This window comes from Synechococcus sp. WH 8109 (genome assembly GCF_000161795.2).
Taxonomy (GTDB): domain Bacteria; phylum Cyanobacteriota; class Cyanobacteriia; order PCC-6307; family Cyanobiaceae; genus Parasynechococcus.
This window is the reverse complement of the sequence record NZ_CP006882.1, coordinates 2,016,343-2,070,283: the sequence shown is the minus strand read 5'-3', so window position 1 is coordinate 2,070,283 and position 53,941 is coordinate 2,016,343. Positions and strand designations below refer to the sequence as shown.

At 61.8% G+C, this 53,941-nt stretch carries 60 protein-coding genes (2 of these 60 running past the window's edge); 26 read left to right on the top strand and 34 right to left on the bottom strand.

Annotated features, from left to right (window positions below):
- From Syncc8109_RS11135 to Syncc8109_RS11115, 5 genes are all read right to left on the bottom strand, one after another.
- Positions 1–57, bottom strand: the 5' portion of a protein-coding gene (locus tag Syncc8109_RS11135; RefSeq protein WP_006849927.1) for a HEAT repeat domain-containing protein. Its footprint begins 666 nt before the window's first position; 57 of the gene's 723 nt are visible here — the first part of the coding sequence; its start codon is at positions 55–57; its stop codon lies beyond the left edge, outside the window.
- A gap of 7 nt (positions 58–64) precedes the next feature.
- Positions 65–952: a formate/nitrite transporter family protein gene (locus Syncc8109_RS11130; protein ID WP_006851774.1), complete on the bottom strand. Its 888-nt coding sequence runs from the start codon at positions 950–952 to the stop codon at positions 65–67.
- Positions 953–987: 35 nt separating this feature from the next.
- Complete coding sequence (locus tag Syncc8109_RS11125) at positions 988–1,122, bottom strand: hypothetical protein (protein WP_006851080.1); 135 nt, start codon at positions 1,120–1,122, stop codon at positions 988–990.
- 70 nt (positions 1,123–1,192) lie between these two features.
- A complete protein-coding gene (locus Syncc8109_RS11120) occupies positions 1,193–2,734 on the bottom strand; it encodes a ferredoxin--nitrite reductase (RefSeq protein WP_006850363.1) in 1,542 nt (513 codons plus the stop codon).
- Between the two features lie 257 nt (positions 2,735–2,991).
- Positions 2,992–3,309, bottom strand: a complete 318-nt coding sequence (locus tag Syncc8109_RS11115) for a hypothetical protein (RefSeq protein WP_006851232.1) — start codon at positions 3,307–3,309, stop codon at positions 2,992–2,994.
- 27 nt (positions 3,310–3,336) lie between these two features.
- On the opposite strand from Syncc8109_RS11115, the gene Syncc8109_RS11110 reads away from it, so the two are divergent.
- Together Syncc8109_RS11110 and cobA are read left to right on the top strand one after the other, a co-directional pair.
- Positions 3,337–3,999, top strand: a complete 663-nt coding sequence (locus Syncc8109_RS11110) for a hypothetical protein (protein WP_006849820.1) — start codon at positions 3,337–3,339, stop codon at positions 3,997–3,999.
- Positions 3,996–4,784, top strand: a complete 789-nt coding sequence (cobA, locus tag Syncc8109_RS11105; RefSeq protein WP_006851537.1) for a uroporphyrinogen-III C-methyltransferase — start codon at positions 3,996–3,998, stop codon at positions 4,782–4,784. The genes Syncc8109_RS11110 and cobA overlap by 4 nt, the downstream gene beginning before the upstream one ends.
- 21 nt (positions 4,785–4,805) lie before the next feature.
- Here cobA and moaB read toward each other — a convergent pair whose 3' ends face one another.
- Positions 4,806–5,303: a molybdenum cofactor biosynthesis protein B gene (gene moaB, locus Syncc8109_RS11100; RefSeq protein ID WP_006850962.1), complete on the bottom strand. Its 498-nt coding sequence runs from the start codon at positions 5,301–5,303 to the stop codon at positions 4,806–4,808.
- 45 nt (positions 5,304–5,348) lie between these two features.
- On the opposite strand from moaB, the gene Syncc8109_RS11095 reads away from it, so the two are divergent.
- Positions 5,349–5,585: a MoaD/ThiS family protein gene (locus Syncc8109_RS11095; protein WP_006850371.1), complete on the top strand. Its 237-nt coding sequence runs from the start codon at positions 5,349–5,351 to the stop codon at positions 5,583–5,585.
- Between the two features lie 3 nt (positions 5,586–5,588).
- On the top strand, positions 5,589–6,017 hold the full coding sequence (locus Syncc8109_RS11090; protein WP_006851258.1) for a molybdenum cofactor biosynthesis protein MoaE: 429 nt from the start codon (positions 5,589–5,591) through the stop codon (positions 6,015–6,017).
- Here the strand turns inward: Syncc8109_RS11090 and Syncc8109_RS11085 are convergent.
- Positions 5,981–6,844 (bottom strand): NAD-dependent epimerase/dehydratase family protein, encoded by an 864-nt coding sequence (locus tag Syncc8109_RS11085; protein ID WP_006849808.1) that lies wholly within the window; start codon positions 6,842–6,844, stop codon positions 5,981–5,983. The two genes, Syncc8109_RS11090 and Syncc8109_RS11085, sit on opposite strands and share 37 nt — an antisense overlap.
- A 59-nt stretch (positions 6,845–6,903) precedes the next feature.
- Here Syncc8109_RS11085 and Syncc8109_RS11080 point away from each other — a divergent pair, with 59 nt between their 5' ends.
- Positions 6,904–7,701, top strand: coding sequence for a hypothetical protein (locus Syncc8109_RS11080; protein ID WP_006850070.1), 798 nt, complete (start codon positions 6,904–6,906; stop codon positions 7,699–7,701).
- Here Syncc8109_RS11080 and Syncc8109_RS11075 read toward each other — a convergent pair.
- From Syncc8109_RS11075 to Syncc8109_RS11060, 4 genes are read right to left on the bottom strand one after another with little or no spacing between them, the layout of a single operon-like run.
- The gene (locus tag Syncc8109_RS11075; RefSeq protein WP_006850796.1) at positions 7,698–8,948 is read right to left on the bottom strand and encodes a molybdopterin molybdotransferase MoeA; all 1,251 of its coding nucleotides are present in this window, start codon (positions 8,946–8,948) and stop codon (positions 7,698–7,700) included. The two genes, Syncc8109_RS11080 and Syncc8109_RS11075, sit on opposite strands and share 4 nt — an antisense overlap.
- The gene (gene moaC, locus Syncc8109_RS11070; RefSeq protein ID WP_025362582.1) at positions 8,932–9,408 is read right to left on the bottom strand and encodes a cyclic pyranopterin monophosphate synthase MoaC; all 477 of its coding nucleotides are present in this window, start codon (positions 9,406–9,408) and stop codon (positions 8,932–8,934) included. Before moaC ends, Syncc8109_RS11075 begins: the two co-directional genes overlap by 17 nt.
- Positions 9,405–10,103, bottom strand: a complete 699-nt coding sequence (locus tag Syncc8109_RS11065; protein WP_006850861.1) for a carbonic anhydrase — start codon at positions 10,101–10,103, stop codon at positions 9,405–9,407. The genes moaC and Syncc8109_RS11065 overlap by 4 nt, the downstream gene beginning before the upstream one ends.
- A gap of 52 nt (positions 10,104–10,155) precedes the next feature.
- Entirely contained in the window at positions 10,156–10,467 is a 312-nt protein-coding gene (locus Syncc8109_RS11060) for a hypothetical protein (protein ID WP_006850851.1), read from the bottom strand.
- Between the two features lie 278 nt (positions 10,468–10,745).
- Between Syncc8109_RS11060 and Syncc8109_RS11055 the strand changes: the two genes are divergently transcribed.
- Positions 10,746–11,213 (top strand): nitrate reductase associated protein, encoded by a 468-nt coding sequence (locus tag Syncc8109_RS11055; RefSeq protein WP_006851382.1) that lies wholly within the window; start codon positions 10,746–10,748, stop codon positions 11,211–11,213.
- On the opposite strand, the gene Syncc8109_RS11050 is transcribed toward Syncc8109_RS11055, so the two are convergent.
- Complete coding sequence (locus tag Syncc8109_RS11050) at positions 11,194–13,425, bottom strand: nitrate reductase (protein WP_006850937.1); 2,232 nt, start codon at positions 13,423–13,425, stop codon at positions 11,194–11,196. The genes Syncc8109_RS11055 and Syncc8109_RS11050 overlap by 20 nt on opposite strands.
- Before the next feature lie 82 nt (positions 13,426–13,507).
- The gene (locus Syncc8109_RS11045; RefSeq protein ID WP_006852085.1) at positions 13,508–15,049 is read right to left on the bottom strand and encodes a NarK family nitrate/nitrite MFS transporter; all 1,542 of its coding nucleotides are present in this window, start codon (positions 15,047–15,049) and stop codon (positions 13,508–13,510) included.
- A 325-nt stretch (positions 15,050–15,374) separates the two neighbouring features.
- Between Syncc8109_RS11045 and Syncc8109_RS11040 the strand changes: the two genes are divergently transcribed.
- From Syncc8109_RS11040 to Syncc8109_RS11030, 3 genes are all read left to right on the top strand, one after another.
- Entirely contained in the window at positions 15,375–15,908 is a 534-nt protein-coding gene (locus Syncc8109_RS11040) for a molybdenum cofactor guanylyltransferase (protein WP_025362581.1), read from the top strand.
- A complete protein-coding gene (gene moaA / locus Syncc8109_RS11035) occupies positions 15,905–16,948 on the top strand; it encodes a GTP 3',8-cyclase MoaA (RefSeq protein WP_025362580.1) in 1,044 nt (347 codons plus the stop codon). The genes Syncc8109_RS11040 and moaA overlap by 4 nt, the downstream gene beginning before the upstream one ends.
- 79 nt (positions 16,949–17,027) lie before the next feature.
- Positions 17,028–17,519, top strand: coding sequence for a hypothetical protein (locus Syncc8109_RS11030; protein ID WP_025362579.1), 492 nt, complete (start codon positions 17,028–17,030; stop codon positions 17,517–17,519).
- Here the strand turns inward: Syncc8109_RS11030 and Syncc8109_RS11025 are convergent.
- The 3 genes from Syncc8109_RS11025 to Syncc8109_RS11015 are packed head-to-tail and all read right to left on the bottom strand — an operon-like array spanning position 17,507 to position 20,843.
- The gene (locus tag Syncc8109_RS11025) at positions 17,507–18,406 is read right to left on the bottom strand and encodes a transglutaminase family protein (protein ID WP_006850990.1); all 900 of its coding nucleotides are present in this window, start codon (positions 18,404–18,406) and stop codon (positions 17,507–17,509) included. The two genes, Syncc8109_RS11030 and Syncc8109_RS11025, sit on opposite strands and share 13 nt — an antisense overlap.
- Positions 18,379–19,374 carry an alpha-E domain-containing protein gene (locus tag Syncc8109_RS11020; protein ID WP_006851593.1) on the bottom strand — a complete coding sequence of 332 codons (996 nt, stop codon included), beginning with the start codon at positions 19,372–19,374 and terminating at the stop codon, positions 18,379–18,381. Before Syncc8109_RS11020 ends, Syncc8109_RS11025 begins: the two co-directional genes overlap by 28 nt.
- Positions 19,368–20,843: a circularly permuted type 2 ATP-grasp protein gene (locus tag Syncc8109_RS11015; RefSeq protein ID WP_006851021.1), complete on the bottom strand. Its 1,476-nt coding sequence runs from the start codon at positions 20,841–20,843 to the stop codon at positions 19,368–19,370. Before Syncc8109_RS11015 ends, Syncc8109_RS11020 begins: the two co-directional genes overlap by 7 nt.
- Before the next feature lie 317 nt (positions 20,844–21,160).
- Here Syncc8109_RS11015 and Syncc8109_RS11010 point away from each other — a divergent pair, with 317 nt between their 5' ends.
- The 6 genes from Syncc8109_RS11010 (at position 21,161) to Syncc8109_RS10990 (ending at position 28,103) form a co-directional block, all read left to right on the top strand.
- Positions 21,161–22,591: a sodium:solute symporter family protein gene (locus Syncc8109_RS11010; protein ID WP_006849843.1), complete on the top strand. Its 1,431-nt coding sequence runs from the start codon at positions 21,161–21,163 to the stop codon at positions 22,589–22,591.
- A gap of 17 nt (positions 22,592–22,608) precedes the next feature.
- The gene (locus Syncc8109_RS13120) at positions 22,609–22,737 is read left to right on the top strand and encodes a hypothetical protein (RefSeq protein ID WP_255325694.1); all 129 of its coding nucleotides are present in this window, start codon (positions 22,609–22,611) and stop codon (positions 22,735–22,737) included.
- Between the two features lie 161 nt (positions 22,738–22,898).
- A complete protein-coding gene (locus tag Syncc8109_RS11005) occupies positions 22,899–24,014 on the top strand; it encodes an aspartate carbamoyltransferase (RefSeq protein WP_006851220.1) in 1,116 nt (371 codons plus the stop codon).
- Between the two features lie 9 nt (positions 24,015–24,023).
- Positions 24,024–26,048 carry an asparagine synthase (glutamine-hydrolyzing) gene (asnB, locus tag Syncc8109_RS11000; protein ID WP_006850699.1) on the top strand — a complete coding sequence of 675 codons (2,025 nt, stop codon included), beginning with the start codon at positions 24,024–24,026 and terminating at the stop codon, positions 26,046–26,048.
- Positions 26,049–26,229: 181 nt separating this feature from the next.
- Positions 26,230–27,432, top strand: coding sequence for a Zn-dependent hydrolase (locus Syncc8109_RS10995; RefSeq protein WP_006850043.1), 1,203 nt, complete (start codon positions 26,230–26,232; stop codon positions 27,430–27,432).
- Complete coding sequence (locus Syncc8109_RS10990; RefSeq protein WP_006850186.1) at positions 27,429–28,103, top strand: DUF1028 domain-containing protein; 675 nt, start codon at positions 27,429–27,431, stop codon at positions 28,101–28,103. The genes Syncc8109_RS10995 and Syncc8109_RS10990 overlap by 4 nt, the downstream gene beginning before the upstream one ends.
- 76 nt (positions 28,104–28,179) lie before the next feature.
- Here the strand turns inward: Syncc8109_RS10990 and Syncc8109_RS10985 are convergent, their stop codons facing one another.
- The 7 genes from Syncc8109_RS10985 to Syncc8109_RS10960 form a co-directional block, all read right to left on the bottom strand.
- On the bottom strand, positions 28,180–28,398 hold the full coding sequence (locus Syncc8109_RS10985; RefSeq protein ID WP_025362577.1) for a hypothetical protein: 219 nt from the start codon (positions 28,396–28,398) through the stop codon (positions 28,180–28,182).
- 80 nt (positions 28,399–28,478) lie between these two features.
- The gene (locus Syncc8109_RS11965) at positions 28,479–28,646 is read right to left on the bottom strand and encodes a DUF4278 domain-containing protein (RefSeq protein WP_006851025.1); all 168 of its coding nucleotides are present in this window, start codon (positions 28,644–28,646) and stop codon (positions 28,479–28,481) included.
- Positions 28,647–28,838: 192 nt separating this feature from the next.
- The gene (locus Syncc8109_RS10980) at positions 28,839–29,579 is read right to left on the bottom strand and encodes a type 1 glutamine amidotransferase (RefSeq protein ID WP_232202426.1); all 741 of its coding nucleotides are present in this window, start codon (positions 29,577–29,579) and stop codon (positions 28,839–28,841) included.
- Positions 29,580–29,593: 14 nt separating this feature from the next.
- Positions 29,594–31,303 (bottom strand): urease subunit alpha, encoded by a 1,710-nt coding sequence (gene ureC, locus Syncc8109_RS10975; RefSeq protein WP_006851983.1) that lies wholly within the window; start codon positions 31,301–31,303, stop codon positions 29,594–29,596.
- Positions 31,304–31,306: 3 nt separating this feature from the next.
- Positions 31,307–31,627: an urease subunit beta gene (locus Syncc8109_RS10970; protein WP_006850113.1), complete on the bottom strand. Its 321-nt coding sequence runs from the start codon at positions 31,625–31,627 to the stop codon at positions 31,307–31,309.
- A 10-nt stretch (positions 31,628–31,637) separates the two neighbouring features.
- Positions 31,638–31,940: an urease subunit gamma gene (locus Syncc8109_RS10965; protein ID WP_006851427.1), complete on the bottom strand. Its 303-nt coding sequence runs from the start codon at positions 31,938–31,940 to the stop codon at positions 31,638–31,640.
- Between the two features lie 18 nt (positions 31,941–31,958).
- A complete protein-coding gene (locus Syncc8109_RS10960; protein ID WP_025362576.1) occupies positions 31,959–32,894 on the bottom strand; it encodes an urease accessory protein UreD in 936 nt (311 codons plus the stop codon).
- A 105-nt stretch (positions 32,895–32,999) separates the two neighbouring features.
- Here Syncc8109_RS10960 and ureE point away from each other — a divergent pair, with 105 nt between their 5' ends.
- The 8 genes from ureE to urtE all read left to right on the top strand — a co-directional run bounded on the left by ureE (position 33,000) and on the right by urtE (position 39,980).
- On the top strand, positions 33,000–33,452 hold the full coding sequence (gene ureE, locus Syncc8109_RS10955) for an urease accessory protein UreE (RefSeq protein WP_006849676.1): 453 nt from the start codon (positions 33,000–33,002) through the stop codon (positions 33,450–33,452).
- Positions 33,449–34,120 carry an urease accessory protein UreF gene (locus Syncc8109_RS10950; RefSeq protein ID WP_006850397.1) on the top strand — a complete coding sequence of 224 codons (672 nt, stop codon included), beginning with the start codon at positions 33,449–33,451 and terminating at the stop codon, positions 34,118–34,120. Before ureE ends, Syncc8109_RS10950 begins: the two co-directional genes overlap by 4 nt.
- The gene (gene ureG / locus Syncc8109_RS10945; protein WP_006850408.1) at positions 34,120–34,725 is read left to right on the top strand and encodes an urease accessory protein UreG; all 606 of its coding nucleotides are present in this window, start codon (positions 34,120–34,122) and stop codon (positions 34,723–34,725) included. The genes Syncc8109_RS10950 and ureG overlap by 1 nt, the downstream gene beginning before the upstream one ends.
- A 119-nt stretch (positions 34,726–34,844) precedes the next feature.
- The gene (gene urtA / locus Syncc8109_RS10940; RefSeq protein ID WP_025362575.1) at positions 34,845–36,137 is read left to right on the top strand and encodes an urea ABC transporter substrate-binding protein; all 1,293 of its coding nucleotides are present in this window, start codon (positions 34,845–34,847) and stop codon (positions 36,135–36,137) included.
- A gap of 97 nt (positions 36,138–36,234) precedes the next feature.
- Positions 36,235–37,389 (top strand): branched-chain amino acid ABC transporter permease, encoded by a 1,155-nt coding sequence (locus Syncc8109_RS10935; RefSeq protein ID WP_006850219.1) that lies wholly within the window; start codon positions 36,235–36,237, stop codon positions 37,387–37,389.
- Between the two features lie 4 nt (positions 37,390–37,393).
- Positions 37,394–38,521, top strand: a complete 1,128-nt coding sequence (gene urtC / locus Syncc8109_RS10930) for an urea ABC transporter permease subunit UrtC (protein WP_006849704.1) — start codon at positions 37,394–37,396, stop codon at positions 38,519–38,521.
- The gene (gene urtD / locus Syncc8109_RS10925) at positions 38,518–39,273 is read left to right on the top strand and encodes an urea ABC transporter ATP-binding protein UrtD (RefSeq protein ID WP_006852031.1); all 756 of its coding nucleotides are present in this window, start codon (positions 38,518–38,520) and stop codon (positions 39,271–39,273) included. Before urtC ends, urtD begins: the two co-directional genes overlap by 4 nt.
- Complete coding sequence (gene urtE / locus Syncc8109_RS10920; RefSeq protein WP_006851489.1) at positions 39,270–39,980, top strand: urea ABC transporter ATP-binding subunit UrtE; 711 nt, start codon at positions 39,270–39,272, stop codon at positions 39,978–39,980. The genes urtD and urtE overlap by 4 nt, the downstream gene beginning before the upstream one ends.
- Before the next feature lie 33 nt (positions 39,981–40,013).
- On the opposite strand, the gene Syncc8109_RS10915 is transcribed toward urtE, so the two are convergent.
- Positions 40,014–40,268, bottom strand: a complete 255-nt coding sequence (locus tag Syncc8109_RS10915) for a DUF1830 domain-containing protein (RefSeq protein WP_006850193.1) — start codon at positions 40,266–40,268, stop codon at positions 40,014–40,016.
- Positions 40,269–40,584: 316 nt separating this feature from the next.
- Here Syncc8109_RS10915 and Syncc8109_RS13115 point away from each other — a divergent pair, with 316 nt between their 5' ends.
- Positions 40,585–40,716, top strand: coding sequence for a hypothetical protein (locus Syncc8109_RS13115; RefSeq protein ID WP_006851702.1), 132 nt, complete (start codon positions 40,585–40,587; stop codon positions 40,714–40,716).
- 17 nt (positions 40,717–40,733) lie between these two features.
- Here Syncc8109_RS13115 and Syncc8109_RS10905 read toward each other — a convergent pair whose 3' ends face one another.
- On the bottom strand, positions 40,734–41,984 hold the full coding sequence (locus tag Syncc8109_RS10905) for a hypothetical protein (RefSeq protein WP_006851128.1): 1,251 nt from the start codon (positions 41,982–41,984) through the stop codon (positions 40,734–40,736).
- A 69-nt stretch (positions 41,985–42,053) separates the two neighbouring features.
- Between Syncc8109_RS10905 and Syncc8109_RS10900 the strand changes: the two genes are divergently transcribed.
- Positions 42,054–43,781, top strand: a complete 1,728-nt coding sequence (locus Syncc8109_RS10900) for an alpha-amylase family glycosyl hydrolase (protein ID WP_006850746.1) — start codon at positions 42,054–42,056, stop codon at positions 43,779–43,781.
- Positions 43,778–44,569: an HAD-IIB family hydrolase gene (locus Syncc8109_RS10895; RefSeq protein ID WP_025362573.1), complete on the top strand. Its 792-nt coding sequence runs from the start codon at positions 43,778–43,780 to the stop codon at positions 44,567–44,569. The genes Syncc8109_RS10900 and Syncc8109_RS10895 overlap by 4 nt, the downstream gene beginning before the upstream one ends.
- 19 nt (positions 44,570–44,588) lie before the next feature.
- Here Syncc8109_RS10895 and Syncc8109_RS10890 read toward each other — a convergent pair whose 3' ends face one another.
- From Syncc8109_RS10890 to gcvT, 9 genes are all read right to left on the bottom strand, one after another.
- The gene (locus Syncc8109_RS10890; protein WP_006850269.1) at positions 44,589–45,401 is read right to left on the bottom strand and encodes an aminotransferase class IV; all 813 of its coding nucleotides are present in this window, start codon (positions 45,399–45,401) and stop codon (positions 44,589–44,591) included.
- Complete coding sequence (locus Syncc8109_RS10885; protein WP_006849673.1) at positions 45,398–46,696, bottom strand: anthranilate synthase component I family protein; 1,299 nt, start codon at positions 46,694–46,696, stop codon at positions 45,398–45,400. Before Syncc8109_RS10885 ends, Syncc8109_RS10890 begins: the two co-directional genes overlap by 4 nt.
- Positions 46,693–47,373, bottom strand: a complete 681-nt coding sequence (gene queC / locus Syncc8109_RS10880) for a 7-cyano-7-deazaguanine synthase QueC (protein ID WP_006851748.1) — start codon at positions 47,371–47,373, stop codon at positions 46,693–46,695. Before queC ends, Syncc8109_RS10885 begins: the two co-directional genes overlap by 4 nt.
- Entirely contained in the window at positions 47,370–48,224 is an 855-nt protein-coding gene (locus tag Syncc8109_RS10875) for an NAD(P)-dependent oxidoreductase (protein WP_006851181.1), read from the bottom strand. Before Syncc8109_RS10875 ends, queC begins: the two co-directional genes overlap by 4 nt.
- A gap of 67 nt (positions 48,225–48,291) precedes the next feature.
- Entirely contained in the window at positions 48,292–48,909 is a 618-nt protein-coding gene (locus Syncc8109_RS10870; RefSeq protein ID WP_006850564.1) for a 7-carboxy-7-deazaguanine synthase QueE, read from the bottom strand.
- A gap of 9 nt (positions 48,910–48,918) precedes the next feature.
- Complete coding sequence (locus Syncc8109_RS10865) at positions 48,919–50,568, bottom strand: CTP synthase (protein ID WP_006851747.1); 1,650 nt, start codon at positions 50,566–50,568, stop codon at positions 48,919–48,921.
- A gap of 64 nt (positions 50,569–50,632) precedes the next feature.
- A complete protein-coding gene (locus tag Syncc8109_RS10860; RefSeq protein WP_006852019.1) occupies positions 50,633–51,766 on the bottom strand; it encodes an RpoD/SigA family RNA polymerase sigma factor in 1,134 nt (377 codons plus the stop codon).
- Between the two features lie 102 nt (positions 51,767–51,868).
- On the bottom strand, positions 51,869–53,698 hold the full coding sequence (gene aspS, locus Syncc8109_RS10855) for an aspartate--tRNA ligase (RefSeq protein WP_006851457.1): 1,830 nt from the start codon (positions 53,696–53,698) through the stop codon (positions 51,869–51,871).
- A 49-nt stretch (positions 53,699–53,747) separates the two neighbouring features.
- Positions 53,748–53,941 carry the 3' portion of a glycine cleavage system aminomethyltransferase GcvT gene (gene gcvT, locus Syncc8109_RS10850; protein ID WP_006851374.1) on the bottom strand. 910 nt of this gene lie beyond the right edge of the window, so the window shows 194 of its 1,104 coding nt (coding positions 911–1,104); its start codon lies beyond the right edge, outside the window; the stop codon is at positions 53,748–53,750.

Below are 53,941 nucleotides of genomic sequence, written 5' to 3'. Positions count from 1 at the left end.
CAAAGGAGCGCGTCGAGATCGGGCGAGCCGTTCCCAGAGAACGGCTTCGTCGTTCATGGATGGATCAGCGGGCACCCAGTTCAGCAGCGAGCTCACGCTCCAGCTTTTCATCGTGCTCGGTGGGCAGCACATTATCCATCGGAGTGCGATGGGTGCTGTAGAAGAGCATGCCGATGAACACCATGCCGCCCACGATGTTGCCGAGGGTGACAGGCAGGAAGTTCCAGAAGATCACCTTGGTGAAGGGGACTCCTGAACCGAGGATCGGGCCAGCGGTGTGTAGGAACTGGTTCACCACGATGTGCTCCATGCCCATCGATTGGAAGGCGGTGATGGGAAGCCAGCAGGCCAGGATCTTGCCGGGAACGCTCTTGCTCACCAGAGCCATGGTCACGCCCAGGCAAACCAACCAGTTGGCCACAAGTCCGCGCAGGAAGGCGAGGAAGAAGCCCATGCTTCCCAAGGCCTCGTACTTCTTCTCAACGTTGATTTGATTGAGGGCCATGATTTTCTGGGCTACGGCATCCCAGATCGGCGGGCCGATGTTGTCTGCAGCGCCATCCATGGTGCCGCTGGTGAGGCTGATGGCCATGATCACGGCCACAACGGCGGTGCCGATCCAGTTGCCGATCCACACCCAGACCCAGTTGCGGAACGTGGCACCCCAGGTGCTCTTGCCGGCCCAGGTGGCCATCGGCAGCAGGGCGAAGTTGCCTGTCACCAGCTCCATGCCGAACAGCACGATGCTGGCGAAGCCGAAGGGGAACAGCAGCGAGCCCACGAAGGGGGCTTTGACGGTGATGCCCACTGTGAGGGCCAGGATCACCGCAAGGCCAAGGATGGCCCCGGAGTAAAAGCCACGGATCAGCAGGTTCTTCACGCTGACCGTTGATTTTTTGCCGCCGGCGGCAATCATGCCGTCGACAAGCTCATTGGGTAGGACGTAGTCCATCAGATGAGATTGAGAGTTGGACGAAGGTTTTGATGTCAGCCGCTGATGCGGTTCATCAGTCGGGAGAACAGATCAGGGCTGCCACCCTGACGGTTGATGGCGGCTCCGTCGCGACCACTGGCGCTGAGCCAGTTGACGAAACGAGAGAACACGTCGTTGCGGTTGGCCATGAAGGTGAGGGGGAGTGGTCGATGCGGGGAGCCGTGACTTCAAAAGGAAGCGTCACGGCGACAGCAGCGATCAGGCCTTAGGGGTGGCCCCGAACTTTTCGATCAACACCTCTTTGAGAGCGGCCTTGATCTCATCGGCAGGGATCGCTTTGCGGTGGATTTCGCCGATGCTTGGGTTGGCTCCTTGGGACCCACCGATGGTCATCGTGTAGCCCTCTCCCATCACGCCTTCACTGTTTTTGGCTTTGGTGCCGGTGAGGCCGATGGCACCCATGTAGGCCTGGCCGCAAGTGTTGGGGCAGCCGGTCCAGTGGATCTTCAGCTCATCAGGAAGATTGAGCTCCTGATCCAGTTCCTTGGCCGCTTCCAGGGCTTGGTCCTTGGTGTTGGTGAGGGCGAAACCGCAGTAGGTGTTGCCGGTGCAGGACACCGTTCCTGCAGAGATGTGACCGGGCTCAAGCGGGAAGCGTTGCACCAGGGCGTCTGCCTTCAGGGCGTCGAGCTTGTCGTTGGGAAGGCCAACGAGAATGATGTTTTGATCTTCGGTAAGACGCACCTCGCCGCTGCCATAGTTGAGGCTGGCGGTTGCGAGATCCTGCAGATCCTGGGCGGTTAGGCGACCCACCGGAACGTGCAGTCCGGCGTAGGAGAGCCCCTCCTGTTTCTGGGGATGGAAGCCGTAGTGGGAGCGTGGCGTGGTGTTGAAAACAGAGCCCGGGTCGGGGGTCAACGGACCGAAGAGTTCTTCCACCTGGCTGCGGAACACGTCGTGGCCCACTTGATCCAGGTAGAGGCGGAAGCGGCCTTTAGGGCGCTTGTCGCGCTCACCGTTGTCACGCCAGAGCCGGATCACGGCGTCAGTCATCTTGCAGATTTCGTCTGGCTTCACCCAGGCGTTAAGGGGAACGGCATAGGCGTTCATTTGCGATGACAGAACACCGCCGATCCAGACGCCAAATCCCATCACCCCATCCCGTTCCACGGGGTGGAAAACAATGTCGTTGTGGAGCAGGAAGTTGTCTTTCGCGCCAGCAACGGCGGTGTTCCACTTGCGGGGCAGGTTCGAATACTCCGGGTTGCCCTGGCAGTTGTTGGTGAGGAAGTTCTGCAGCTCGGTGGTGTAGGGCCGCGTGTCGACGATCTCGTTGGGATCAATGCCGGCGATGGGGTTGCCGGTGACGTTGCGGGGGTTGTCGAAGCCGGATTGGATCGTGCTGAGGCCGGCTTCCTTCAGCCGTTTGAGGATTTCCGGCAGGTCGCCCAGCAGCACGCCGCGCAGTTGCAGGTTCTGACGGGTGGTGATGTCGCAGCTGCCGTTTTCGCCGTAGCGCTCAACGATGGAGCCAACCACCCGCAGCTGATCGGCCGTCAGCACGCCATTGGGCACCCGCAGGCGCAGCATGAATTTGCCTGGCGTTTTCGGACGCCAGAACATGCCGTACCACTTCAAACGCAACTGAAGGTCGGTTCCATCCACCTGCTCCCAGCCGAGCTCGGCGAATTTTTCGATTTCGCTGCCGACCAACAGGCCATCTTTGGCCGCCTTGTTCTGCTCGATCTTGTTGAGCTTCTTGCCATCCAGGTAGGGCCTGGAGGGAGAGCTAATGGTCATAAGTCGATTAACGATTGGGCGGATTAATTGCTCAAAGACGAGGCGCGAATCAATCGAGATGGCCCGAAGACCGGCAACGCTTCAAAACGAAGGGGAGCGTTGGGTTGACTGAATAAACACTGCGAAGGCAGCCCTGGTCCGTAACAAAGAGAACACTTTTGGTGTTGATCAACTCCAGGGTCTTGTTCTGTCCGATTTGTAAAACCGGCTACATCTGACGGTTCCCGCGAGGCCGTAAAAGGCAACCTGCTTCGGCCTCAGTATTGGCGTCCAATTTCGCCAACCATGCGCACCGCTCCGGCACGGAGCATCTGCCAAACCCGCTTCATCGCAGCGAAGTCTCGGTCGAGCTCGGAGGGTCCGGCGGGGCGGTCGAAGCTTCGGTCGTACCGGTCGTACCGGTCGTAACGGGCCTCACTGGGCTCGTATCCCCGGCTGTATCGGTCGTCCCGGACGTCGTCCCGGACGTCGTCCCGGTCGTTTCGGAAGTCGTACCGCTCAATCCGTCCGTCCAGCGGCTCTCGGTAGGAGCGGCTGTCCAATGGGGCACGATCAAAACGACGGCGGGGCGCCATGACTCATCTAACGTTCACAACAACCTGATGACATCAGCCGGTGCGGTCATCGATCCGTGGCCATTGCTACGGAATGACGCTTCCGATGAGGGGCGGTATGGGTTGCATCTGGTGGTGCATGGCCGCAGTGGCGGTGTTGTTCCTGAGTGTTTGGCCTCTTTGCCAGACCTTCTGGCTCAGCGGCGCTCGGCGCCCGTGCAGTTGGAGGTGCTGACGGCTGAACAACCTGTGTCGGCGCTTCCCCAATCCTCTTGGGTTGTTCCCTTGCTGCTGCTGCCTGGGGCGCACGCCCGCACGGATGTGCCAGCTATTCGCAACAGGCTTCATCGATCCGGAGCCAGTGTGCGTTTGCTGCCCTTCCTGGGCTCTTGGACCAGGTGGTGGAACGCTGTGCTCTCAGCACTTCCGTCGTCTGATCGCCGGGATGCTGTGCTGGTGCACCACCCCTTGCGCCCGGGGGTGGCGGATCGCTTCCTCGCGATGCTGGCGTCTCGCCTGGCTTTGCCCTTGGTTCCTTTTGATGCCTGGCCCGAGTTCCAGCAGCGCCACCCCAGGGCCCGGCCACTGCCATTAACCCTCGCGCCAAACCGGATGACGGATGCGTTGAGCGAAGCTGGTGGATTGCCTCCTCTGCTGGAGCATCCCCCCACCCGCCAGGCCCTGATCGATCTGCTTGTTTCTCTGCCGTGACCACCGCTGAACAAACCGGAACCGTTTATCTGGTGGGAGCTGGTCCCGGCGATCCAGAGTTGCTCACGCTGAAGGCGCATCGGCTGCTGAGTCAGTGCGATGCCCTGGTGTACGACTCGCTGGTGCCCGAGGAAGTGCTGGATCTTGTGCCGGCAACCTGTGAACGCCGTTTTGTCGGCAAGCGTCGCGGACATCATTCGGTGCCCCAACCCAGCACCAATGCCGTGCTCGTGGAAATGGCCCAGAAGCACAGCACGGTGGTGCGCTTGAAGGGGGGTGATCCCTTCCTGTTTGGTCGTGGAGGGGAAGAAGCCGCTTACCTGGCGGAGCGGAACATTCCTGTTCAGGTGGTGCCTGGTGTCACCGCTGGCATTGCTGCCCCTGCCTACGCCGGAATTCCCGTCACCCACCGGCGGGCGGGGTCATCGGTGACCTTCGTTACCGGTCACGAGGAAATCGACAAGCGCCGTCCTTCCGTGGATTGGCGTGCTCTGGCTGCGGCCAGTGACGGATTGGTGATCTACATGGGGCTGCACAACCTGCCCCGGATTGCAGAGGAGCTGATGGCGGGTGGTTTGGCCGCGACTACTCCCGTGGCGGTGATCCAGCAGGGCACGGTGGCGGGGCAACGCTGCCTCAAAGCCACCTTGGTTGATGTTGCCGATCAATGCCGAGCCGAAGCCTTCAAGTCACCCTCGATCGTTGTGGTGGGTGAGGTGATTGATCAGCAGGTTGAAGCCTGTATGCCCACACCGGCAGCGGTCACGATGCCGATTCCGTTCTGAACTGCTCCGCTCGGTTCCGCTCTATTCCTTCAACCGAGCCCGGAGCTGAGCCAGGTTGCACGGTCGGGTGTCGGCATCGAGTTGAGCCCGGATGAGCCGGTTCCAAGCGGTGGTCACCGCATCCAGAGATCCCGGCAGTACAAACACGAATGTGCCGTTGGCCACGCCGGCAAGGCAGCGGCTTTGCAGGGTGCTGGTGCCAATGCTCTCGAAGGAGAGCACACGGAACAGTTCACCGAATCCTTCGATTGTTTTGTCCAGCAGCGGTGCCACCGCTTCGGGGGTGCCATCGCGGCCGGTGAGCCCGGTGCCGCCGCTGGTGATCACCACATCAACCGCAGGATTGGCGATCCAGCGGCTCAGTTCACGCCGGATTTGATAGCGATCATCTGGGCAGAGTTGTCGCTCCTGAAGGCGATGCCCCGCGTCTTCAAGGCTGCGCTGCAGCTGATCTCCGCTGCTGTCGTCCGCCAGGGTGCGTGTGTCGGAGATGGTGAGCAGGGCGATGGACAGGCCCATGGCACAGCGGCGGAGCCCTCGGACGCTAGAACCGCTCCAGCTGCCATGGACGTGGTGCTAAAGGTGCTGCTGTTCGCTTCCCTGCGAGAACGCGCCGGTTGGGCCGAGCGTTCCCTTCCGTTCACAACAAGCGTCTCGACGGTTCGTGAGGTCTGGAATCAGTTGGATCTTGGTCCGCTGGAGGGCATCAGCATTGCGGTGAACCAGGAGTTGGTCGGTGCCGATCAGCCATTGCAGGCCGGTGATGAGTTGGCCTTTCTTCCACCGTTCACGGGGGGTTGAAGCGTGACCGATTGCCGTGTGGAGGTGTGCCCGGATCCCTTTGATCCTTGGCAGCAACTGGCGCTTTGGAGCGGTGATGCCGCGGCCGCGGCGATCTTTATTGGTCGGGTGCGTCCCACCACCATTGATGGCCGGCCTCTGGAGGCACTGGAGCTGGAGCACTTCCCCGGCCTTTGCGAACGTCAGATCACGGCCATGGCGCTGCGTCTGCAGCAGGAGCACCGGGCGGGGCCGATTCTGGTGCTGCACCGGGTGGGCAAGCTTGCCCCCGGTGAGCCGATCGTGCTGGTGGCGGTACAGGCCGATCGCCGTGGGGCGGCGCAGCGCTGCTCGGCCGCGTTGTTGGAGCAACTCAAGCACCAGGCCCCGTTCTGGAAACGGGAGTGGTGCGCTGGTCAGGGCACCTGGCTGGAGGCCAACACGCCACTCTGATCAAGGCGCGGGTGCTGCAGCTGGTAGCCCAGCTGTTTGAGCCGGGTGTTGCGGATCCGTCGGCCTCCTGAACCCGGTTCGTCCTGCCCAAGCCAGCGCACGGGGGCCAGACCTTGGCGCTGCAGGCTGCGCCCCACCAGATCCCTCAGCCGAATCGGCTCGTCGTTGACCACATTCACCAGTCCGGCCCATTCAGCATCGATAGCGGCTTCCAGGGCACCGGCGGCATCCACCACATGCAGCCAGTTGCTGTAGGTCGATCCGCTGCCAGGGCGTTCCAGTCCAGCGAGTCCGTGCAGGCGTCGGTCGAGATCGCGGCCAGGGCCATAGAGCGCCCCGAGGCGCAGGATGCACACCCGCCGGCCGCTGATGCCGTTGAGCAGTTGTTCGCCTTCCAGCAGAACATCGCCATGGCCGCGGCCTGGCGCGGGTGGCGTTTGCTCATCCACCCAGTCCCCCTCGGCATCGCCGTATACCGAGCAACTGCCCGTGTAGACGATCTGCCGCAGTTCCGGCAGTTGTGGCAACAGCGACGTCAAGCAGCGGAAGCTGTCGACGAAGGTGTGGCGGTAGCCGTTGGCATCCACCTGGCGATCTCCCTTTGGCCCGAGGCAGAACACGGCATTGCTGCTCTGCCGCAGGGCGTCCCGCAATTGCGCGGGGTCGGTGGCGTCGCACAGCTCCACCCGATCGGCGAGGGGCCTGAGTTGCTCCAGCCGTTCGCTGCTGGTGGTGGTCAGCGTCAGCTTCAGCTGGGGGCGTCTTGGCTGCAGCCGCTCCGCCAGAGCGAGCCCCACGTAGCCGCAGCCAACGATCGTCAGGTCCATGGCGGGGATGGCTGTTGGGGCGACCCTAAGGAGATCGACCGTTCCATGCCGTCACGGACATGACTGATCAATGGACCCTCAACCGCCGCAATTTCGTGGGCCATTGGCAAGGCTGCGGCCATTGGTTTGAGCGGGACGGCAGCGGTCGGCTGGATCTGCACTGTCCGTCCCGTCGGATCGACCCCACCACCTACGCGATTTCCTTTTCCGATGACGACCACGGGGTGTGGGATGGATGGGGTCTGGCCTTTGCCCCCGGGGGTAAGGCCACCTACCCCATCAGTCGGGCCACCTACAACGCCGGTGGAGGCTGCTGGCAGTTTCCCGGGGCGGGCGGTCAGTCCAGCCTGGGGGTGGATCCCGATCGCCCCTGCTTCGGCCATGAGATCAACCTGTTCTGCGGTCGCTCCCGCTCGATGCTGGTGCTGCTCTGGGAACCGCTTGACGGCGGCTGGCGTTTGCAGCGTGTTGGGGCGGTGGGTTTCCGTTGCTTGAACAGCACCGATCCCGAACCCGACCGTCCCGCGTGCGGGACACCCGAGGCCCTGCTGGCGCCGGTGCAGGGATGGAGTGGCGAGCGGCAGATGCTCAGACCGCAGGCGGGGGTGAACGGCCAGGCGGAGGACGCCGCTCCGCTGGTGTTCGATCCAAGCCAGCTGTTGAACAACGACTGCTCAGCTGTGATGCCTAACGGCCTGGTGTTCTCGGTGCCCAGTGAGCTCCCCAGTGCACCCTTCAGCCTCGAGATCGGTTGCCGTCTTAGCGCTGCCCTGTTTCAGCAGATCAGCATCCATTTCGATTCATTGGGCCAGCTCATGGCCTGGGAACGCCGCTGCTTTCAGCCTGATCCGGCTTAAAAAATCCGCTGACGAATCAGCTGGGCCCAGAGACGGGTGCCGCTTTCGAGCGGGCCGGCTTCCGCTGGCAGTTCCAGCAGCAGATCGGCGTGTTGCAGGGAACCGATCCGGGACGAGGCCTGCGATCCATCCACCCGTGCCAGCAGCGTTCCTGCGGCGTTGGTGTCGAGGCGGGCCCGAGCCAATTCCGGCCGTCCCGGTCGGCGGGACAACGGGTCGGCGAGTTCCACCATCACCCGGTGGAACAGCTCCGGTTCGCTTTGGCCCTCCAGAACCTGCAGGGCAGGCCAGAGCAGTTGCAGGGCGGTGACCGCCGCGGCTACGGGATTGCCCGGCAGTCCGAAAAACGGCACGCCCTCACCGATGCTGCCGAAGGCAAAGGGGCGCCCCGGGCGTAGGAACAGTTTCCAGAAGTCCACAGCACCCAGCTCCGCCACCAGGGGTCGGATCCAATCGGTGTCGCCGGCGGAGACGCCGCCGGTGCTCACCACCACGTCACAGTCCTGTGCCAGATCCAGCAGGGCCTGGCGCAGGGCGTCGGGTTGATCGGCCACCACCCGTCGCTGGGTCACCGATTGCCCGAGTGCCCGGAACATTGTCTCCAGAAGCGTGCCGTTGCTCTCCCAGATGGCACCGGGTTGCCGCGCTGTTCCGGGTGGCACCAGCTCGTCCCCGCTGATCAGCAGTCCGATGCGGGGTTGCTGAGCAACGGTTAGGGCGGCGATGCCGCAGCTGGCAAGGCGTGCGAGATCAGCGGCACCGAGGCGCTGTCCAGCGGCCAGCAGCAGGTCTCCCGGTCGGCATTCCTCATCCTCGGGGCGAATCCAGGGACGATCCGACGCCTCTTTCACCAGCTGGAGGCTGGTGCCGTCCACGCTGATCAGCTCCTGGGGCAGCACCCAGCCGGCACCGTCAGGCAGTGGAGCACCGGTGAGGATGCGGATCGCATCGCCGGTGGCCAGGGTTCCGTTGAAGGGCTGGCCGGCAGCGGAGCGTCCCTTCAGCTGCCAGGTGTCCCCAGGTTTGGGCTGGTGGCTCTGCCCCAAGGCGTAGCCGTCCATGATCGAGGCCCGAAACCCCGGTACGGCATCGCTGGCCAGCACATCCGCAGCGCTCACCCGGCAGAGGGCCTGCTGCAGCGGCACTGTGTTGCTTGCTGTGATCGGCTGAAGCGCCGCAAGAACCCGTCGACGTGCCTCTTCGAGGGGTAGCCCTTCGCGTCCGTAGGGCTCAGCGTTTCCAGACACCGTTCCGCCCTCCTTCTTTGAACTCCAGCTGGATCGCCTCGATCGTCATGGCTGGATCAACCGCCTTGAGCATGTCGTAGAGGGTCAGCAGCCCCACGGACACGGCCGTCATCGCTTCCATTTCCACCCCGGTCTGGCCTGTGGTGCGGCAACGGCAGTGGAGCACCAGGCCAGGCAGGGAGGCGTCGGCGTCGATCGACACATCCATGCCACTGAGTGGCAGCGGATGGCAAAGGGGAATCAGCTCCCAGGTGCGTTTGGCGGCCTGGATCGCTGCCACCCGGGCGACCGCCAGCAGATCTCCTTTCGGTGTCTCGCCTCGCTGGATCAAGCTGAGGGTTGCGGCGTCCATGCGAATGGCGCCACGGGCATGGGCTTCGCGGTGGGTGGCCGGACGGTCCCCCACGTCCACCATGTGAACCTCGCCTTGCTGGTTCAGATGACTCAGGTCTTGCGTCATTCGATCAAGCTGACAACACCGCTGTTGAGTTGGAAACAACCCACCACCAGTTTCAGCGCACCACTGGTTTTGGCCTCAGCCAGAACGGCGCTGCGTTGAATCAAGGTGGAGGCGCTGGCGAGGGCGTTGCGCCTCACGGCGTCCTCGAGATCGCTGCTGCCGTTGATGTTCTCCCGGATGGGTTGGATCAGCCGCTCCAGGGAGGGGGTCAGCGGGTTGGAGTCCATCGCCGCTGTAACGGCTCCGCAGCCGCTGTGTCCCATCACCATCAGCAGCGGCGTCTTGAGAACGCTGACGCCGTACTCAATGGAGGCAATGGCTTCGGTGAATGCGGCGTTGCCGGCGTTGCGGATCACGAATAGCTCGCCAGGGGTGGTGTCGAACACCCAGTTCGGCGAAACCCGTGAATCAGAGCAGGTGAGCACGGTGGCCCAGGGATGTTGGCTGGTGGCCAACGCCCTGGGGGAGTTGAAGCAGCGCGGGTCGGGATCCGCCGTTCGGGGCGTCGTTCCGTTGTTTTGCTCGGCCAGGCGCCAGGCCTCGGCAAACCGGCGGTTTCCCGACATCAGGGCCTCGAGTGGATCATTCGGGATGCAGAACCCCTCCTCTGCTGCCTCAACGGGGCGCGCTTGCATCAGGGCGGCCAAGGCCAGGCCGCCCGTTCGCTGGAGGAAGTGACGGCGCTGGATCCCCATGCCGGCACCTTATGCGGGCCGGCTGGTGGGCTGTGCTACGTGGGCAGTGCGATCAGCGCTCGCCGAAGGCAGACCAGAGGGTGGCTTCGGAGCCCACAACAGGCTCAACGGAGGGCTGGATGGCAGCAGCGGGTTGGGCCGTTGCGGCTGTGTTGGCACTGGCGATGTCGCGCTCGGCCAAGGGAGCCCAGAGAGCGGCAGGACCGGCGATCACCGGTTCCACGCCAGCGGCACCGGCCTGAACGGAGGCCGTCTGGCTGCGCACCAGTTGCACGGCGAGGGAACCAACGATGAAGGCACCCAGGAAACCTGCGGCCAGGGTGATGGGGCTGCGGCCGGAAGCGGACGAGATGCTGCTGGTCACGGCAGAAACTCTTTGAACAGAGCTTCAGTATGGAAAAAATTGGTGTGAACGACTACGAAATGGGTTGAATTGTGTAGCTGAATTAACAGTTTCTATGGAATCAAAGCCCTGCATGGGTTGCTGTTGGAGTGCTTCAGCCGTGACCCATCCATGGGACATTCCCAGCAACATTCCGAGGGAGAGGGCGAAGCGCACAGGCCGAGATTTGTATCGAGATAAACATCTCTGTTTGCGTGGACTTCCGTTGTCATCATTGACACCGATCAAGGCTTTGGTTGATGTCCAGCCGTTCTGATTCCGCCAGCCATTGCTTTGCCTTTGAACAGGACTTCATTGGCAACTGGCGCTGCATCCCTCTGTGTGTGCGACGCAAATTGGATCTGTGTGGGGTGAAGTTGAAGCTCAACCACTGGCTTGAGCTTTCCCAGGAGCAACGTCAAGCCCTGGTGGATTGGCCGGATGCGGCCGATGCTCTCGAGCAGCTTCGCCAACACCTGCGCGCTTGCACGCGCTCCATGGCAGATGGCATGGTCAAGGATCTGCCACCGGTGAGCGGTGCCCCCTGGCAACAGCAGGCGGAGCTGCCCGCTGCGGTGCAGGAGGCGGCCACAGTGCGGGGTGTGGCGCTGACCCTGGAGCAGTGGACCCAACTCAGTGAGCTGGATCGCTTTGCCTTGTGCAAGTTGGCCCGGCCTGGGCACGACCACCACAACCTTGAGGCAGCCTTCAGCGAAGTGCTGGTGTGAGCAGCCGGCGCAGGGCCTCCAATCGTCCTTTCTGCTGTTCAACGGGCTTCACCACCGAGACGGCGGGAGCCACGATCACCGCGCAGGCCTTGAGTTCAGGCTGCTTTGACACCGGGCAGGCCTCGTCGTGCATGAGGGTGTTGGCTTCGCAGGCCTTCTCCTGGGTGAATCCCCAGTGCATCGGCAGGAAGACCGATCCACGCCGGATGCGATCGGTGACTTTCACCGTGGCGGTGAGGTGGCCGCGGCGTGAGCTGATCGCCGCCAGTTCGCCGTTGCGCAGTTTCAACTCCTGCGCGTCACCGGGGTGAATCTCCAGCAGCGGCTCGGGATGCTGTTTCATCAGCCGTTCCACCTTGCCGGTGCGGGTCATCGTGTGCCACTGGCCCAGGTAGCGGCCCACCGTGAGCACCAGCGGATAGGTGTCGCAGGGGGGTTCCGCCAGTCCCAGCGGTTGATCGGTGCTGAAGCGGGCACGTTTGTTGGGGGTGGCGAACAGATGGTTTTCGTAGAGGCGTTTGGCTTCTGTGGTGGGGGTGCTGCCACTGGGATAGGGCCATTGCTGCGGTCCTTCGTCTTCCAGCAGTTCATGGCTGAGGCCACTTACATCGCAGAGCCTGCCCTGGGTAAGAGCCGTGAATTCGGCGTAGACCTCAGCCGCTGAATCGAAGTCGAACTGCTCGCTGTAGCCCAGGCGCCGGCCCACCTCGGCAAACACCTCCCAGTCGGGACGGCTCTCGCCGAAGCGGCGCCGGTAGGCCGGGCAGTAAGTGACCCGCCGTTCGGAATTGGTCATGGCGCCGGCCTTCTCGCTCCACTGGGCTGCGGGCAACAGCAGATGGGCGTAGTGGGATGTTTCCGAGTCGGCGTAGGCCTCGCTCACCACCACCAGCGGGCACTTCTGCATGGCTGACTTCACCCGGTCGAGATCCGGGAGGCTCACCAGGGGGTTGGTGGCGGCCACCCACCACAGATCCAGCGCCTCCTGCTCCATGGCTTCGATCTGCTGCCAGGCCGCCAATCCGGGCTTGGCGTTGATTCGTCCTGCCGGCAGCTGCCAGGCCTGTTCCACTTCGGTGCGGTGTTCGGCGTTGGCCACCAGGCGGTAGCCCGGCAGCAGGTGGGCTAGGCCTCCGGCCTCGCGTCCGCCCATGGCGTTGGGTTGGCCGGTGAGGGAAAACGGGCCCGCGCCTTGCTTGCCGATCTGGCCGGTGAGCAGATGCAGATTGATCAATCCCTGCACCACGGCCGTTCCTTCACGGCGTTGGTTCACCCCCATCGACCAGAGGCTGAGCACCTTCTCGCGCCGGTGGAACAGAGTCGCCACTTCCCGCAGGCGTTTTTCGGGGATGTTGCAGAACAGGGCCACCCGCCTTGGGGTCCAGCGGGCGGCGACGTCAAAAAAGGCGTCGTAATTCTCGGTGTGGTCGTCGATGAAGGCCGGATCCTGGCCGTTTTCGCGCAGCACCAAGTGGGCAATGCCGTGCAGCAGGGCCAGGTCGCTGCCCGGTGCAATCGGCAAGTGGATATCGGCGGCTTTGGCGGTGTCGGTGCGGCGTGGATCCACCACCACGATCTTGACGCTGCCGGGGTTTTTGCGTTTTCGCTTCAGCAGCCGCTGGAACAGCACCGGGTGGCATTCGGCTGTGTTGGTGCCGATCAGAAACGCCACTGTGCAGTGGTCGAGATCCTCATAGCTGCAGGGGGGACCATCGGAGCCCAGGCTGCGGGTGTAGCCCGCCACCGCTGAGCTCATGCACAGTCGCGAGTTGGCGTCGAAATTGTTGGTGCCCAGGGCGCCTTTGAGCAGTTTCTGGGCGAGGTAGTAGTCCTCGGTGTGGAACTGACCGGAGCCGTACATGGCGATGCCATCGGCGTTGCCGCGCCGGGCCACACTCGCCTGGATCTGGCTGGTGATTTTGTTCAGGGCGTCGTCCCAGCTGATCGGTGCGAAGTCGTCCTCCAGGGTCGGGCGGAAGAGGGGTTGGCGCAGGCGGCCTGGGGCCAGGGTTTCGCCGACGGTGGCGCCCTTGATGCAGACCTGGCCAAGGCTGGAGGGGTGTTCGCGGTCGCCGCGGGCGGTCCACATCGGGTTGCCCTCGGCATCCCGTTTCACGGCCTCACCCTTCACGGCAGGAGGCAAAAGCTCCAGACCACAACCCACGCCGCAGTAGGGGCACTGGCTGCGCACGCTGCGGGGTGAGTTGGTCATGCAGGAACCAAAAAAAGAACAAAACCCGGAGCCGAAGCTCCGGGTCGTTATGCAGCGACAGGGTGCTGCGGAGGGAGATGGATCAGGCGGTTTCGCCTTCGTGCAGGTCTGCGAAGGACCCCTTGGGCTCCTTCAGGAAGAAGAAGCAGAAGAAGGCCACGATCAGACCGGCCACGCCCAGGATCTGGAAGAAGGCACTGTTGGAAGCCGCGATCACCTCGGGGGTGGGTTCGCCGCCGCCGCCCATCCACATCGGCAGGAGGCTGAAGATGGTCAGGTAGGTCACAGCGCCAACGTTGCCGTAGGCACCCACCAGGCCGGCCACCTGACCGGTGACGCGACGCTTGACCAGGGGCACCAGCGCGAAGGTGGCGCCTTCACCGGACTGCACGAAGAAGGAGGCGAGCATGGTGATCACCACGGCAACGGCAATGCCGGTGGTGCCGGTGAAGGTGCCGGGCTTGATCATGCTCATCACCAGGTAGCCCACGCCGAGACCGGCAGTGAGGAAGCCCATGGTGTTCTTGCGGCTGCCGACGCGGTCGGAGATCAGACCGCCAGCAGGACGGGCGACCAGGTTCACGAAAGCGAAGCAGGACGCCAGGATTCCGGCGGTGGCCTTCGGCAGATCGAAGGTGGTTTCAAAGAAGGTGGGCAGCATCGAAACCACGGCCAGTTCGGAGCCGAAGTTCACGATGTAGGTGAGCTCGAGGATCGCCACCTGGCGGAACTCGTAGCGGTCTTCCTTGGGATAGACCTTGTTGCCGAGGATCAGGTCGCGGTTGGTGCGGATGATTCCCCAGGTCTGGAAAGCAAACCAGACGGCGACGGCGCCGAGGGCCAGGGGGTAGGTGCTTGCGGTGAGGAAGCCCACCTTGGTCAGGCGCCAGCAGAGCACGCAGAGGATGGCTGCGAAGGGCACGTTCATGCCCAGCAGACCCCAGAAGTCGCGCATTGAGGTGACTTCCAGACCTGCGGTTTTCGCAGGGCGCTGATACGTCTTGCCGGGGGGGGTGTCGGTGACGTTGAAGAAGTAGAAGCAGCCGTAGACGGCGGAGACGATGCCGGTCAGAGCGATCGCACCGCGCCAGTTCAGAACAGCGCCAGTGGGCAGTTCGAAGCCGCCGGAGAAGGAGAGGAAGCCAGCGAGGGCCACCATGGTCAGGGCGGAGAAGGCGGAGCCGAAGTTGCCCCAGCCGCCATAGATGCCTTCAGCCAGGCCGATTTCCTTGGGCGGGAACCACTCGGCCACCATGCGGATGCCGATCACGAAGCCGGCGCCAACGATGGAGAGCAGCAGACGGGCCACCACCAGCTGGTTGAAGTCCTGAGCGGACGCAAACAGCAGGCAGGGAATCGCCGAGAACACCAGGATCGAGGAGTAGGTGATCCGGGGTCCGAATTTGTCCAGGAGCATGCCGATCAGCACGCGCGCCGGAATGGTGAGGGCCACGTTGCAGATGGCCACGGTGCGGATCTGACCAACGGTCAGACCCAGGTCCGCTTTCACGGTGGTGGCCAGAGGGGCCAGGTTGAACCAGACCACGAAGGTCAGGAAGAAGGCGATCCAGGTCAGGTGAAGGGTTCGGTACCTGCCCTGGAACGACCAAAGGTCGCCAAGCATTGAGGAAAAGAGAAGGAACCTCGGGCTTCAAAAGGAAAGGTGCCCGGGGATGGCAAAACGGTCGAAAAGAGAATCCGTTTAACCCGCGCAGTTAATCAATTCGCCGACCCCTTGTTTGGTCAGATTGGTTACCGATTTGTGTTTTTGTGTTTCCGGGCAAACATCAATGGGGCTGATTGATCGGATCAGGTGATCTTGTGCCGCAGCGGTTTGGTAGCGGTTGCAACTTTTGTGGGTTGTTGGACTTTGCTGGTGCAGATTGTTGGTCGACGATGTGAATCAAGGCTTGCGGGTTTGTGTGCTCAGTGGCGGAAGCAGCCGTCGCATGGGGCGTGACAAGGCCCTCTTGCCGCACCCCTGCGGTGGTGTCTGGCTCACGGCCCTGGTTGACCAGCTGTTGCCGCTGGGTCATCCGGTGCAGGTGTTGAGTCGTCATCCCGTGCACGCAGAGCTGCTGGCCCACCGGCCCGGATGTTCCGTGGTGCTGGAGTCCCCTCCCTGGAATGGCCCCCTGCAGGCGCTGGCCAGGCTGTTGCCGTCTCAGCCTGGGGAGGCCTTGTTGGTGCTGCCGGTGGACATGCCGCGTTTGCGCACGGCCGTTGTCCAGCAGCTGATCGCAGCCTGGAATCGTGCCCCGGAGCAAGCAGCGGTGGCCCATGACGGGCAACGGCTGCAGCCGTTGCTGGCGGTTATCCCCTCCGGTTCTCCCTTCCGCTCCTGCCTTGATCAGCAACTGCAACGCGGAGAGTTGCGCTGGATGGATTGGTTGACCTGCGTTCCCCATCAGGCGGTGCGCTTGCCTGCAGAGGCGTTGGTGAATGCCAATTGCCCCGCAGATCTGGCAGCGTTGGAGGGATGAGCACGTCGCTGCCGCTTGCGGACCGCCTCAACCGGCCCATCGGGGTGCTGCGGTTGTCGCTCACGGCCCGCTGCAATCTCGCCTGTCCGTACTGCTGTCCGGATGTGGAGGAGCCCCCTGGCCTGCTCACCCTTGAGCAGCAGATTCGCGTGATTCGTGTGGCCACGCGCCTGGGAGTACAGACGTTGCGGCTCACCGGTGGAGAGCCGTTGTTGAGTCGGCGTTTGTTGCCTTTGCTGGAGGCGGTGGCGCAGGCCCGGCGGGATCGTTCGGATCCGATGGCTGGTTTGCAGGCCGTGGCGCTCACCAGCAACGGGGTGCTGTTGTCGGAACCGATGGCGCGGGCGTTGCGTGCCGCAGGGCTGGATCGCATCACCATCAGCCTGGATGCGGCGGAAGGGGAAGCAGCGGCGCGCATGGCTGGTCTCCAGGGTGGTGCCGTGGCTGGTGAACGCCTGGTGCGCCAGGTGCAGGACGGCATTGCGGCGGCCTGCGCCGCTGGCTTTGACCCCTCACGCGGTGAGCTCAAACTCAATGCCGTGATCCAACGGGGGATCAATGACGATCAGCTGTTGCCTTTGGCCGCTTTGGCGCGGCAGCAGGGGATGGAGCTGCGTTTGATCGAATACATGGATGTGGGCAACCGCAACCAGTGGACGCTGGACCAGGTGCTGCCGGCGGCGCAGATGGTGGAGCGCATTCACGCCCGTTGGCCTCTTGAACCGCTGGGTCGACCGCGGGGTGGCACGGCCCGGCGTTGGCGCTATGGCGATGGTGCCGGATCCATCGGTGTGATTGCCTCCATCAGTGAGCCGTTCTGCGGGGATTGCAACCGCTTGCGTGTCACCGCTGATGGGCAGGCATTCACCTGCCTGTTCTCCGCTGAAGGCACCGATCTCAAGCCCGCGCTCGCGTCGGAGCTTCAGCTTGAGCAGGCCATGCGCCAGCTCTGGCAGCGGCGCCAAGACCGCTACAGCGAGGAGCGTGATCCAGGCGCCGCTGCGTCAACCCATGCGGAAATGGCGTATCTGGGGGGCTGAACCGTCGTGATCGTCACCGTTTTTGCGTGATGCCCTCGGTACAACGGGGCAGCTGAAGGATCCCTCAGGATCCATCGACATGTTTGAACTGCTGGCCTACGAGCGCTTCCGCGACACCCCGTCGGTTCGTTTTTTCGACGTCACCGTGGACACCTCGAACGCGCGTGATCTGGTGATTCACAGCGGCCCGGCGGTGTCGCCCCCCAACGACCCGGAGAGCGGAGCGTGGCAGTTCTATCTGCATCCTCATCAGGAAGACAATCTGCTCGCGGCCAGTGGCGGCAGAACCTTCTTCCTGGTGAACCTGGCCTGGGAACAGCCGTTCCACATCGTTCGGCTCGAGAGCGGTGGTGACATCCTTCGCATCCCTCCTGGCACTTTCCACCGGTCGATCTCCGATCCCGATGGTTCCGTCGTTCTGAACCAGGCGGTTCGTGAGGAGGGCGCTTCTCTGGTGCGTGAATTCCGCGTCTACAACAGCGCCGAGATCCCGGCCTTGATGGCAGCCACCCACAGCTCGGCGCCGAAGCCCCAGTTGCACGGGGTGGAACCGTTGCTTCAGGCGGCCTGAACCAGGTTGCGTGAGGAGGTTTCCGTTGCGGAGGCTTCCTCGCTGATCTGAATCTGCCAGGTCAATTCACTGTTTGTTCCCGGGGGGCCGCTGAAGCTGCCGCTCACGGCTGCGGTGAGTTCCGGCTTGGAGGAGGTGGCCAGCACCACATAGCGTTCGTTGACTTCCATCCCGGCACTGGGGTCAAAGCCGCGCCAGCCCGCTCCCGGCAGGTAAACCTCTGCCCAGGCATGCAGGTCGTACTCCTTCGGGGGAGGTTGCTGTAGTTGATAGCCGCTCACAAATCGGGCGGGGAGACCCACCACGCGGCAGCAGGCCACCATCAGCATGGCCAGATCACGGCAGGAGCCGATCCGCTCGCGCAGGGTGCGACCCGCCGGCCAGGCGGGCCCCAAATGGCGTTGGGTGTATTTCACCCGCTCTTGAATCAGTTCAATCAGTTGCTTCAGAAAAGCCAGGGTCTGCTGGTTGCTGCCCATCAGGGCTTCCTGGGTGAGCTCGATGGCTGCGGGTTCGTGCTGACCGTTGGGCAACCAGCCCTCGAGGGCACCCTGCAGGTCGCTGTTGAGCTGGCCTTGCGGGTACGGAAGGGGTGGTTCTAGTCCGTTGAAGCAGCTTTCCAGCAGGGGTGCTGGCCGGGTCTCCACCAGGCTGCGGGCCTCAAAGACCAATTCATCGGTGCTGCCAAGAAAACGCAGCCGTTGGATTTCATCGCCGCTGGCGGCCACCAGTTCCCGACGTTGCTCTGGTTCTGGCAGCACGCTGAGCTGATGCTCCAGCAGGGTCTGAAACCCCTGCCCCCGAGGCCTCAGACACAGGCGATGTTCCCCGAGGAAAACGGGGGCCTCATACCGATACGTCAGGCGGTGAACGATGAGAGCACGCATGCAGGATCGGTGGGGATGGAACGGAGGTCGGCGCTAGTGAAGTAGCGGGTCTGGATCAGGTTGTGGAGTTGGTTGAGGTCCTGCTGAAGCTGGTCAATGGCTTCATGCAGACCGGCTTCGATCAGGTTGTCGATCCGCACATAGCTCCAGCGGGCCAGGAGTTGTCCGCGCAAACAGTCGAGGTCATCCGGGGTGTCTTGGTTTGGCTGCTGCTGAATCTGTTGCAACGTGTCGCTGATGCCCTGCAGGCAGTACCGCACCGAGCGAGGAAAGATGGGGTCCAGCAGCAAAAAGCGGGCCACGGAGGCAGGGCTGATCGCGTGCTGCATGCTCTGCCGGTACATCTGATAAGCCCCCGCTGTGCGCAGCAGGGTGATCCATTGCAGTTCATCCAGCACGCCGCCCACCTCCTCAGGGGAGGGCAGGAGCAGGAAATATTTGACGTCGAGGATGCGGGAGGTTTTATCGGCCCGTTCGATTAGACGTCCCAGCTGACTAAACAGCCAACTCAGATCACGGCTCAAAGTGGTGTCGGTGATCCCGTACACGAGCTGGCAGCCGCGGCGGATGATCCGCAGTTGCTCCTGCACCGGTTCCCGCCAGATGTCTTCGTCGTCCTGCAGGCTCCAGTGCAGATCATTGATCTGCTCCCACATCTCCGTGGTGATCACATCCCTGATCTGCCGTGCGTTTTCCCGCGCCATCGCAATGCAACTCACGATGCTGTTGGGATTGCTGCGGTCCAGCAGCAGGAAGCGCACCACCTGTTTGGGCGTGGCACCGGGGTAGGCCGTATCGAAGCGGTGGCGATCCCCCGTCACCTCCACCAGCGGCAGCCACGGTTCGGCGCTGCCCGGAGGACAGTCCAATGCCATCGCTTCACTCACTTCCAGAAAGCGCGAGATGTTTTCGGCGCGTTCCAGATAGCGGTTGATCCAGTAGAGCGAATCGGCAACGCGGCTCAGCACGGCACAGCCTCCTGGGCTTGCGGTGCTGCCATCGTTTGATCGTCGACGATCCAGGTGTCCTTGCAGCCGCCGCCCTGGGACGAATTCACCACCAGCGAGCCACGCTTGAGGGCCACGCGCGTCAGCCCCCCTGGACTCACCCAGCTGCTTGCGCCGCGCAGCACATAGGGGCGCAGATCCACGTGGCAGGGGTAGAGCTCTCCGTCACTGAGGGACGGCACTGTGGAGAGTTGCAGCGTGGGCTGCGCGATGAAGTTGCGGGGATTCGCACGGATCTTTGTGTCGAAGTCCGCCAGCTCCGATCGGCTGGCCTGGGGGCCGATCAGCATTCCGTAGCCGCCGGCTTCCGCCACCGACTTCACCACCAGTTGCTCGAGGTGTTCGAGCACATAGCGCTGATCGTCTGGCCGGGCACAGAGGTAGGTGGGAACGTTCTCGATGATCGGCTCCTCATCGAGGTAGTAGCGGATCATCGCCGGCACGTGGGCATAGATCAGCTTGTCGTCGGCGATGCCGGTGCCAGGGGCGTTGGCGATGGCGACCCGTCCTTGCCTTAGCACCTCGATCAGGCCCGGCACCCCCAGCATCGAGTCCTTACGGAACACGGTGGGATCAAGAAAATCATCGTCGATGCGGCGGTAGATCACATCCACGGGTTCCAGGCCATTGGTGCTGCGCATCCACACCCGTCCGCCTTCGCACACCAGATCGCGCCCCTCAACCAGGTGAATGCCCATTTCTTGGGCCAGATAGCTGTGTTCGAAATAGGCGCTGTTGAACACCCCGGGCGTCAGGATCGCCACGCGGGGGGTGTCACTCCAGGGCGCCAGGTCTTGAAGGGTGCGCAGCAGATGGGAGGGATAGTCGTCGATCGGTTGAACGGCACGTCCTTCGAACAGGCCAGAGAACAACCGTTTCATCACCCGACGGTTCTCGAGGAAGTAGGCCACCCCTGAAGGACAGCGCAGGTTGTCTTCCAGCACCCGCCAGGTGCCCTTGCCGTCGCGGATCAGGTCGAGCCCGGAGATGTGGCACCAGCGGTTGAGGGGCAGGCTGATGCCCTGCATCTGAGGTCGCCAACCGGAGGAACTTTCCACGTCTTCCCGTGGGATCACACCGTCGTTGAGGATCTGCTGGGGGCCATAGATGTCAGCGAGGAAGCAGTCGATGGCTTCCAGGCGTTGCAGCAGTCCCCGCTCCAGGGTGATCCAGTCGCTGCGGCCGATCAGCCGAGGCAAGGGATCGAAGGGGAGAATTCGTTCGCTGCCTTTGAGCCCGGAATCGTTGAGGCGGAAGGTGGCGCCGAGGCGACGCAGCAGCTGGCTGGCTGAGGCATGGCTGCGGTTGAGCTCGGGCAATCCCATCTGCCCCAGTGATGCGAGTAGTGGGGCCAGATCGGCGCGTGGTGTGGCCGTTTCACCGCAGAAATATTCGTCGAAGCCGACCGTCGGTTTGTAGTCAGTGAACATCCTGATCGCACAAGCCAGACGTATCCAAGGCGTCGCCCCACTCCACTTCGGGTGGTGGTTGCTACACATTCCGCAATTTCAGGCAAGAGGACGCTGGTCACCTGTTGTTTGGGTATCCGTAGGCACCTGAATCGAGGCCATGGGGCCAAGGGCAGGGTGCCTCCTTTGCTTATCTGTTTCTGGAGTTCAAACGCTCTTCGCCTTGGATGAATTGCTCTGGGCGCGTCTGATCTTTGCCCTTGGTGCCGTTGTGACTGCGGCGACGGTGGTGATGATTCTGCGCGGACACCTGTATTGGAACCGCAGGGGGTCGACGGATGTCCGCTGACTCGGTTCCCTTCCTTCAGCCCGGGATCGCCTGGGCGTTGGTGGTGCTGTTCTCTGTTCTCTGGGTGGCGCTGGGGATTGCCTGGGGCCGGCGCGGTCAAGGCAATGCTGATGACTACATGCTGGCGGGGCGCAACATCGGGCTTGCCCTGAGCACGGCCACGTTGATGGCCTCCTGGGTCACCGGCAACACCACCCTGCTCGCCCCTGAATTCGGCTACAAAACCGGCCTCTGGGGCATGTTCAGCTATGCCCTGGCCGGGCTTGGCCTGATTCTGTTCGCCCCCCTGGCCTCGCGGATCAAGCAGTTGATGCCCAACGGGCGCACCAGCGGCGACTTCATTCGCCTGCGCTACGGGCGTCTGGCCTGGTGGGTGTTCATGGTGATCACCGCGATCTACACCCTGGGCTTTCTGATGACCCAGGCGATGGGTGCTGGCCTGCTGCTGCAGGCGCTTTCAGGCTTTGATTACCACGTGGGAATGGTGGTGGTGATCGGTGTCGCCACCGTCTACACCCTGTTCGGCGGGATGCGGGCCGTGATCGGCACCGATTTCATCCAGTCGCTGTTGATCATGGTGCTGCTGGCGGTGGTGGCGGTGCTCGCCTTCCGTCAATTCCCGATGCCTGAGGTGCATGCCTCTTTGGTGGCCCGGCATCCCGATCGGCTTGATCTGCTGCTGCCGGCGGGCTTGTTGATCGCCTGGAATTCCGCCCTCTTTTCGATGGGCGAGGTCTTTCACAACAACATCTGGTGGTCCCGGGTTTTCGCCAGTCGGCGCTCGGTCGTGATGACCTCTTTTGTTTTGGGGGGCATCGCCTGGATGAGCGTGCCGATGGTGACGGGCTCCATTGGCCTGGTGGCCCTGGCCCGTGAGTTGCCCCTCGAGCAGGTGAACATGGTGTTTCCCGTGATGGCAGCCGATCTGCTCGGGGCCGGCGGCGCGGCCCTGGTGTTTGTGGTGGTGTTTGCCTCACTCACCTCCACCCTCGATTCGCTGCTGGCATCCACCGCCGATCTGTTGGCGGAGGATGTGTACTTCCGCCTGTTGCGGCCTCAGGCCAGCGACCTGCAGCTCAAGCAGGCGGCGCGGCTGATGGTGGTGGGACTGGCCGTCGTCACCCTGGCGCTGTCCTGGCCACGGCTGGATTCGCTTGCGTCGGTGCTGTTTTTCACCGGTGCCCTGGTGGCATCCACGGTCTGGCCTGTGGCCTGCGGTTTGTACTGGCGTACAGCCAACCGTACGGCTGCCATTGCGGCCATGCTCGCCGGCAGCGTTGTGGGCCTGCTCGCCTATGTGCTGATCGCGCCTTACTGCGCTGCTGTGTTTTCGGCGGCCGTGTCGGCGATTGTGATGCTGATGGGCAGTCGGTTCTGGCCGGAACGCTTCGACTTCACCTTGTTGCAGGAGGAGGGATGATCCAAACGCTTCCTTTGATGGCCGGCCTTGTTGGTCTGTCTGGCTTTCAGTTTTTGCTGGTGGCCAGTCAGTTCGCCCTGGTGCTGTCGGTGCTCGTGTTGCTGCTGATCTGGTGGGTGGAGTGGCGCAATGGCCGGGTTTGGTGATGTCTCCTTTAGCCGTCCACCCCAGCACAATCCTTTCCGGATCTTTGCTTAAGAAGCTGCTTCTTCGTGGACGCAGGAGTGTGGTTGTTGTTACCGGTGAAAGATGTAGTTCCTGGCTCTAGCACTCGGTCTGGCAAACAGGGTGTTGATCCGATTCCGCTATGGCACAGGCCAAATCAGCAGTTGTGGACGCGTCGTCGGTCCAGATTCGGTTTGAGCCGATGGGGCCCGATGTCTATGGGCAGAACCAACCTCAGGAGCTGTTGGCTGCGATTGCCGAAGACGTTGAGCCTTTGAAGGATTTGGTGGATCAGCACGTGGTGTCGATCCAACCGTTTCGCCCCGAGGCTTTGTTGCAGGTGTTTCGCCTGGCGGCGAAGTTTGAAAGCAATCCAGATCGCTATTGCCGTCACAACACGCCACTCACCGGCAAGATTCTGATCAACGCGTTTTACGAACCAAGCACCCGCACCCGGCTGTCTTTTGACAGTGCCTGGCACCGACTCGGCGGTACCTCCATCAACATCACCGACAGGGCCACCACAGGGATTGCCAAGGGCGAGTCTCTCGAAGATGTCGCCCATATGTTCAACAACTATGGCGATTGTGTGGTGCTTCGGGATAGCGATCCCGGTGCCGTTTATGCAATGACGTCCACCCTTCGGATCCCGATCATCAACGCTGGAAATGGGATCGATGAGCATCCCACCCAGGCGATGGCCGATCTCTACACAATCTTTAAGTGGCGGCCCCAGCTCGCTGAGTTGGACGTGGCACCCGCAGATCGGATTCGCATTGGGATCGTCGGGATTCCCTCGCGGATGCGAACGGTTCGCTCCCTGTTGAGGATCCTGGCCAAATTCCCGCAGACGGTGGACGAGGTGGTGGTGATTCACGCCCCCGGGTTGGAGCCGGATCAGCCGCTGTTCGACCCAGGACAGTTGGAGGAGCTTGAAGCGTGTGGGATGAAGGTGCGCTCCAGCACCGACCTGCAGGCTGAAGTGCCCGACTTGGATGTCATTTACATCAACGCCATCGCCTGGGTGGGCGATTCCTATGAAGTGCACGGCGGAGGATTTCGCCTCACCCGCGACATGCCATTCAAGCCGGAGGCGATTGTGCTCCATCCCTTGGCGCGGGGAGCGGAACTCAGCACCTGCCTGGATGACACGCCCCACAACTGGTATTTCAGTCAGGCCAGGGGAGCCGTGTTCCTGAGGATGGCCCTGCTCACCTGCATGGTGGATCGGGCCGAACGCGTGATGGATGTGATCTGAGGCGATCTGATGTGTGGAATCGGAGGTGTTTTCAATGCAGACCGTCAACAGACGGTGGATCGCCAGCTGCTGGTCAACATGGCGGCGATCCAGGCCCATCGCGGGCCCGACGGCTTCGGGGTTGAGGTGCTCGATCAGGCCGGCGTCGGCTTCTGCCATGCGCGCCTTTCGATCATTGACCTGAACGAGTCGCGGGCTCGGCAGCCCTTCCTCACCGATGACGGTGAGGTGCTGATGGCCCACAACGGTGAGTTTTACGACTTCCAGCGCATCAGGGCTGACCTCACCGCCCAAGGGGTGCGTTTCAGCAGCAAGAGTGATTCAGAGATCCTGCTTCGGCTCTACCAACGCCAGGGGTTAGAGGCGACCCTGCCTCTGTTGCGCGGTGAGTTCGCCTTCGCCTTGTTTGATCGGGCAGAGGACTGCCTCTACCTAGTGAGGGATCGCTTCGGCATTAAACCGCAGTACTGGGCGATGACGCCCGAGGGGCTGGTGTTCGGTTCCGAGTTGAAGGTGCTCTTCGCCCATCCGGCGGTGGAGCGACGCTTCACCTCGGAAGGTCTCTTCCACCAGTTGATGCAGACCATGGTCCCCGGCACCACAGCCTTTGCGGGGGTGCACCAGGTGAAGCCCGGCCATGTGCTGAAGGTGCAACGGGTGAGTGGGCGGCTGGAGGTATCGGAGTCCACCTACTGGGATGTCGACTTTCCGCGTAAAGACGAGCGGGACTCCAACCGAACTGAGGCCGAGCACATCGCTGCCGTTCGTGCGGCGTTGCTGGAGGCCGTTGAGCTGCGCATGGTGGCCGACGTGCCCGTGGGTTGTTACCTCTCCGGCGGCATCGACAGCTGTTCGATCCTCGGCTTGGCGTCAGCCGTCAGCCAGGCACCGGTGAAGGCGTTCACGATCGGATTTGATGACGCCCGTTACGACGAGTCGCCGATCGCCCGGGAGATGGCCGAGGCCACGGGGGCTGAGCAGGATCTGATGCGTCTTTCGGGCCAGGAGCTCTATGGCCATATGGAGCGCACCATCTGGCATGCCGAGCGAACGATCTACAACACCTTGGCGGTGGCGAAGTTCTTGATGAGCCGCCACGTCAACGATGTGGACTACAAAGTTGTGATGACCGGTGAAGGCTCAGATGAGCTGTTCGGCGGCTATCCCGCATTTCGCCGCGACATGTTCCTGCACGGTTTGGATGACCTGCCGCGGGAGGAGCGCGCCAGCTGGGAAAGTCTTTTGCAGCAGTCCAATGCCCTGGTTCAAGGGGCGATGCTGGCTGAAAACCAGGTGGATGATCCCGATCTCGATGCGGTGGTCGGCTTCACCCCCAGCTGTCTGCAGCCGTGGCTGGCCTGCGCGCCCTTGGTGCCTGAGCTTCTGGCGCAGTCCCATGCCGAAGCCCTGAAGGATTACTCCCCGGGCAAGGCGATTGCCGAGCAACTGGATGCGGATCAACTGGACGGGCGCCATGCCCTGGACAAGGCCCAGTACGTCTGGATCAAGACCATGCTGGAGGGCCAGATCCTCACCTGGGGTGGCGACCGGGTCGACATGGCCAATTCCATGGAGGCACGACCAGCCTTCCTGGATCATCATCTGGCAGCAGTAGCGGTGCAGGTGCCGCCCGAACTGCGGATCAAGGGGAAAACCGAGAAATACGTGCTGCGGGAAGCCATGGCGGGCCTGTTGCCGGAGGTGTTGTATCGGCGTGAGAAGTTCGCCTTCATGGCGCCGCCAGCCCACACAGAGCCTGAGAAGTGGGAGCAGATGAAGCAGCTCGCCGACGACTACCTCAGTGATGAGGTGATCGATGCCGCTGGTTTGTTGAGCAAAGCCGGAGTGCGTGCCTTGTTTGCGCGTCATGAGGACCCGGCTACCACTGATGCGGAGCGTGTGCAGATGGATGCGGTGATCAACCACCTGCTGGGTGTGCAGATGCTGCACCGCATGTTTGTGGCCGAAGACGTGCCAGCCCTGGCCCGTCGGGAGGCTGACCGTCTGGGCTGGCGGGTGCTGATGCCCGTTTGAATTCTTTGGTCAGGGTTAAATCGTTGCGCTAGCTACAAGGCTCCGCGGGTTTTCGGGTGAATATTGACCTCCGTTTGAAACGAAGGTCACGGCATTGCCCACGCTCATCTCGGCTTCTCCGACTAAATCCGCAACCGGGATCGAGCCAAGCGAAGTTGCCGCGCGACCAAACCGTGATCGTTTGGTTGAAACGATTGAGCAGCTGGCCAGAATTGGTGCCAAGCCCGATGGCAGCGTTTGTCGACGCGGGTTCTCGCCTGAGGATGTGCAGGGCCGTGAGTTGCTGGCCCATTGGATGAAGCAGCTCGGCATGCAGGTGCGGGTCGATGCTGCTGGCAACTTGATCGGACGCCTTGAAGGCCTTGATCCCGATTGTCCTGCTTTGGTCACCGGGTCTCACCTCGACACGGTTCCCACCGGTGGACGTTTTGATGGGGCCCTGGGAGTCTTGGCCGGTCTGGAAGCCTGCCGCGCTCTTCAAGACCAGGGCCTGCGCCTGCGACATGGCATCGAGTTGATCGCCTTTGCCGACGAGGAGTCGACCATGGTGGGCTGCAAGGGTTTGACGGGCACGGCCTCCGATGACCCTGAGAGTTTTGCTACCAGCAATGGCCAGCCGATTCAGGACAATCTGGCGCGTATCGGCGGGCATTGGCCCTCCTTGGCCTCGGCCCGACGCTCCGATGAGGCCTATGCCGCCTTCCTGGAATTGCACGTTGAGCAGGGCGGTGTTCTCGAGCAACGCGGTGATGCCATTGGTGTTGTGGAGGGTGTTGTTGGTCAGCGTCGGTTCAGCATCAAGGTGCAGGGCCAGGCCAACCACGCCGGCACGACACCGATGGGGCTGCGACAGGACGCCCTCGTGGCGGCCTCGCGTCTTGTTCTTGCCGTCGAGGCCATGGCCTCCCGTCATCCCGGAGATCCGGTGGCGACGGTGGGTCGACTGGAGGTTTGGCCCAATGCAGCCAATGTTGTCCCTGGCGCTGTCGCCCTGACCGTTGACCTAAGGGACGTTGATCCGACCGTTCTTGATCAGTTGGTGGAGGAGTTGATGCAGCAGGTGGAACGCATCGGTGCTGAAACGGGCTGTCCGATTGCGGTGGATCCCCAGTTCAGCACTGATCCCACCCCTGCTGATGCTGTGGTGATGGCCACGATCACTGAGGCCGCAGCCGATCTCGGCCTGTCCCACAGCCATCTCCCCAGCAGAGCCAGCCACGATGCCCAGGAGGTCGGCCGTCGCTGGCCGATGGGCATGATTTTTGTGCCCAGTAAGGGGGGCTTGAGTCATTCCGCTGCAGAGTTCACCAGCGATGAGCAGTGCTGTGCAGGTACCGCGGTGCTGCTGGAAACGTTGCTGCGGCTTGACCGTCAGCTGCCGTGACCTTTTCAATCCTGGCCCGTGATCCCAACAACGGTCGTTTTGGAGTGGGTGTGGCCACCTGTCATATGGCCGTTGGATCCACCGTCCCCCATATCCGCGCGGGGGTTGGTGCTGTCGCCACCCAGGCCCACACCAATCCGTACTTGGGGATTTGTGGCCTGGAGCGTCTGGAGCAGAGTTCGGATGCTGAGAGCGTTCTGGCCAGCCTTCTTGCCGATGATCAGCATCGTGATCGGCGTCAGTTTCACCTGATTGACCTGGACGGTCGCACGGCCTGTTGGACGGGCCAGGATTGCGGCTCTTGGGCAGGGCATCGCCATCAGCGTGACCTCTCTGTTGCTGGCAATTGCTTAGCGGATGAGGCCGTGTTGGCGGCTATGCAGCAGGCCTTCCTCACCAGCGACCCCAGCTTGAAACTGGGCCGTCGCCTAATGATGGCTCTTCAAGCTGGGGAAGCGGCTGGTGGTGATCACCGTTCCAACCTCTGCACCTCAGCGGCTGTGCAGGTGAGTGGCGAAGCTGCGTTCCCGTTGTTGGATCTGCGCGTTGATTTTCACGAGCGCGCCGTGGAGCAGTTGATGGAGGTGTACGAGCGCAGTCAGGATCTTTGGGCCCAGCAGTGGAGGGATGAACTGTCTGAATTGCCCATGCTCAACCGCTTGGTGGCTTGAGCATTCACTTTCGTCTGTCCTATTAAAAAATCCCTGCACACGGGAGTGTGAAGGGATTTTTAGAATTCAAGTGAATTCAGCTGGGGACGGATGCTTCCCACTCCACATTCAAGCCAGCTTCGCGTGCATCACTGATCAGATCGTCGATGCAATCCATGCCGAAGGCAGCTTGTCCAGACAGCAGGGCATCCCAGTCTTGAGCTGGAAAGTGCGTTTGCAGCCAGAACACGCCATGCACGCTGGAGGGATTCACCTGTACGAGACCTTGGTCGAGGCGGGTAGTGATGAGATCCAACGTCGTTGCTGAAGCTGGATCTATTACGCCTCAATCCGTGCAAGTGGAATGTTCGAGTTGCTACAGATTGAGTATTTGCTCTAGCGCGTGTAGCCCACCCCGCGGTATACGAGCTGCACCGGAGTGCGGTGGATGCTGATTTGACGGGCTTGGTACACGTTGCGGCGGTAGACCAGCTGCACACCGGGCTTGCCCTGAGTGGCGTTGTTTTGCTGGTACTGATGACCGCGGTAGAGAAGGGTGGTCATTGAGATGGTCCTCGAAGCAAGCTCAGGTCCCCGTTCCATGGCCTGAGGCGAACTGCGCTTCGCGCGATGCGAAGTGAACGATCGGTAGCTGTTGCTACGGAAATATTGAAGCTCCCGCGGATTGCAAAGTGGTGTTCAGGCTGATACCTCTTCAGAAAAGTTTTTGGTTTTGTTTATTTTTGTCCGTAGGAATTAGCGGGCTTTGCTGATCTCAATCAGCTGATCGAGCGCAGCATTGAAGAAGTCTCGGCCTTGTTTCTGGAGCGTGGCGCCCAGCCTGCGCCAGTCCTGGCTCAGGCGAACGGGTCCTTCAGGTCCAAGGGCACTCACCACGTAATCGTGGTCGTTGGCGATCCAGCGCTCAAGCGCATCACCGTCGACCTCGAGGTGGCATTGCAGGCCAATGGCGTGGGCTCCGATGCGAAACACCTGTTCCGCACAGTGCAGCGAAGAAGCCAGCAGGGTTGCATCAGCCGGCAGTTGGATTCGATCGCCATGCCAATGCAGCACCAAGCTGCTTCCTGATTGCTCTTTGAGCAGAACCTCATCGCACGGATCCGCGACCCAGTGGATTGCGCCGAGGCCCAGTTCCTTTAGCTGTTGTGGTGGTGCTCCCACCTGCAGGGGTTGCACGCTGCCCCCTGCAGCAACAGCCAAGAGCTGTGCCCCCAGGCAGATGCCCAGCACCGGTTGGCGTTGCTGGTGCCATGCCGTAAGCCAGTCCAGTTCCTGCCGCAACCAAGCCATGCCCGGTTGGTCGCGTTCGTTCACGCTCATCGGACCACCGAGCAGAAGGGCGATGCTGTTCGCACACGCCCTGGGATCTGGGAGCGGATCGCCCCGGTCGGGCCTCAGGAGCTCGAGGGTCAGGCCCCGTTGTCGCGCCAGTTCTCCCACCAGTGCGGCGTCTTCGTGGTCAACGTGTTGGACCACCAACAGCGTGGGGCTCAAAGCAGCAGATAGCGCTGGGCGAGGGGCAGCACCTCGGCGGGCTCGCAGGTCAGCAGTTCGCCGTCGGCAAACACCTCATAGGTCTGCGGGTCAACGCTCACCTTGGGGAGGGCTGAATTCAGCTTGAGGGTGCTCTTGCCGACGCTGCGGGTTTCCTTTACCGCCATGCAGCTGCGCTCCAGCCCCAGCTGGCGTTGGATGTCTGCATCCATCGCCGCTTCGCTCACGAAGGTAAGACAACTGGGGGCGAGGGCTTTGCCGAAGGCGCCGAACATTGGTCGGCCGTGCACGGGGCCGGGGGTGGGAATTGAGGCGTTGGCGTCGCCCATCTGGGCCCAGACGATCGAACCGCCCTTCACCACCAGTTCCGGGCGAATGCCAAAGAAGCCCGGCTTCCAAAGCACGAGATCGGCGAGCTTGTCGGTTTCGATCGACCCCACTTCGGAGCTGATGCCGTGGGCCAACGCTGGGTTGATCGTCACCTTGGCGATATAGCGCTTCAGCCGGTGGTTGTCGTTGCGAGCGGAGTCTTCTGGCAGGGCACCGCGCTGCACCTTCATTTTGTGGGCGGTCTGGAAGGTTCGGGTGATTACCTCGCCCACGCGGCCCATGGCCTGGGAGTCGCTGGCGATGATCGAGAAGGCGCCCAGGTCGTGAAGGATGTCTTCGGCGGCGATCGTTTCGCGCCGGATTCGTGATTCAGCGAAGGCCACGTCCTCGGGGATCTTCGGGTCGAGGTGGTGGCACACCATCAGCATGTCGAGGTGCTCCTCGAGCGTGTTGCGGGTGTAGGGCCGGGTGGGGTTGGTGCTGCTCGGCAGCACGTTGGCCTCGCCGCAGATCTTGATGATGTCCGGGGCATGGCCGCCGCCGGCACCTTCGGTGTGGAAGGTGTGAATCGTGCGCCCATTAATCGCCGCGATCGTGTCTTCCACGAAGCCGGCTTCATTCAATGTGTCGGTGTGGATGCACACCTGCACATCCATCCGATCGGCTACCGATAGGCAGGCATCGATGGTGGCGGGCGTGGTGCCCCAGTCTTCGTGCAGCTTCAGGCCGCAGGCGCCGGCGCGCACCTGTTCTTCCAGGGCTTCCGGGGTGCTGGCGTTGCCTTTGCCGAAAAAGCCCAGGTTCACAGGCAGGCCTTCAGCGGCCTGGAGCATCCGCCCGATGTGGAAGGCGCCGGGGGTGCAGGTGGTGGCATTGGTGCCCGTGGCCGGTCCGGTGCCGCCTCCCATCAGGGTGGTGACGCCGCTGGCCAGGGCCGTTTCGATCTGCTGGGGGCAGATGAAGTGGATGTGGGTGTCGATGCCACCGGCCGTGAGGATGTGTCCTTCCCCGGCGATGGCTTCGGTGCCTGGGCCCACCACGATCGTCACCCCTTCCTGGGTGTCGGGGTTGCCGGCTTTGCCGATGCCGATGATCCGGCCGTCTTTGAGGCCGACATCGGCTTTGACGATGCCCCACCAGTCGAGGATCAAGGCATTGGTGATCACTGTGTCGACGGCGCCCTCGGCCCGAGGGGTCTGGGACTGGCCCATGCCGTCGCGGATCACCTTGCCGCCGCCGAACTTCACCTCATCGCCGTAGACGGTGTAGTCCTTCTCGACTTCAAGGATCAGATCGGTGTCGGCCAGACGAAGTCTGTCTCCGGTAGTGGGTCCGTAAGTCTCGGCGTAGGCCTGGCGGGAAATGCGGTAGGGCATGGGTCAGGCGTTGAGGGGTCCGTTGATCTGGCCGTTGAAGCCGATGACGCGTCGCGCACCGGCGAAGGGAATCAGGTTCACGTCGCGACTGTCGCCGGGTTCGAAGCGGATGGCGGTGCCGGCGGGGATGTCGAGCCGTTGTCCGCGGGCTGCGGCCCGGTCGAACTGCAGGGCGGCGTTGGCTTCGGCGAAATGGAAATGAGAGCCCACCTGTACCGGCCGGTCGCCGCTGTTGGAGACGCTCACCGTGGTGACGGGTCGGCCTGCATTCAGCTCCAGTTCACCGGGTTCAGGAAGCAGTTCTCCTGGAATGAGAGGTGCCATGGGTTCTGCCTCAGCGAATCGGGTCGTGCAGGGTGACGAGCTTGGTGCCATCGGGGAAGACGGCTTCGATCTGCACCTCATGGACGAGCTCGGGCACGCCCTCCATCACCTGGTCTTGACGCAGCCAGGTGGTGCCTTCCTGCATCAGCTCCGCCACGCTCTTGCCGTCACGGGCGCCTTCCAGCACCAGAAAACTCAGCCAGGCCACCGCTTCGGGGTGGTTGAGCTTGAGGCCACGGTTCAAGCGCCGCTCGGCAAGCAGTGCTGCGGTCACGATCAGGAGCTTGTCCTTTTCCTGGGGACTGAGATGCATGGCGAAGCTCGGTCTTCTTCAGTCTGTCTCCGCTACAGCATCGAAAGCGTTCACAGTGGACGTTTGTCGGCGCAGAGGCTGTTCCTGCAGGGGCCAGACCCTGGGGATGCGAGGCCGTGTCAGGCCCCGGAGCGTTCGCGTCCGTTCCCAGATTCGGCTGAACCAAAAGCGGGCGTCGCGGCTCGAATCGCCGGAATAGCGGGCGATCAGGCCCTGATTGAGGGCACCGCAGCGCATCGTTCCCGTCAGACCCTCTCGGTCGGCCCGCGCTCCCTCCAGCAGCGTTGCTGTTGTTTCGGCACCCATGGCCATCGGTGCGGCCCAAACCAGTGTTCCAAACACCGGGGCGCCTCCCAACCCGTGTGGGCTGTCCAGGCTGGCGCTGCCGAGTTCCACGCGATCCGCTAGCTCCCAGGTTGAGCTGTTGGCCGCGCGGCGCTGAATGGTGAGGCTCGACTGCCACCGTCCCTGCTCCAGGGTTTCACCGGCGGCCGTTCTGCCCAAGCGCACGATCTCTGCGCTGAGAAAGGACGCGTCCTGGGGCAGGGTCACCGTCAGCTGCTGCTCGAACAAGGCATCGGCGTACAGCACCAGTTCCTGTGGCAGCCATTCGAGATCACTGCCGCTGGCCAGCGAGCAGCGCACCTGTTGATGGGCAAAGCAACCCTCGGGTTGCAGGCGGCTGCGGCCGATCGACCCATAAACCTTCTGCGCCGCCACGCTGGTGATCAGGCAGCGGCTGTTCGCTTCAAGCTTGATGTCCAGGCTGAGTTGATCGCCGCCCACCAGGCCTCCAGCGGTATGCAGCACCGGCAGCTCACAGCGTCCGTCATCACCGCGTTCACTGCGGAGCAACTTGAACGGAGCTGTGCAGCCCCCCTGGTGTCGGGTGCTGTCGTTGGTGGCATGAAACTGCAGGTCGCAGCGGCCGTGCCAAGGATCAAGACGTTGCATGGGCTCACGCTCCGCCGCCACCGCCTTCGACTCTGTAGCAATGCACACCAAAGAGCGGGTGATTGATCGGCACGCTTTCTTGAAGGAACTGGAGAGGAGGCGCAGGTGACGGATGCGGTGGTCGTGCTGGGGCAGCGCTTGCAGAGCAGCAGTGTCAAGGCAACCCTGCAGTTGCCGTTAACGGCCGAGGAGCGCACGGTGCTTCGAGGTCGTCGCACCACCTCCTGTGGTCGTCCGGTGCTGCTGCAGTTGCCCCGTGAGGGATCGCTGCAGCCTGGTGATCTGCTGGGGGATCAGTCCGGGTCGACCGTTGTGGAGGTGACGGCAGCGCCGGAAGCTTTGCTTCGGGTGCAGGGGTCGCATCCCCTGGAGCTGTTGCAGGCGGCTTATCACCTGGGCAATCGCCATGTCGCCCTGGAGCTCCATGAGAAAGAGCTGTTGCTGCCTGAGGATTCCGTTCTCGCCACGATGCTGGAAGGGCGTGGATTGACGGTCAGCCCCTGTCTCCAGCCGTTTGCCCCCGAGGGCGGCGCCTACGGAGGCCATCAGCACGGATGACTTCCCTGGCCTTGTTGCAACTGGTCAGCCCGGCCCTGCCTGTGGGTGCCTTCAGCTATTCAGAGGGCCTGGAGGTGTTGATTCAGGCGGGATCCATCGCCGATGAGCAGGCCATTCAGGCTTGGTTGGAGGCTGAACTGCAACGGGGCGCAGTGAGGCTAGAAGCCGCGGCGTTGAGGCCTTTTGCGGAGGCTTTGGTGGGGTGGTCAACCCAGGCCGATGTTGCGGCCAAGGAGCGTTTGATCGATCTGGATGGTTGGCTGTTGGCCACCCGTGAAGCCGCGGAGTTGCGAGCTCAGCAGCGTCAGATGGGGATGTCGCTGCTGCAGTTGATGTCTGACATGGGCCAGGACCTGCCTGAACCTGTGGTCTTGAGCTGGCCAGCGGCCTGGGCCTGGGCCGCTGTGGGCTTGTCGGTTCCAGCGGGAGACATGGTGGAGGGGTACCTCTACGGCTGGGTTGCCAACCAGCTCAGTGCCTCCGTGCGGCTGCTGCCGTTGGGGCCATCCCGAGCACAGGTGTTGCAACAACGGCTGCTGCCGCTGATTGCCTTGCAAGCGCAGTTGCTTCAGGTGGCCGATCCGCAGCAGCTCTGGAGCAGTGGTGTGGGTGCGGGCATGGCTCAGCTTGCCCATGCTGAGCTGTATTCACGCCTGTTTCGAAGCTGATGAGCAGCAAACTGCGACTGGGGGTGGCGGGTCCTGTGGGATCCGGCAAGACCGCACTGGTGGAGGCGCTCTGTCGCCGCTTGCGTGACGACCTGCAGCTCGCGGTGGTCACCAATGACATCTACACCCAGGAGGATGCCCAGTTCCTCACCCGTGCCGGTGCACTGGATCCCGAGCGGATCCGTGGGGTCGAGACCGGTGGTTGCCCTCACACGGCGATCCGCGAAGACTGTTCGATCAACAGAGCCGCTGTGGCAGAGCTGGAGGCGCAGTTTCCGGATCTGGATCTTGTTCTGGTTGAAAGCGGTGGCGACAACCTGGCGGCGAGCTTCAGCCCGGAACTGGTGGATCTCTGCGTTTATGTGATTGACGTGGCAGCTGGCGACAAGATCCCTCGCAAGGGAGGCCCAGGCATCACCCGCTCTGATCTGCTGGTGATCAACAAGATTGATCTAGCTCCCCAGGTCGGTGCCGATCTCTCGGTGATGGAACAGGACACCCTGCGGATGCGTGGCGAGCGGCCCTGGTGTTTCACCAATCTCCAAAGCGGGGAAGGCCTAGAGCAGGTGGTGGGGTTCTTGTTGCAACAGCTACCAAAATCATGAAAACACAAGCTTTTGGAGTCAAAAGTGTTCCCGTTGTGACATTTTGAATTCGCTCCAGTGGCGATGGTCAGATTTCAGGACGTTTCACGCGTCCAAGCTTTTAAGTGCCCCTTCATTTCATGAGCACCCCTCTTTCCAAGCGTCTGTTTGCTGGCATGGCAGCGGCATCGCTGGGTCTTGCCGTGACCGCCTGTGGTGGTGGCGACAAGGCTTCCAACGTTGAGTACGACGACAGCGTCACCGTTGGCATCCTGCACTCGCTGACCGGCACCATGGCCATCTCCGAGTCCACCCTGGTGGACACTGAGAAAATGGCGATCGATGAGATCAATGCCGCAGGTGGTGTTGAGGTTGACGGCAAGAAGTACAAAATCGAATACATCGTCGAAGATGGTGCATCCGATTGGCCCACCTTCGCTGAGAAGTCCAAGAAGCTGATCGACCAGGACCAAGTTCCCGTCGTCTTCGGTGGTTGGACCTCAGCTAGCCGGAAGGCAATGCTTCCGGTTTATGAATCGAAGGACGCTTTCCTCTACTACCCGATTCAGTACGAGGCTCAGGAGTGTTCCAACAACATCTTCTATACGGGTGCAACTCCGAACCAGCAGTCGGAGCCGGCAACCAAATTCATGTTTGAGAAGTCGCCTGCCGCTGGCAAGCCCTTCTTCCTGGTTGGTTCCGACTACGTGTTCCCGCGTACTTCGAACACGATTACCAAATCCCAAGTTGCACAACTTGGCGGCACCGTTGTTGGTGAGGACTACCTACCCCTCGGCAATACAGAAGTTGCTCCAATCATCGCCAAAATCAAGAAGGCGCTTCCTGATGGTGGCGTGATCATCAACACCTTGAATGGCGACCAAAACGTTGCTTTCTTCAAGCAGATTCAGGATGCCGGCATCACACCAGCCAATGGCTACTACGTGATGAACTACTCCATCGCAGAAGAAGAAATCAGCACGATTGGAGCTGAGTTCCTTGAAGGCCATTACGGCGCTTGGAACTACATGATGTCGATTGACACCCCAGCCTCCAAGAAGTTCGCGGCTGATTTCAAAGCCAAGTACGGCGCTGATCGTCAGGTCGCTGACCCCCAGGAGTCGGCATACAACATGGTTTACCTGTGGAAGGCTGCTGTCGAAAAAGCCAACAGCTTTGACGACAACAAGGTGCGTGAAGCTCTGGTGGGCATCGAGTTTGATGCTCCCCAAGGTCCTGTGAAGGTGATGCCGAATCACCACCTGTCTCAGACCGTGCGCATTGGTCAGATCACCAAAGATGGTCAGTTCGACATTCTCGAGTCCACCGATGGCCCGATTGCACCCCAGGCCTGGAATCAAATTCACCCTGATTCCAAAGGTTTCGCTTGTGATTGGACTGATGCCTCAAAAGGTGGCAAGTACAAGCTCTGATGTCTGAATCTCAGACATTTTGATTTTCTTGTGATTCAAGGGAGGGGTTCGGTAACGGGCTCCTCCCTTCTTGCCTTTTTGCTCTTCAATTCAGCTCGTGCAACTGCTGCTAGAAAGCCTTTTTAATGGTGTCGCAATCGGCTCAGTGCTGATGATGGCGGCTCTTGGATTGGCCATCGTTTTTGGTTTGATGGGCGTGATTAATCTTGCCCATGGTGAGTTAATTATGCTCGGTGCTTACACCACTTATGTGGTGCAAATGGTGTTTAAGCTTCCTACTTTTCAGCCAATTTACAGCCTCTATGTATTAGTAGCAATTCCTTTGGCGTTTGTCGTCAGTGGAGTTGTTGGCATCCTCTTAGAACGCACAGTGATTCGACGTCTTTACGGAAGTCCGTTGGAGACGTTGTTAGCGACCTGGGGTGTCAGTTTGATTTTGCAGCAGTTTGTGCGCAGTGTTCCCCTGGCCCACGCCGCCGGCCTGATCCTGGCGCTGGTGATGGGCTTTGGCCTACCGCTGGTGCTTCCCTCCTCTCTCTTGGCGGGGCCTCGAGCACGCTTGGTGCGTGCGGGAAGTTGGGCTGTTTCAGCCCTGGGAGGCGTGCTGCTGGCGGGTGGCCTGGCCTCACAAATCAGTCGTATCGCCCGAGCCACCTCCCGCAACGTGGATGTGACGGCGCCCAAATGGATGCGTGGTGGGATCGAATTCATGGACATCACCTTCCCTGTGCCGCGTCTGGTGATCATCGTGATCACGATCGTTGCTGTGGTTGGGGTGACGTGGTTCCTCAACAAAAGCGTGTGGGGCATGCGCATTCGTGCCGTGACCCAGAACCGTTCGATGAGTGATTGCCTTGGCATCCCCACCGACACCGTTGATGTGCTCACCTTCGGCATCGGCTCCGGTTTGGCCGGGGTGGCGGGGGTTGCTGTTTCCCTGCTGGGTTCGGTGGGCCCCAATGTGGGCGGGTCTTACATCGTGGGCTGCTTCATGGTGGTGGTGCTCGGTGGCGTCGGAAACCTGTTGGGCACCGTGCTCGCCTCCTTCGCCATCGGCCTGCTCACCGACCTGATCGGCGCCGGCCGCCTGCTGACGATTTGGCCTGACATGCCGGCTCCTCTGGCCGGTGCGGTGAATTTCTTTGCCACCACGAGCATGGCTCAAGTGATGGTGTTCGCTCTGATCGTGGTGTTCCTTCAATTCCGTCCCGCGGGTCTGTTCCCGCAGAAGGGACGCATGGTGGAGGCTTGATCTGATGTTCCAAGCATTTCAACAACGCCGTTGGCCTTTGATCATCCTTTGGGTGGTGATCGTTGCGGCCATCGTTGCTGCGCCTTCTGTTCTGCCGGTGTTTCGGCTGAATTTGTTGGGTCGCTTTCTCTCCCTGGCGATCGTTGCCCTGGGCATCGACTTGATCTGGGGCTTCACCGGTCTGCTCAGCCTCGGCCAGGGCATCTTTTTTGCCCTTGGCGGCTACGTGGCAGCCATGTACCTGCAGCTCAACAGCTCGGGTGATCTTCCCAACGGCATTCCCGAGTTCTTCGGCCTCTATGGCGTGAATCGGTTGCCCGCTTTCTGGGAGCCGTTCCATTCCCCGTTGTTCACCCTGGTGGCGATTTGGCTGGTACCAGCCGTCCTGGCCGCTGTGCTCGGCAACCTGGTGTTTCGCAACCGGATCAAGGGGGTCTACTTCTCGATCCTCACCCAGGCCGCCCTGCTCGTTTTCTTCAATTTCTTCAACGGACAGCAGAAGCTGATTAATGGCACCAACGGTCTTAAAACCGATGTGACCCAGTTGTTCGGTCAGATGGTGGGCTCCCCCGAGATGCAGCGGGGTTTCTTCTGGTTGACCTCTGTTGTGGTGATCCTGGCCTGGCTGTTTCTGCGCTGGGTGGTGCGGGGCCGGTTCGGTGATGTGTTGATAGCCATTCGCGATGACGAACCCCGGCTGCGCTTTGCGGGTTACAACCCAACTCTGTTTAAGACGATCGTCTTCGCTATCGCTGGTGGTTTGGCAGGAATCGGTGGTGCGCTCTACACCGTTCAGTCGGGAATTGTTTCGCCGCAGTACATGACAGTTCCCTTCTCAATTGAGATGGTGATCTGGGTTGCGGTGGGTGGTCGAGGCACGCTTGTGGGAGCCATTCTTGGCGCCGTGGTCATCAACTACGCCAAGAGTTTGGTGAGCGAAGCGCTCCCCCAGGGCTGGCTGTTCATCCAAGGGGGCCTGTTCATCCTTGTGGTGACCGCCTTGCCTGAGGGCGTCATTGGTTGGTTCCGAGGTGATGGCCCTCGCAATTGGCTCAACCGATTCGGCATTTCCCGTCGGAGTGAGACCTATCCACGTCTCGATCTTGAAGGTCAGGAAGAGGTTCAATCATGAGTTCGGCTTTATTGGAATTGCGCCAAATCACCGTCAGTTTTGATGGCTTTTTGGCGCTCCGCGATCTGAACCTCAGTCTTCAGCCAGGGGAGTTGCGCGCGGTCATCGGCCCGAATGGCGCTGGTAAGACCACCTTCCTCGATGTGATCACCGGCAAGACTGCTCCTACTGAGGGTGATGTCGTGTTCAAGGGACGCTCTCTGGTGGGAACGCGCGAGCACCGCATCGCGCGCTGCGGCATCGGCCGCAAGTTTCAGAGCCCTCGTGTTTTTGAGAAGCTCACCGTTCAGGAGAACTTGGCTCTGGCCGTGAGCCAGCCGAAGCAGCCCTGGTCATTGCTGGTGGGGGGCCTGAATGGGCAGCAGCGCGACCGTGTTCATCACTTGATGAGCATCGTCAATCTGCAGAACCGTGCCGATTGGGCTGCTGGGTCGTTGTCCCATGGCCAGAAACAGTGGCTTGAGATCGCCATGCTTGTGGGTCAAGATCCCGACCTGTTGCTGGTGGACGAGCCGGTGGCTGGGCTCACGGACGAGGAGACCGATCTGACGGCGGATCTGCTCAAGTCGTTGGCCGGTGATCACACCGTGCTGGTGATTGAGCACGACATGGAATTCATTCGGCGACTTGAAAGTCCGGTGACGGTGCTGCACCAAGGCCATGTTCTCTGTGAGGGCACGATGGATCAGGTGCAGGCCGATCCCCGGGTGATTGAGGTTTATCTCGGCACCACTGAGGAGGAGAACCAATGACGAACCTGTTGGAGATCCAAGGCCTCAACACGTTTTACGGTGAAAGTCACATTCTTCGGGATGTTGATCTCAGCGTGAAGTCCGGAGAGATGGTTTGTCTGATCGGCCGCAATGGTGTGGGTAAAACCACCCTGTTGAAATCGCTGATCGGTCTGTTGCGCCCCCGCTCCGGAACCATGGCGTTCGACGGTGCTCAATTGGATCGTCAGGCTCCGCATCAGCGGGCTCGGGCTGGGATTGGTTATGTGCCGCAAGGTCGCGAGATCATCCCCCAGCTCACGGTGGAAGAAAACTTGCTTTTGGGGATGGAGGCGTTGCCGGGTGGATTGGCGCGGCATCGCCACATTGATCCATTCGTGTATGAGCTGTTTCCGATCCTTCAGGAGTTTCTACCGCGTAAGGGCGGTGATCTGAGTGGGGGACAGCAACAACAACTGGCCATCGCCCGTGCGTTGCTTGGCAAGCCAAAGTTGCTGCTGTTGGATGAGCCCACTGAGGGCATTCAGCCCAACATTGTTCAGGACATTGAAGCGGCTGTTCGGCGGATCATCGCCAACACCGGGATCGGGGTTCTGCTGGTGGAACAACATCTCCACTTCGTTCGCCAGGCTGATCGTTACTACGCCATGCAACGTGGCGGCATTGTTGCCAGTGGCTCAACCAGTGAACTCAGTCAGACGGTTGTTGATCAGTTCCTGAGCGTTTAGAGCTTTACTGTTGTTGGCTTCTCCTGGGTCGGTTCAGCTGGCCCAGATGGATTCTGTTGCAGGCTCTTCATTCATGGCGTAGTCGCTCACGTCGGCACGCACGTGCAGCATCTGCCCTGTCATCGACATCTTCCATATTTCCAGTCGTGCATCCTCGGGGGCTTGGAACCAAAAGACCTCTGTGGGCATCACCACCTTCTCTCGGTAGAAGTGATCAGCACCAATGCATTTCACGATCACCATTCTGGTGGTGTCGTTGTGGTAAACACACTCAATCATCTTGAGCATCTGGAATGATGCCAATCTCGTGGTCTTAAGACAAGAGGAGTGTTTGATTGGTCACCGAATCAGCACGCCTTTAGATTTGATACAGATGAGTTGATACAGAGTTGGCCGATTGTGTATCGGTCGTCACGATTTTTCTCTGGGCCTTGAGCGGTAGGCGCCCGTTAGCTTTTTGAAGATCGCACATCGTGCTTCTTTCGTTTCGGCTGAAACAATTCTTTTTCGCTGCCTTTTGCATGATTACTTCGTCAATCTTGGAGATTGCAAGATGGCAGAAGTGATCGGTTTGAGTGTCACTCATTAATTCGATGTTGAGCGGATGAATCGCGCGATCGAATCAACAATCGATCCACAGCAGCTGCAGGTGTTGGCCAAGCAATTGCTTCAGGAATGGCATTCCCAGCGCGCTGCAACAGTTTGGGTGATGCGGCAGCGGGACCAGCTGGGCTGAGGCTCAATGCGTTGGTTTTAAGCAGCGAGCTTTGAGGTGATGCGTTGCGGGTTGTGATTCGGCCGTTTCAGGGATGTGCGATCTGCCTGTCCTGCTGCCGCCAGATCAGCTTGAAGGGCTGAATTGCAACTGCGCAGTCGCGACCAGCTCGGCAGCTGATGTGCAATCGGCGCCTGCATCAGTTTGGCCAGGCCGGGGCGCAGTAGGCCGGCGAAGTTTTGAACCGCTAGTTCTTCGCCATGGCGGTCGTAAGGCAACCGATTGATGGCTGAATCAAGGCCGAATTGCCGCACACGATCCTCGCCAACCCGCCGGTACAGCACTTCAAGTGTCGGCAGTTGATCCATCGACATCACGCAACCTTCGTGTTCCATCAGGCCACGCAACACTGTTCCGAAAATTTCGCCCGCCATCCGCTGCAGGCCTTCGCTGGGTTGCTGACCCAGCTCCTTGTGTTTGTGGTCGAACAACCCCAGGTCCACTTGAGCAATTCGGCTGGAGGCCACATGGCGATACACCTCAGACAGCAGGCCCACCTCCAGCCCCCAGTCCGATGGGATGCGTAGATTCATCGCCAAATCGGTGGTGAAGGCGAATTCACCAGCCAGGGGATAGCGGAATGATTGCAGGTACGACAGGTAGGGCAAAGGCCCGAAAACCTGCTCCAGGCTGGCCAGCAGTGGGCCAACAAACAGACGGGTGGCTCGGCCCTGAAGAGCTTGGTTTTCGAGGGAAAGGCGGCTGTAGAACGCCTTCACGTAGGCAATGCCGTGGGACCGATCCAGCAGGGGGCGGAGCATGCGCTCTGGATACGCGGATCCAAAGGTTCTGATGTCGGCATCGAACAGGCCAACTACCTCAGCGTTCTGGCACGCCACCCCTAGTCCCTGCCAGACGGCCCAGCCCTTGCCCGGTGGTCCGGTCACGTCGAGCCCCAGTTCGCCGACGGATTCGAGCAACTCCCGGACGGCGGGGCCGTTGGTCCAGTGCACCCGAACGGGGAAGGGCATCCCTTCAAAAAATTTTTCTGCGGCTTTGACGTCCTCGGCGCTTGTGGCCGCCAACGCCACCACCAGCTCGTTGAGCCCCTTCAGGCTCGAAAGTGTGTCTCGAATGAGGCCGAGGGCCGGGCGGCTGAATTCCTCCATCAGGCAGGGGATCAGCAGGGTTGTGGGTCGCTGACTCAGCTCATGGTTGAAGGCAACCGCATCGAGATTGCCCAAGCTGTAGTCATGGACGGTGCTGATCAGGCCCTGCTGAAAATCCATGTGGTGTTCGATGCAACAACAGAGGTCAGAGACCTGCCCCATACCTGAAGGGTCTGGAGGAGGAAGGTGATGCAGCCCCCGCGCGACGAGACGCTGCGGACCCTGCTTGGCGATATCTACCCGAATGATTCTTCCGGGGATGGCAAGGAGTTGTCGTCGCAATTGCTGCAGATCTTGAGCCAATCGTCAGGAGATGGCGATATGGCAGAACACATCGATCGCTGGGACGGTCGTGATGTGGTCTTGATCACCTACGCCGACACCATTGGTGAGGAGGGTGTTCCTGGGCTTCAGGCGTTGAAGACGTTTGTGAATCGCCATCTGCAGCCCTTCGCAGCGGTGATTCATGTGCTGCCGTTTCTGCAATCCACCAGTGATGGTGGTTTTGCGGTGGCTAGCCACACAAAGCTTGAGCAGCGTTTCGGCGATTGGAGCGACCTCGCTGCCCTGGCCGAGGGCCGATGGTTGATGGCGGATCTCGTTCTCAATCACGTGTCGGCCTCTCACCCCTGGGTGCAGCAGTTCATGCGCGATGAGCGGCCCGGCCGCTCCTGTGTGCTGGAGGCAGCCCCTGATCCCTGCTGGGCGGATGTTGTTCGTCCGCGCAGTTCCAATCTGTTCACGCAATTGAGGGGCCCCGTTGGCGCGCGTCAGGTCTGGACCACCTTTGGCCCCGATCAAGTTGATCTCAACTGGCGCAGTGCGGAGGTGCTGCTGGGCTTTGCCCGGCTGATGCAGCGCATGGCCCGGCATGGGGTGCGTTGGATCCGTCTGGATGCCGTGGGTTTTGTCTGGAAAGAACCCCACACCTCATGCATTCATCTCCCGCAGGCCCATCAATTGGTTCGGGTGCTGCGTTTGCTGCTCGATCAGGTGGGACCCGATTGCGTTGTGGTCACCGAGACCAACGTTCCTGAGCAAGAAAACCTCTCCTATCTGAGAAGCGGTGATGAAGCGCATCTCGCTTACAACTTTCCCCTGCCGCCCTTGCTGTTGGAAGCCAGCGTCAGTGGTCGGGCTGATCTACTCAATGCCTGGCTGAGTCGTTGGCCCGACTTGCCACCGCAAACGGGGTTGCTCAATTTCACCGCCTGTCATGACGGCATCGGTTTACGGCCGTTGGAGGGCCTGATGCCCCAGAAGCGCTTGCTGCAGCTGTTGATCGGTTGTGAGCAACGGGGTGGACTGGTCAGCCACAGGATGTTGAGTTCCGGCGACGAAGTTCCTTACGAAATCAACATCAGTTGGTGGAGTGCCATGGCAGATGGGGGGATTGATCCCACGTATCTCCAACGGGAGCGGTTCCTGCTCACCCAACTGTTGATCCTGGCCTTGCCAGGGGTCCCCGCCTTCTATCTGCCGGCGTTGTTGGCGGCTCCCAATGATCTGACTCGCTTTCGTCGCACGGGCCATCGTCGGGATCTGAATCGGCCCCAGTTCACGGCCCAGGCCCTGGAGCGCCGCCTGGCGGATCCCGATTCAGATGTCTCCGCGCTGCTGCCAGTGTTGCGGCGGGCTCTGGCCGAACGGGCTGTTCACTCGGCCTTGCACCCGGATGCCCCGATGACGGTGTTGAGCGCGGACCGGAGCGATTGCGTCATCCTGCGGCGCTCTCGCGGGGGGGAAACGCTGGTGGCTGTCCACAACATCACGGCAGCCCGCCTCAGCTTTCGCCTTAGTGGACTGGGCGGTGATCTGAACAAGCCCTGGGCCGATTCTCTGAGCGGTCATGTGTTCGAACCACATCAGTCCCATTCGCTAGAGCCTTATGCGGTGCATTGGTTGGTTCAGCCATGACCGCGAGTGTTGAGCCGGCGTGGTGGGTGGTGACTGATCTCGACGGCACGTTGCTGGATCACAGCTACGACTGGTCGCCGGCCAAGGATCTGATCCGTCAGTTGCAACAGCACCGGATTCCGGTGATTCCCTGCACCAGCAAAACGGCCGAGGAAGTGCGCGGCTTTCGCGCTGAGGCGGGGCTTCATGACCCGTACATCGTTGAAAACGGTGGCGCCGTGCACGGGGAAACACCGGAGGGGGAACCCTGGGAGCTGCCGTTGGGTCCGGATTGGACGGCGCTGAAACCTCAGTTGCAGCGTCTTCAGGGCGAGTTGGGTGAGCCCCTGCGTCCGTTGGATGAACTCAGTGAGGCGGAAGGGCAGCGGTTGTTGGGGCTTGGCGGTGAAGCTTTGCGTCAGGCACAGAGGCGGTGCTGCAGCGTGCCTTTTGTTCCGCCCTCGGCGGAGGGGCGTTGCCGGCTTGAGGCCCTGGTCCAGCGGATGGGCCTGACGGTGGTGCAGGGCAACCGTATGGGTCACCTGCTGGGCCCAGACATCAGCAAAGGCAAGGCTTTGGCCACCCTGAAGCTACATCTGGGTGCTGAGCAGGTGAATGTTTTGGCCTTGGGGGATTCCCCCAACGATCTGCCGTTGCTCGAGGTGGCTGACATCGCTGTCGTGGTTCCCGGGCCCGATGGCCCCCATCCCGAGTTGCGCTCTGGGATCGATGCCGGGCGTTTCCAGCTGGCGGCAGCTCCCCATGCCAACGGTTGGGACGAGGCTGTGCGCCGGATTCTTCGGATCTAGGCCATCGCTTGCCTCTGGCTCAATCCAGCAAGGATTGCCATAGCTCCACTGCAGCAGTGGTGGCCGCCATGGGCTGACCGTTGTGGGATGCAATAGGTCGACAGCTGAGGCTGTTGATCAGAACGGCCTGATCGTCGGCATCGAACGTGGCCGCTAGCTCGGTTTCCAGGGCGATGCCTCGGGCGACTGCACGGCCCCGCATCACCCCTGGGAGGCAGCCGCTGCTGAGGGGCGGTGTCAGCAACTCACCGCGACGCAGGACCAGCAGATTGGCCGCCGTTCCGCAGCACAGGGCTCCAGCCGTGTTCAAGAGCAGTGCATCGTCGGCCCCTTGGTCCTGGGCTTCCCTGCGGGCCTGGATCGATTGCCCGTAGGCAAAGGTCTTGCAACGGCTGAAGCGGCTGGAGGCATTGCGGCGCTCATGGCGACTGGTGATGGTGGTGACGGCTGAAAATGTTGGTGTGCAGGCTTGGAGCGTGAGCCAAAAGCGGTGCTGACCTGGGGCCGGCAGTCCGATTCCGCGCTGAGGTGTGCTGCCCCGGCTCCAGTTGAGGCGCAGGGCTCCATCGGCTTCGCTCAGCTGGCTGCGTTGAATTGCGTCTTCAATCAGAGGCTCTAGTGCGTCTCGCTGCGGTGGCCGGTCCATGCCCAGTAGAACTGCACTGTCGCTCCAGCGCTGCAGGTGCTCCTCCAGGAGTTGCGGCGCACCGTTGCGGATCAGCACGGTTTCAAAGAGGCCATCGGCCAGGAGCAGGGCGCGGTCGTCGAGGGGAAGCTGCATGTTTGCTGCTGTTCCCCACTGGCCGTCGATCCAGGCGATGGCGGAGGTCATGTCAGTGCCTCCAGCAAGGGCTGGAGTTTCCACATCAACTCCTCTGCTTCGCCAAAGGGATCCGAGTCGGCGACAATTCCGCAGCCGGCATGGGCCCGCAGGGTGTCGCCTTGGCGCAGTAAGGATCGGATCAAGATGTTGCTGTCGAGGCTGCCATCCCAGTCGATCCGCAGCAGTGATCCGCAGTAAGGCCCTCGGCTGGTGGGCTCGAGCTCATTCAGACGTTGGCAGGCCCGCAGTTTCGGCGCCCCGCTGATCGACCCCCCAGGCCAACTGGCTTCCAGCAGATCGACCCAGCTCAATCCTGCCTGAAGCTGTCCCTCCACGACCGAGGTGAGGTGATGCACGGAGGAATAACTTTCGAGCCCCACCAGTTGGGGAACCTGAATCGAACCCGGCTGGCAGGCACGACCGAGGTCGTTGCGCAGCAGATCGACGATCATCACATTTTCGGCCCGGTCCTTGTCGCTGCACACAAGCTCCGCGGCGAGGTGTGCATCCTGTTCGGGGTCGCCATTGCGCGGCCTGGTGCCTTTGATCGGCCGGGTTTGTACGGCTCCCTCGGCACTCACCTGCAGAAACCGCTCCGGGGACGATGACAGCAACGCCTCGTTCTGGTCGCTGACGATAAGTCCTGCAAAGGGGGCAGGACAGGCCTCCCTCAGGGTGAGGAACAGCTCTAGCGCACTGCCTCCCTTGGGCCAGGCTGTGCTGCAACAGGCCGTGAGATTGGCTTGGAAGAGATCGCCTGCTGCGATCAGCTCACGGATGCGTTCCACACCTGCGGCGTACTGATCTGCTGAGGTGTGGTGATGCCAGGCCTTCAGGGGGATTGATGGGGGCTTGCCTTTGGGCTGCTCAGGGCTGGAGGCCAGCTGTTGGGTGAGGCGTTCCAAAGCAGCCGTGCTGCTGGCTTCGATCCACAGCCTGCGCTTTTGGAGATCAAAGCGAAGCACCGGATCGTGGCGGGCGATCCAAAGCGTGGCCATGCCATCGCTGTCCCAGGGGTTCCCGGGTTCTACCCAGGCGGCGGCTTCATAGCTCAGCCAGCCGCACCAATGACCTGGGGCAAGCCCCCGTAGTGCTTCGAAGGGATTGCTGGCTCCTGACTCTCCAGGGAGGCCACGGCAGCAGACGATCTCCTGGGGCGCCACCGCCAGGGTGGCCCATCGGCCCAGGTTGCTGCTGTCGCCATCCAGCCAGACAAGGCCTTCCTCGCCGTAGGCATGGGCCAGTTGGTGCGCGAGCGCTTGGGGCTCCTGCCAGGGCAGTTCAAGCCGTTGTGGGCGGATCATGCCGCTGTGGAACTGCAGAGGTCAGGCCGGCCGGCCTCGCGGAGCGCTGCATCACGAATGCGGCAGCTGTCGCAGACGCCGCAGGGGTGCGTGCCGCCGCTGTAGCAACTCCAGGTTGTTTCGATCGGAACACCCAGGCGAAGGGCTTCCTCAACTATGCGTACCTTGCTCCACTGCACAAGAGGTGCCCAGAGTTGTGCGCCATGGTCCTCCCGACCGGCTTTGCTGGCAAGGTCGGCCAGGGTCTGAAAGGCGTTGAGGTAGTCGGGCCGGCAGTCGGGATAACCCGAGTAGTCGACAGCATTCACCCCCAGCACCAACCTTTCGGCTCCGCGAGCCTCCGCCAGACTGAGGCCCACGGAGATGAACACGGTGTTGCGCCCGGGTACATAGGTGGGCGGAATGCTGCCCTCCTCAACGCCATGGGTGGGGATCGAGATGCTGGCGTCGGTGAGGGCTGAGCCCCCCCAACTGGCCAGGTTCACGCTGATGCAGTGATGCTCTGCCAGGCCAAGCTGCTCAGCAATGGCAGCAGCGGCGTCCAATTCGCGGCGATGGCGCTGGCCGTAGTCAAAGGACAGGCCGATGACGCGGTCGCCTTGCTCCAGGGCAAGGGCCGCAGCGGTGGCGGAATCCAAGCCTCCCGATAGAAGCGCGATGGCAGTGCGTTGACTCATCTCAGAACCGTGAGTTCATGCAGGGCGCAGTAGTCCTGCTCATCCAGCTCGGTGCCCTTGGCTTGTTCAAGCAGGGAAAGCAAACCGCTCAGCCCCTGATCTTGGAGGCCAGCCGTTGTCGCCTCCTCCAGGAACAGGCGCAGGTCTTTGCGCAGCAGGGCGGTGCTGAAGTTGGGATCGGCGTAGCTGTGATCCAGCATCCGTTGCAGCTTCTTGTCGAAGGTGGGGGCGTAGAGCGCTGACGGCCGCAGGATGGTCATGAACGTTTCCACAGGAACGCCGGCCCGCTGAATCAGTTGCAGGGAGAGGGAGAAGCTGTGGGTGAGGCTGGCGATCAACTGATTGAGGGCCAGCTTGGTGGCAGCGCCGCAGCCAACGGGGCCCACGAGTTGGGGCTCTTGGCAGAGATGAGAGAGGAGTGGCCGTTGTTCTTCGAAGACCTCTGCTTCGCCGCCTGCCATCACCAGCAGAGATCCGTTCAGTGCTTGCGGTTTGCTGCCCAGCACCGGGGCTTCCAGGTACTGCCCTCCCTGGTTCGCAACCTGCGTGGCGAGCTTGCGGCTTTCCTCCACGCCCATGGTCCCCATCGGGATCACCGTTGAGCCTGGCAACGCTCCAACCGCGCCGATCACGGATGCAGTGGCAGCCCCGTCACGCAAGACGGTGATCAAGACGCTGTCGCTTTTCGCGGCTTGCCCTAGATCGTCGATCGCTGTTGCACCCTTTCCCACAAGCGAGACGATGCGGGAGGGGTCGCGGTTCCAGACGTGGACGTTGAGACCCTGCTCCAGCAATCGCGTTGCGATCGCCGTTCCGAGGAGGCCTGTGCCCAGAACGGCCACTGAGGTCATGGCTCAGGCGATCAAATTCAGTTCAACCTCAACGTAGTGGAGCAGACTTTGCCTTCAACGGCATCGTTCAGCGGATGCCTAGCCATTTGTGGCTTTGCAGGCTGAGGCGCCATTGGGGGTGTTTACGCACATGATCCAAAGCCAGCTCTTCTCCGATGCTGCTCTCCCAGCCCGGCTGAAGCAGCCGCTCTGTGTCGTCCTCGCACTGAGACGCCATGGCTGCAGCAAAGCTGATGTCTTCCGGGCCATGCACCACAACTTTCAGCTCATGGCAGGCCTGCAAAAGCTCTTGCCTTGGGGGGCGGTGGCGTTTTGGCGAGAGGGTGATCCAGTCGAAGCGTCCGGTTAGCGGATCCACCCCGCTGGTTTCCAGATGCAGGGGGAGACCGCATCGCGCATCGAGGGCCTGGGTGAGGGGCTGCAGATTGTGATGCAACGGTTCTCCTCCGGTGATCACAACGAAGCTGGCCCCGGCTTCAGCCGCCATCTGGGCGGCTGAAGCCAAGGCACCGATGGGCTGCTCAGCGTGCCCCTGGCTGGGCCATGAGTGCTTGGTGTCGCACCAGGAACAGCCCACGGTGCAGCCGGCGAGACGAATGAAAAATGCACTGCGTCCGGCATGGCGGCCCTCTCCCTGTAGGGAATGGAATGTCTCCACCACCGGGAGACGCTGGGAGTCAGCCATCGACGCGGTTCATGGGATCGCAATGTCCCCCTGTTGACGCAAGGCCTGAGCCGGTGAATCGGGAAGGCGTTGTTGGGCCGCTTCGATCAATCCCCGGAATAACGGATGGGGTTGTCCAGGCCGGGAGAGGAACTCAGGGTGGTATTGGCAGGCCGTGAAGAACGGATGCCCTTTCAGTTCGATCAACTCCACCAAGCGTCCATCCGGGGACGTGCCGCTCACCACATATCCGGATTCCAGGAACAGATTGCGATAGGAGTTGTTGAATTCATAGCGGTGGCGGTGCCGTTCGTAGACCACTTCGTCCCCGTAAAGCCTTTGGGCGAGGGTTCCCGGCGCAATCCTGCAGGGGTAGACCCCCAGGCGCATCGTGCCACCGAGATCGACCACGTCCTGCTGTTCCGGCAGCAGGTGAATCACGGGATGAGGCGTGTTTTCGTTTAATTCAGCACTGGTGGCCTCGGTCAGGCCGGCCTGGTTGCGAGCCCACTCGATCACAGCGGTTTGCATCCCAAGACAGAGCCCAAGGAAGGGCACCCGTTGTTCCCGGGCCCAGCGAATCGCTGCAATCTTTCCATCGACTCCACGGTTGCCGAAGCCACCGGGCACGACGACGGCGTCCATTCCGCGTAGGAGTGCATCGGCGCCTTCGGCTTCAATCTGTTCGGCGCAGACCCAGTGCAGGTCGAGGGAGGCATCCTGGGCAATGCAGGCATGCTGCAGCGCTTCGACGACGGAGAGATAGGCGTCGTTCAGCTGCACGTACTTGCCCACCAGGGCAACCTTCACCGACGGGCCGGGGTTACGCAGCTTGTTGACCAGTTGTTCCCATGCCGCCATGTCGCTCTCATGGTCGGTCAGGTTCAGCACGTCCAGCACTTCACGACACAGACCCTCCTGCTCAAGGATCAGCGGCACGGCATAGATGCTGTCGGCATCCAGGGAGGGAATCACGGCGCGGGTGGGCACCCCGCAGAAGCCGCCAATTTTCCGCTTGAGATCGTCGCTGATGTCGCGATCACTGCGGCAAACGAGCACATCCGGCTGGATGCCGATGGAACGCAGCTCTTTGACCGAGTGTTGGGTGGGCTTGGTTTTGAGTTCGCCGGAGGTGCCGATGAAGGGCAGCAGGGTGACGTGGATGTAGGCAAGGTCGTTGCGACCCACGTCCTCCCGGAATTCACGGATGGCTTCGAGGAAGGGCAGTGATTCGATATCACCCACGGTGCCGCCGATTTCCGTGATCACCACATCGGCATTGCTGTTGCAGGCAACCCGGCGGATGCGCTCGCGGATCTCGCCGGTGATGTGGGGAATCACCTGAACGGTCCCGCCGTTGTAGTCGCCGCGGCGCTCCTTGTTGATCACCGATTGGTAGATCGAGCCGGTGGTCACGCTGTTCAGGCGTGACATCGCCGTGTCGGTGAAACGCTCGTAATGGCCCAGGTCGAGATCGGTTTCGGCGCCGTCTTCGGTGACGAAGACCTCACCATGCTGGAACGGGCTCATCGTCCCGGGATCCACATTCAGGTAGGGATCCAGCTTGAGAATCGAAACGTTGTAGCCCCGCGACTTCAGCAACCGGCCGAGGCTCGCCGCCACGATTCCCTTGCCAATGCTGGACACCACACCACCGGTGATGAAGACGAATTTGGCCATGACATGCCGGGCGACTCTTCAAATTAGCTGGCGTCGGTCATGGCCTCCAGGGGGAAACGTTGTTTTAGGAATCCAGGCCCTGGATGTAGTCCCGGACTTTGCTACGTCGTTGGGGTTGCCGCAGTTTGAGCAGGGCGCGGGTTTCGATCTGACGAACGCGCTCCCTTGAGAGTTTCAGCTCTTCCCCGATCTGGGCAAGGGTCTGGGGCGTGTCGTCCTCCAATCCGAAGCGCCGGCGCAGGACAGCGGCCTCCCGACTGGTCAGTTCATCCAGGAGATCCTCCAGATCGTTGTGGAGTTCGTCGTGAGTGAGGGTCTGCTCCGGGGTGGCATGGCCGTCCTCGATCAGATCTCCGAGCTGAGTGTCCTGTTCGCGGCCGACACGGGTGTCCAGAGACACTGAGCGGGGCACCCGGGCCAGGGTCTGGCGCACGGTGTCTTCACTGATGCCCAATTCGCGCGCCAGATCCGCGATCGAGGCAATGCGTCCTTCGTTGCTTGCAATCTCCTGCTGGACCCGTTTGATCCGGTTCAGTTTTTCGGTGACGTGAACGGGCAAGCGGATCGTGCGGCTCTGGGTGGCGATGGCCCGGGTTATGCCCTGGCGGATCCACCAGTAGGCGTAGGTGCTGAAGCGGAAACCACGGGTGGGATCGAACTTTTCCACGGCCCGTTCCAGCCCGAGCGTTCCCTCCTGGACCAGGTCGAGGATTTCCATGCCCCGCTGCTGGTACTTCTTGGCCACTGCCACCACCAGGCGCAGGTTGGCCTGAATCATGTGGTCTTTGGCTCGCCGCCCGTTGCGGAGGGCCAGCTTCACATCTTTGGCCTCAAGCTGGGCTTGCTCAGCCCAGGCCTGATATCCCAGTTCAATCCGCTGCTGCAAGTCGGGCAAGGGCAGTCCTGCCGCCCGGGCCCATTCCTGCTTGGTTGGCCAGTGGCTGTGCTGGTTGGCTTCCCGGCGTTGCAGTTCTTCGAGACGGTGGAGTTCACCGATGGCGGCATCGCTTTCAGCCAGCTCCCGTTGCTGGAGAAGCAGTGCTTCGCGGCGCTGCACCAGGCGGGCCAAGGTGACCTCCTCCTCGTTGGTGAGCAGGTCGACCCGGCCGATGTCCTGGAGATAAAGCCGCAGCAGATCCGTTGTGCCGCTGCTGCGGCGCTCACGGGTCCCCCCGGTCCGTCGGGGCTTGCTGGGCAAAAGCTGGCCTTGTGAAGTCCAACTTCAGGGTTCCTCGCCGTTGGCCGCGGTGCGACAAATGCGCTGATTCCCTTCGGGATCTGCTCAGCCCGGTGGCTGTGGTCAGTCTTCCTGGTCAGGCTCAACCCATGTGCTGGCCACGTGCAGTTCCTCCAGCTGCTTGTCGGCCACGCCTCCAGGGGCACTGGTCATCAGGCAGCGGGCCTGCTGGGTTTTTGGGAAGGCAATGGTGTCGCGGATCGACTCCTCGCCGGCCAGCAGCATCACCATCCGGTCCACACCGAAGGCCAGGCCGCCGTGGGGCGGTGCGCCCACATCGAGAGCGTCCATCAGGAAGCCGAACTGCTCCTGGGCCTCCTCGAGGGGCAATCCAACCGTCTGCAACACCTGGCGCTGCAGGGCGGAGTCATGGATGCGCAGGGAGCCACCGCCCAGCTCAAGGCCATTGAGCACAAGGTCATAGGCCTGGGCCCGGGCTCCGGGCAGGATGTCGGCCCACTTCGACGCATCGCTGCCGAGATCCTCCGCATTGGGGGCGCAGAAGGGGTGGTGCAGAGCCTCGTAACGGTTCTCGTCGCTGTTGAACTCGAACATCGGGAAGTCCACCACCCAGAGGAAGTTCCACTGGTCGTTGTCTCGGTCGGCCTTCACCATGCCCAGCTCCTTGGCCAGGTACTGGCGCACCCGGTCGAGGGCCTTGTTCACCGTGGCGGTGTCGCCGGCACCGAACAGCAGCAGGGTGCCGGGTTCCGCGCCGGTGCGGCTGAGCAGCTCCTGCTTCTGCTCATCGCTGAGGTTGTCCTTGATGGCGCCGATCGTGTCGATCTCACCGCCGTCTCGCACCCGGATGAAGGCCAGGCCCCCGGCACCAGCTTTCTGGGCCTCGCTGAACACATCGCCGCCCGGCTTGATCCGAACGTTGCTCACCGCATCGTTGCCGCCGGGCACTGCAATGCACTTCACCGCGCCGCCGGACTTCACGGCGCCACTGAACACCTTGAAGCCCATGTCCTTGACGATGTCGCTCACGTTGGTGAGCTCCATGCCGTAGCGGGTGTCGGGTCGGTCGGTGCCGTAGCGCTCCATGGCGTCATGCCAGGTCATGCGTGGGAAGGGCCGCGGCAGTTCGATGCCCTTCACGGCCTTCCATATGGCGCAAATCAGTGATTCGTTCAGCTCCAGGATCTGCTCCTGATCCATGAAGCTCATCTCGATGTCCAGCTGGGTGAATTCCGGCTGGCGGTCGGCCCGCAGGTCTTCGTCGCGGAAACAGCGGGCGACCTGGTAGTACCGCTCGATGCCGCCCACCATCAGCAGCTGCTTGAATAACTGGGGGGACTGGGGCAGAGCGAACCATTCGCCGCCGCAGACCCGGCTGGGCAGCACGTAGTCGCGGGCGCCTTCCGGAGTGGAGCGGGTCAGCACCGGGGTCTCCACCTCGATGAAGCCTGCGTCCTCCAGGAAGCGACGGGCGGCCTGGATGGTCTGGGCCCGCAGCCGCAGGTTGTCGTTCATGCGCTTGCGGCGCAGATCCAGATAGCGGTGGCGCAGCCGCAGTTCTTCGCGGGTGTTCTCCTCGTCGTGCACCGACACAGGGAAGGGCAGGTTGCCTTTCACGCTGTTCAGCACGGTGATGCCGCTGGCGAGCACTTCCACAGCCCCCGTGGCCAGCTTGTCGTTCAGGGATTCGCCAGGCCGGGCTCGCACTTTCCCCTCAACCTGCAGCACGGTTTCGCTGCGCAGATGCTCGGCGACGGCGAAGGCGTCGGCGCCCAGATCCGGGTCCACCGTGATCTGCACCGTGCCGCTGCGGTCCCGCAGGTCGATAAAAATCACCCCGCCGTGATCACGTCGTCGATCCACCCAGCCGCACAGTTGCACCTGCTGATCAATGTTCTGTTCGCGCAGGTCGCCGCAACCGTTGCTGCGCATGGGATGTCTCAACTGGAGAAGAGCGAGTTTCCCACAGCAGCGGTGAGCTTCAGGCGCGTTTGTAGAAGGGCTTGCGAACCACCGTTGCCGGTTGGGCCTTGCCGCGGATCTCAACGCTCAGTTCGGTGCCGAGCTTGGCGAGGGATGGGGGCACGTAGGCCAGGGCGATCGCTTCTTCCAGGGTGGGGGACCAGGTGCCGCTGGTGACGATGCCCACCGTCTCTCCGTTGTGCACAACGGGGT

Bases quoted from the DNA above. Each gene is read 5' to 3' on its own strand.
- Syncc8109_RS11130 (WP_006851774.1), bottom strand. From the start codon at position 952: ATGGACTACGTCCTACCCAATGAGCTTGTCGACGGCATGATTGCCGCC.
- Syncc8109_RS11125 (WP_006851080.1), bottom strand. From the start codon at position 1,122: ATGGCCAACCGCAACGACGTGTTCTCTCGTTTCGTCAACTGGCTCAGC.
- Syncc8109_RS11120 (WP_006850363.1), bottom strand. From the start codon at position 2,734: ATGACCATTAGCTCTCCCTCCAGGCCCTACCTGGATGGCAAGAAGCTC.
- Syncc8109_RS11115 (WP_006851232.1), bottom strand. From the start codon at position 3,309: ATGGCGCCCCGCCGTCGTTTTGATCGTGCCCCATTGGACAGCCGCTCC.
- Syncc8109_RS11110 (WP_006849820.1), top strand. From the start codon at position 3,337: ATGACATCAGCCGGTGCGGTCATCGATCCGTGGCCATTGCTACGGAAT.
- moaB (WP_006850962.1), bottom strand. From the start codon at position 5,303: ATGGGCCTGTCCATCGCCCTGCTCACCATCTCCGACACACGCACCCTG.
- Syncc8109_RS11095 (WP_006850371.1), top strand. From the start codon at position 5,349: ATGGACGTGGTGCTAAAGGTGCTGCTGTTCGCTTCCCTGCGAGAACGC.
- Syncc8109_RS11085 (WP_006849808.1), bottom strand. From the start codon at position 6,844: ATGGACCTGACGATCGTTGGCTGCGGCTACGTGGGGCTCGCTCTGGCG.
- Syncc8109_RS11080 (WP_006850070.1), top strand. From the start codon at position 6,904: ATGACTGATCAATGGACCCTCAACCGCCGCAATTTCGTGGGCCATTGG.
- moaC (WP_025362582.1), bottom strand. From the start codon at position 9,408: ATGACGCAAGACCTGAGTCATCTGAACCAGCAAGGCGAGGTTCACATG.
- Syncc8109_RS11065 (WP_006850861.1), bottom strand. From the start codon at position 10,103: ATGGGGATCCAGCGCCGTCACTTCCTCCAGCGAACGGGCGGCCTGGCC.
- Syncc8109_RS11055 (WP_006851382.1), top strand. From the start codon at position 10,746: ATGTCCAGCCGTTCTGATTCCGCCAGCCATTGCTTTGCCTTTGAACAG.
- Syncc8109_RS11050 (WP_006850937.1), bottom strand. From the start codon at position 13,425: ATGACCAACTCACCCCGCAGCGTGCGCAGCCAGTGCCCCTACTGCGGC.
- Syncc8109_RS11045 (WP_006852085.1), bottom strand. From the start codon at position 15,049: ATGCTTGGCGACCTTTGGTCGTTCCAGGGCAGGTACCGAACCCTTCAC.
- Syncc8109_RS11040 (WP_025362581.1), top strand. From the start codon at position 15,375: ATGGGGCGTGACAAGGCCCTCTTGCCGCACCCCTGCGGTGGTGTCTGG.
- moaA (WP_025362580.1), top strand. From the start codon at position 15,905: ATGAGCACGTCGCTGCCGCTTGCGGACCGCCTCAACCGGCCCATCGGG.
- Syncc8109_RS11030 (WP_025362579.1), top strand. From the start codon at position 17,028: ATGTTTGAACTGCTGGCCTACGAGCGCTTCCGCGACACCCCGTCGGTT.
- Syncc8109_RS11025 (WP_006850990.1), bottom strand. From the start codon at position 18,406: ATGCGTGCTCTCATCGTTCACCGCCTGACGTATCGGTATGAGGCCCCC.
- Syncc8109_RS11015 (WP_006851021.1), bottom strand. From the start codon at position 20,843: ATGTTCACTGACTACAAACCGACGGTCGGCTTCGACGAATATTTCTGC.
- Syncc8109_RS11010 (WP_006849843.1), top strand. From the start codon at position 21,161: ATGTCCGCTGACTCGGTTCCCTTCCTTCAGCCCGGGATCGCCTGGGCG.
- Syncc8109_RS13120 (WP_255325694.1), top strand. From the start codon at position 22,609: ATGGCCGGCCTTGTTGGTCTGTCTGGCTTTCAGTTTTTGCTGGTGGCC.
- Syncc8109_RS11005 (WP_006851220.1), top strand. From the start codon at position 22,899: ATGGCACAGGCCAAATCAGCAGTTGTGGACGCGTCGTCGGTCCAGATT.
- asnB (WP_006850699.1), top strand. From the start codon at position 24,024: ATGTGTGGAATCGGAGGTGTTTTCAATGCAGACCGTCAACAGACGGTG.
- Syncc8109_RS11965 (WP_006851025.1), bottom strand. From the start codon at position 28,646: ATGACCACCCTTCTCTACCGCGGTCATCAGTACCAGCAAAACAACGCC.
- ureC (WP_006851983.1), bottom strand. From the start codon at position 31,303: ATGCCCTACCGCATTTCCCGCCAGGCCTACGCCGAGACTTACGGACCC.
- Syncc8109_RS10970 (WP_006850113.1), bottom strand. From the start codon at position 31,627: ATGGCACCTCTCATTCCAGGAGAACTGCTTCCTGAACCCGGTGAACTG.
- Syncc8109_RS10965 (WP_006851427.1), bottom strand. From the start codon at position 31,940: ATGCATCTCAGTCCCCAGGAAAAGGACAAGCTCCTGATCGTGACCGCA.
- Syncc8109_RS10960 (WP_025362576.1), bottom strand. From the start codon at position 32,894: ATGCAACGTCTTGATCCTTGGCACGGCCGCTGCGACCTGCAGTTTCAT.
- Syncc8109_RS10950 (WP_006850397.1), top strand. From the start codon at position 33,449: ATGACTTCCCTGGCCTTGTTGCAACTGGTCAGCCCGGCCCTGCCTGTG.
- ureG (WP_006850408.1), top strand. From the start codon at position 34,120: ATGAGCAGCAAACTGCGACTGGGGGTGGCGGGTCCTGTGGGATCCGGC.
- urtA (WP_025362575.1), top strand. From the start codon at position 34,845: ATGAGCACCCCTCTTTCCAAGCGTCTGTTTGCTGGCATGGCAGCGGCA.
- urtC (WP_006849704.1), top strand. From the start codon at position 37,394: ATGTTCCAAGCATTTCAACAACGCCGTTGGCCTTTGATCATCCTTTGG.
- urtD (WP_006852031.1), top strand. From the start codon at position 38,518: ATGAGTTCGGCTTTATTGGAATTGCGCCAAATCACCGTCAGTTTTGAT.
- urtE (WP_006851489.1), top strand. From the start codon at position 39,270: ATGACGAACCTGTTGGAGATCCAAGGCCTCAACACGTTTTACGGTGAA.
- Syncc8109_RS10915 (WP_006850193.1), bottom strand. From the start codon at position 40,268: ATGCTCAAGATGATTGAGTGTGTTTACCACAACGACACCACCAGAATG.
- Syncc8109_RS13115 (WP_006851702.1), top strand. From the start codon at position 40,585: ATGAATCGCGCGATCGAATCAACAATCGATCCACAGCAGCTGCAGGTG.
- Syncc8109_RS10905 (WP_006851128.1), bottom strand. From the start codon at position 41,984: ATGGATTTTCAGCAGGGCCTGATCAGCACCGTCCATGACTACAGCTTG.
- Syncc8109_RS10900 (WP_006850746.1), top strand. From the start codon at position 42,054: ATGCAGCCCCCGCGCGACGAGACGCTGCGGACCCTGCTTGGCGATATC.
- Syncc8109_RS10895 (WP_025362573.1), top strand. From the start codon at position 43,778: ATGACCGCGAGTGTTGAGCCGGCGTGGTGGGTGGTGACTGATCTCGAC.
- Syncc8109_RS10890 (WP_006850269.1), bottom strand. From the start codon at position 45,401: ATGACCTCCGCCATCGCCTGGATCGACGGCCAGTGGGGAACAGCAGCA.
- Syncc8109_RS10885 (WP_006849673.1), bottom strand. From the start codon at position 46,696: ATGATCCGCCCACAACGGCTTGAACTGCCCTGGCAGGAGCCCCAAGCG.
- queC (WP_006851748.1), bottom strand. From the start codon at position 47,373: ATGAGTCAACGCACTGCCATCGCGCTTCTATCGGGAGGCTTGGATTCC.
- Syncc8109_RS10875 (WP_006851181.1), bottom strand. From the start codon at position 48,224: ATGACCTCAGTGGCCGTTCTGGGCACAGGCCTCCTCGGAACGGCGATC.
- Syncc8109_RS10870 (WP_006850564.1), bottom strand. From the start codon at position 48,909: ATGGCTGACTCCCAGCGTCTCCCGGTGGTGGAGACATTCCATTCCCTA.
- Syncc8109_RS10865 (WP_006851747.1), bottom strand. From the start codon at position 50,568: ATGGCCAAATTCGTCTTCATCACCGGTGGTGTGGTGTCCAGCATTGGC.
- aspS (WP_006851457.1), bottom strand. From the start codon at position 53,698: ATGCGCAGCAACGGTTGCGGCGACCTGCGCGAACAGAACATTGATCAG.